Here is a 57,671-nt window from a genome sequence, read left to right as displayed (position 1 = left end):
AACAATGAGTGAAGTAAATAACAAGCCCCAAAATGACGATCAACAGGGTGATGATCAGATCACAGGTGTTGCTTCTTACTTTATACGTAACAAAGTCATTAGCTGGATGCTATCTCTGATCTTTCTTATTGGTGGTGTTTCAGCATTCTTCGGTTTGGGGCGTTTAGAAGATCCTGCCTTTACCATCAAAGATGCAATGGTCGTAACCTCTTATCCTGGGGCAACCCCTCAACAAGTGGAAGAAGAAGTTACCTACCCACTAGAGAAAGCGATTCAACAGCTTACCTATGTCGACGAAGTGAACTCTATTTCAAGCCGTGGCCTGTCTCAGGTAACGGTAACGATGAAGAATAACTATGGTCCGGACGATCTTCCGCAAATTTGGGATGAACTGCGCCGAAAAGTGAATGATCTTAAGGTTGAACTGCCACCTGGGGTCAATGATCCTCAAGTCATTGATGACTTCGGTGACGTTTACGGGATCTTGCTTGCGGTGACGGGTGATGGTTATAGCTACAAAGAGCTGCTGGATTACATTGATTATCTAAGGCGAGAGCTGGAGTTGGTTGATGGGGTCAGTAAGGTCTCTGTTTCTGGTCAACAACAAGAGCAAGTATTCATTGAGATATCGATGAAGCGGATAAGCTCCTTAGGTCTGTCTCCAAGCACGGTATTTAATCTTTTATCGACTCAAAATATTGTATCAAGTGCGGGTGCGGTAAGAATTGGCGACGAATACATTCGAATCCATCCAACGGGTGAGTTCCAGAATGTTGAGCAGCTTGGCGATTTAATTCTGACAGAAGGTGGTGCTCAAGGTCTCATCTATTTGAAAGACGTAGCTGACGTCACTCGTGGCTATGTTGAAGTACCAAGTAATATTATTGGCTATAACGGTAAGCTCGCACTCAACCTCGGTGTCTCTTTTGCACAAGGTGTCAACGTAGTAGCGGTTGGTGAAGCCTTTGATCGAAGACTTGCTGAGCTTAAGTACCAACAACCTGTCGGCATCGATATCTCCGAGGTTTATAACCAACCGAAAGAGGTAGATAAGTCTGTTAGCGGATTTGTGGTGAGTTTAGGTCAGGCGGTTGCGATCGTAATCGTGGTTCTGCTGTTCTTCATGGGGCTACGCTCCGGTCTGTTGATCGGTTTGATACTACTGTTGACCGTTTTCGGTACCTTCATTTTCATGCAGTACTTCAAGATAGATCTCCAACGTATTTCATTAGGCGCATTGGTTATCGCCTTGGGGATGCTGGTGGATAATGCCATTGTGGTGGTGGAAGGGATATTGATCGGCACGCAGAAGGGGCGAACCCGGATGCAGGCCGCCACCGATATCGTAACCCAAACCAAATGGCCGCTGTTAGGTGCAACCGTTATTGCGGTAACCGCTTTTGCGCCGATCGGCTTGTCTGAAGATTCAACCGGCGAATACTGTGGCACCTTGTTTACGGTTCTGCTTATCTCGCTTATGTTGAGTTGGTTTACTGCAATCTCGATTACGCCATTCTTTGCTGACATGTTCTTCAAAGGCCAGAAGGTTGATCCTGATAACGAAGGCAAAGACCCATACAATGGGATGGTTTTTGTTATCTATAAAAACTTCCTTGAGTTCTGTATGAAGCGTGCGTGGCTCACCATGTTCGTTCTGATTATTGGTTTGGGAGCGAGTGTTTACGGCTTTGGTTTTGTCAAACAAGCCTTCTTCCCATCTTCGACTACGCCAATGTTCCAAGTGGATGTTTGGATGCCGGAAGGTACCGATATTCGTGCGACCAACACCAAGCTTAAAGTGCTTGAAGGTTGGTTAGCAGAGCAGGACGAAGTTGAACACATCACGACAACGGCAGGTAAAGGTCTACAGCGTTTCATGCTGACTTACTCACCAGAGAAAAGTTATAGCGCATACGGCGAAATAACGGTTCGAGTGAAGAGTTATGAAGTGCTTGAAGGGCTAATGCTGCGTTTCCGTGAACACGTAAATGGTCAGTTCCCTGAGATTGATTACAAGCTGAAACAAATCGAGTTAGGTCCTGGTGGCGGTGCGAAAATTGAAGCGCGAATTGTAGGTTCTGATCCAACGGTACTGCGTTCAATCGCATCTCAAGTGATGGATATCATGCGTGCTGATGATGGTGCATTTAATATTCGTCACGATTGGCGTGAAAGAACTAAGGTGCTAGAGCCTCAATTTAATGAAAGCCAAGCTCGTCGCTATGGTATTACCAAGTCAGACGTAGATGATTTCCTAGCGATGTCTTTCTCTGGTAAATCGATTGGTGTGTACCGTGACGGTACTACGCTGATGCCTATCGTGGCTCGTTTGCCTGAAGATGAGCGTGTTGATATCCGTAACATCGAAGGCATGAAGATTTGGAGCCCAGCACTAAGTGAGTACATCCCACTGCAACAAGTAACGCTAGGTTACGAACTGGAATGGGAAGACCCACTGATCATCCGTAAGAACCGTAAGCGTATGCTGACGGTAATGGCGGATCCTGATCTATTGGGTGAGGAAACGGCTTCGACTCTACAGAAACGCTTACAACCACAAATTGAAGCGATTGAGATGCCACCGGGTTACTCATTGGAGTGGGGTGGTGAATATGAGTCGTCGGCAGATGCACAGGCGTCACTGTTTACAACCATGCCTCTGGGTTACTTGTTCATGTTCTTGATCACTGTGTTCTTGTTTAACTCGGTGAAAGAGCCTCTGATTGTTTGGTTAACAGTGCCACTCGCCTTGATAGGGGTGACGACAGGCTTGTTAGCCTTGAATACACCATTCGGCTTTATGGCGCTGTTGGGCTTCTTGAGTCTATCAGGGATGCTTCTGAAGAACGGTATCGTACTGCTTGATCAAATTGAGATTGAGATGAAGTCAGGTAAAGATCCATATGTAGCGGTTGTTGATGCGGCACTGAGTCGTGTTCGTCCGGTATGTATGGCGGCGATCACCACCATTCTAGGTATGATCCCTCTACTACCAGATATCTTCTTTAAACCAATGGCAGTAACCATTATGTTTGGTTTGGGCTTTGCGACTGTACTCACGCTAATCGTAGTACCTGTGCTGTATCGTCTATTCCATAAAATTGAAGTAGCTTAACGCCAACTAACCTTTGAAATAATGCCCCTAATTGGGGCATTATTTTTATGTACGATTACTAAAAAGAGACCATCGAAATGGAAGCGAATACAGTGGATAGAACGTGTGCGTGGGCACTGAAACATGAGCTTGAAAGGGAGTATCACGATGCAGAGTGGGGCGTGCCTGTTTATGATGACCAAGTGCTATTTGAGTTCATTACGCTAGAAGGTGCCCAAGCCGGCCTAAGTTGGATTACGATACTTAAAAAACGTGAAGGCTATCGTGCTGCATTTGAAAACTACGACCTCAATAAGCTAGCTGTACTTAATGAAGACAATGTGCCAAATATCATTGAAAACTTCGATGTGGTTAAACATAAGGGCAAGATTGCCTCGGTTTACAATAATGCGCGTGCAACGCTTGAACTTCAGAAAGAGTTTGGGTCTCTATCGAATGCTTTATGGCAGTTTGTTGATAGCGAGGTGATCGTCAATCAATGGACAGAGATGTCTCAAGTCCCAGCTTCTACTGAGCAATCCAAAGCGATGAGCAAGTTTTTGAAGAAAAGAGGATTCAAGTTTGTAGGGGAAACAATCTGTTACGCGTTTATGCAAGCAACAGGTATGGTTAATGACCATCTCGTTGGTTGTCCTTACAAATAAAAATGTTATTTATCGTCGCGAAATAATTGCGTGAAAATGGGAAAATTCACTAGCCATTTATAAACTATTCAATATCATATGTGACCGAATTAAAACCTAGAAGACGATAGTGAAACAACAAAGCTACCAAATTTGTGATGCTAGTTATGATCCCTTGCTAAGGCAGTTTGTGCGTGCAGATGGCCACGTAGAAACTATCGCGCCGTTAGAAGGTAAGGTGTTCCTGTTCTTGCTAGAGAATGCTGGTGAATGCATTGAACGAGGCCTGATATTTGATAGGTGTTGGGGCAATGTGATTGTCTCAGAGCAAGCTCTCACCAATGTGATCTCCAAGATTCGCAAAACCCTGTCTCGAGTCACTTGTGGTTGTGCGACGATTCGTACCGTGAGTAAAACGGGCTATTCGCTTGAGATCAATGAGTCGATAAAGCCTAGCAAAGCTGAAGTTGTATCTTCTTCTGTGATTACAGAGGGGTTTGAATCAAACTCTTCGCCTGTCGCTCAAGAGGTGTTAGCCGCGACTGAAACCTCTGCCGACGCGAACAAGACAACGACATCAGATTCAGAACTCAATATTTCATCGAATCAAGAACAGAGCTCAGCTGAGCTAGAGCCTTCGAATTCGAAAAGCAAAGCGCACCTCGTTAAAGCAGGTTATATAGTCGCGTTGATTTGTGTAGTCGTAACGGCGTTCAACCTTTTCCAAACCTATTATGCGCCAATGCCTTATTTTGTTGATAAGACAGAATATCGAGATAGTTACACAGACAATACCAATCAATACTTTTTCCACATTGTTCACGATGAAGCCTATTCATTGCCAGCGATTACCCAAAAGCTTACGGATGTGTTGCCGAGCCACTGCAACGTTGATGTCTTTGTCCGTATTTATCCATCTGTTGATCAGCCTGAAAATGATGCTTTGTATATGTTGGTTCAAAGGAAGGATGGCGAGGCCCTAAATTACGGGGCGACGATTTTCAATGTGGAGACGTCTTTTGACTCATTTGCAGCTCATATGGAAAAGAGGAGCTACTTTTGCGATTAATTGGCTTACTTATTCTATTGGCAGTTGCTGCAGCAAGCTTTTTGCTGGAACAGAATGCATTAGCGGGTACTCGCTGGCACTGTAAAACGCTAAAAACGGATTTTTTATCTCAGGCATTCCAACCGTACCAATCGCTTTATGAGCGAATGAGCATTACTTTTCAGTCTGACCAAACTTTTAGTATGAGAGAGTTTGTGACGATCACTGAGAAAGACGGTAACGAAGGCACAATGGAAAACCTGTATTCTGGTTACTACGGCCTTGATGGGAATCATTTGTCGATGAGTATTATTGATGTGAGAACCGCCACTCCGTTTCATGATCCGATCATTAATCAGGAATACAGTGAGTACAAAGGGGTGACCATTGATTACTCGATCTTGGAGAAAGACCAGTCCCTGTATCTGTTTAATGAACACCGCTCAGAAATCTTCAACTGGACATGCTTTAAGGTTCAATAATCATTTATAAAGCGCTTTGTGTCAGTAGCTGGATTACAGGCAGCTGATAGGCAGAACTGAAAAAGGCAGGAATATCCTGCCTTTTTGCTTATTGAATCTAACGTGTCAGATTAAACCAGAGCGTTGTAACGTTCTAATCCAGCCTCAAGATCTGCAATCAAATCATCGACGTCTTCTAAGCCGACGTGAACACGAATCAAAGTCCCTTCGAAGTTCGGATTCGCTACCGTTCTTAGGCTATCAAAACTGCTTGGTTCATTCGCTAGAATTAAGCTCTCGAAACCACCCCATGAATAACCCATGCTGAAGTGTGTCATGCCATCAAGCAGTGCTGTCGTTGCTTTTGTGTTTGAGTTCTTTAGAACAAACGAGAACAGGCCATTGCCGCCAGTAAAATCTCGTTTGAAGAATTCATGACCAGGGCAAGACTCAAGGGCAGGGTGACGAACATGATCAACCTCAGGTCGAGTCTCCAGCCATTTTGCGACTTTCAAGCTGCTCTCTGCATGTTGGCGTAGTCGAACGTCAAGAGTACGAATACCACGAAGGGCAAGGTAAGCGTCATCTGGTGATACACATTGCCCCATCAAATAGCTCTGTTCTCTTAGTTGATCCCAACACTTCTCGTTGGCAACAGCAGTACCTAACATCACATCAGAGTGACCAACAATGTATTTGGTCGCAGCTTGAATCGAGATATCAACGCCAAAATCAAACGGTGAGAAGTTCACACCAGCAGCCCATGTGTTATCGAGCATCACGATGATGTCGTGTTCATGAGCAATACGCGCTAGCGTTGGAATGTCTTGCACTTCCATGGTGACTGAGCCCGGAGATTCGGTAAACAGCACCTTAGTGTTTGGCTTAATAAGGTCTTGGATGCCTTCACCGATCGTTGGTTCGTAGTAGGTCGTCTCTACACCCATCTTCTTCATGATGGTGTCACAGAAATCACGCGTCGGTTCGTAGCAGGTGTCGACCATCAGAATATGATCGCCTGTTTCTACAAAAGAAAGAATGGCATTTGAAATGGCTGCAGTACCACAAGGGTAAAGTGCACAGCCTGCGCCGCCCTCGACTTCAACCATGGCATCTTGGAAGGCGAAATGAGTATTGGTTCCACGACGTCCGTAAAAAAGCGTTTTGTTGGCGCGATTAATCGTAGCTTTACGCTTTTCTTCTACTGAGTTGAACACGACGGTTGAAGCGCGCTGTACTGGTGGGTTAACGACACCATTGGTCCACTTCTTATCACGACCTGCAGTGATCAGCTTAGTGGTTTTGTTCTCGGACATGCTGTGAATTCCTTATCAATCGGTTATGTCCTATTTAAAACATGCCAATAGCCTTCAAAGCAAGAGTGAAGCGGGAGTTTTTATGCTTTTCTTTCTCTTTTTAACCTTTCACGTCGTTTATCGTGAAAGGCTAAAAATCAGATAGGCAGTGAGAGATGAGTCGGCATGGACCCATTGATTGGATTACAGCAGTGGATTGAACAGATAGAACAACCTTTCGAAGAAGCGGTTACGCAGATTTCTCTGCTCCCACTGCTCCAGTTCTACTGGATGCGATGACTCGATGTAAGATTGCTGCAGTTCAGATAGCTGCTGAGTGAAGTGCACATCGTCAACAGCGAGCGTCACTTCGAAGTTAAGCCATAAACTGCGCATGTCGATATTGACCGTTCCGATTAAACAAAACTCTTCATCAATCACTACTGACTTAGTGTGAAGAAGTCCACCGTAAAACTCGTAAATCTTCACGCCAGCTTCAAGCAGTTCAGTATAAAACGCGCGTGAGGCCCACTTAACCATCAATGAATCGTTGTTGTGTGGGATGATCAGTTCTACGTTTACACCGCGTTGCGCTGTCATTTTGAGTGTTTCTAATAAATCGGCACTCGGTACAAAGTAGGGGGTTGTGATACGAACTGAATGGTTTGCCTGATTAATCGCAATGGTCAGAACTTGTAGGATCAAATATTCTGGCATGCCCGGGCCTGATGGTACTACCTGAACTGGATGATGCGTCATTACCTCTTCAACCGGACACTCTGGTAAATCAGGAAGGATTCGTTCACCTGTTTCGACTTCCCAATCCCAACCATGGATGGCCGACAGCACATTAACGGTAGGGCCAGTTACACGAACCATTACGTCAATCCACTGACCCACACCTGAGCTCTGTTTGAAGTGAGCAGGGTCGACCATGTTCATTGAACCGGTATAGGCAATGGTTTCATCAATCACGATGATCTTGCGGTGCTGCCTTAGATCTAGGCGGCGTATTAAAATACGCCAAGGGCTAACCTCTAATGCTTGTACAACTTGCACACCGGCGTCTTTCATCATTGAAAGCCAGTGGCTTTTGAAAAATCGTGGGCTACCTGCTGAATCAAGCAAGACTTTAACATCCACTCCACGTTTCGCAGCTCGAATGAGTGCGGAACCAACCGAATCCGTTAAGCCTCCAGGATGCCAAATATAGAAAACCATCTTGATACTGGTTTGGGCATTTTCTATATCTTCAATAATTGCGTGTAAGATCTCATTGGGAGACGCTTGCAGTGAAAGTGTGTTTCCGCTGAGTGCAGGAATGCCCATTCGATTATTACAAAGTTCATCGATCTTGTGGATAGGGGAGCCGACCTTTCCTGGCAGGTGGAGCTGGCAATCATCTAGTTTTCGGAACCAATCACCAAACGGAGTAAACATGCGGTGAGCGCGCTCAGCCCTTTTTCTGCCTAGGTTTAGCTCTCCAAAAAGGAAGTAACAAGCGACACCTACAATTGGGATAATGTAGATAACCATCAACCACGCGAGAGAAACGCTGACAGAGCGTCGTTTTAGTACGACACGGAAAGTCACACCGGCTACAAGCACCCAGTACAAAGCGACAGAGGCTAAAGTTAAAAAATGGTAGAGCTTTTCCACATTGAATACTCGAAAAAAGAGACACTTAGATAGTAATGCTATTTTGCGGATATGGGAATTTAAGGAATCAACTATTTACAAATTAGAGCTAAAGCTGTAAACAGGTTATAGTTGTTAAGTTTTGGTTAACTTAAGACGAAAACGATTGTTTTGTATGAAAAGGCGGCATTTAACCATAAAAATTTACATTGGTAACGAAATATGTACGGTTCGGGCTTCCAATTTTATTCTTAAACTGGTTTACTTGCCAGATAACGAGCGTCAATCAAATCTTTTAGGTGTGTAAATTTTTTTATACGCCTTATCTTTTAAAGACGCCACCCAAAGCAAAACACAACATCACATAACACAAAAGTTTGGAGTACACGTGGCTACTAGTAATACAACCACAACACCCCGCGATACCTGGGGTTCGAAGTTAGGATTCGTAATGGCTGCAGCAGGTTCTGCTGTTGGTCTAGGTAACATTTGGAAATTCCCTTACACAGCAGGCGAAAGTGGCGGCGGTGCATTCGTTGCAATTTACCTGTTTTTTGTAATCTTCATCGGTTTCAGTGTAATGCTGACTGAATTTGCGATTGGCCGTCATACGCAAAAATCAGCAGTAGGTGCATTCAAAACAACTGACCGTCGTTGGACGTTCGCTGGTGTTATCGGCGTAGTCAGTGGTCTACTTATCATGGGTTTCTACCCTGTAGTAGGTGGCTGGTCTATCGCATACATCGGTAAGATTGCTGGTGGTCTGCTAGACGCACCTGAAGCAATCGGTGACAGCTTCGGTGGCTTTATCTCAAACCCAGTTCAACCACTTATGTGGATGGGCCTATACCTACTACTTAACATTGTTATTGTTATGAAGGGTATCTCTGGTGGTATTGAGAAAGCTGGTAAGATCCTGATGCCACTTCTTTTCATTATCCTTATCGTGGTATCCATCAAAGGCATCATGCTTCCGGGCGCGATGGCTGGTCTTGAATTCCTATTCAGCCCTGACTTCTCTAAAGTAGACAGCGGTGTAATCCTAGCTGCACTAGGTCAAGCATTCTTCTCACTATCTCTTGGTATGGGTTGTATGTTGACTTACGGTTCTTACCTTAAGAAGAAAGAGAACCTAGTTCAAACGACAGCTATGGTTACTGCAATGGATACTGGTGTTGCTATCCTAGCTGGTGTTGCAATGTTCCCTGCAATGTTCGCATTCGGTATGGAGCCTGCAGCTGGTCCTGGTCTAGTATTCGTTGTTGTTCCTCAGCTATTCGCTGAAATGGGCGGCGTAGTTGGTCTTCTATTTGCTCTTATGTTCTTCGTTGGTCTAAGTGTTGCGGCACTGACTTCTTCAGTATCTCTACTTGAAGTTGTTGTTTCTTACCTAATCGATGAGAAGGGCATGAAGCGTGTAACAGCTGTACTGTCTGCAAGTGTAGTAATGGCGATTCTATGTATCTTCGCTTCTCTATCACTTGGTGGCTTCGGTCCAACACTGTTCGGTACTGGTGCGTTTGATATCTTCGACCTACTAACTGATAAGATCTTCCTAGCAGTTGGCGGTATGTTGGTATGTATCTTCGCTGGTTGGAGACTAAACCGTGCTGACCTAGAGAAAGAAATCACTAACGACGGTGAAGTATCTTTCCCACTATTCGGTCTATGGTACACACTAGTTAAGTACATCATCCCAGTAGCTATCGCTATCGTAGCGTTCATGGGTATCTCTTCTGGCTTCGACAGCGGTAAAGGTGCAATCATGCTACTAGGTATTGGTATCATTGCTGGCTCTGCGGTCATCTCTAAGAAGCTATAGTTCTAAGAAACTAAATCTCTTAGACGATACAATCGCGAGTTAAAGTAAGTTAAGAAACGGGAGCCATTGGCTCCCGTTTTTTTGTTTTAAATACTTAATTCTTATCGAAAAATAAAAGTTATGCATTCACTAAAGTTATCCGTTTGCTAGCCGATATATTTACTGGTTAGGGCTGTTCAGTCCGTATTTAATTTAGGTAGGTGTTGTGTGAAATTGTCAGTGAGAAAGAAACTGTATGCCGGTTTTGGCTCTATATTGGCAGTGCTTGTCACGTTAGTCAGTATTGTATGGATAGAGGTTATTGGCGCTCATAAAAGTGCTGATGAGATCAGAATGGACGATGTACCGGGCACTGTTACCTATCTTGTTCTGATAGATGAAGCTGGAGATGTCTACCGAGATGCGTTGGGTGCGATCATTCAGGTTGATAACGCGCTGAACGATTATCGAACCAATAAGAACGAATTTGCCCAAGCAATCGAGCAGGCGAAGCGTTTGGAGAGTAGAGGTTCGGAAGATCACCGCCGTATTCAGCGAATTGAAGACCTGATGGGGCGTTTCACTCAAGAGTTTGAATCAAAGCTTGTGCCGAAGATCAATGATGAAGCTGCGCTACTAGCCAACATTCAACAGCTACGATCTTTGTATGAGAGCAATCTTATCCCTATTGAGAACTTACTGGATCAAGCATCAGCAAGTGAGCGTGCAGATACAGAACAGTCACTACTGACACTAACCGATACGTTTACCACCATCGAACGTACCATAATGGTGTTGTCTGCTATTGCGATTGTCTTTGGTTGTGTGATTGCGTATCTATTGTCTAGCTCTATTACCAACCGCTTGACTCGTGTTGAACAAGTAGCACGACGTGTAGCAAATGGTGACCTAACGGCAGGCGATATTATTGACGATTCTGGTGATGAATTGGCTGAGCTGGCTAAGTCGATTAACCAGATGCAGAAATCGCTAGTAGACCTACTAGGTTCTATCTCGTCTGTGACTCACCAAGTCCAATCTGTGACAGGGGAGCTATCTTCTATTAGCCAAGACATCGTTACTGGTGCATCAGCTCAAGCAGACAAAGCTAACTTGATTGCAACGGCTGCTGAAGAGCTAAGTTTGACCATTTCTGAAGTGGCTCAACAAGGTACTTCTACTTATGAGGAAGCACGTCGCTCTGAAACCTCTGCAGAAGATGGCCGCAACGTGATTGTTGAGATGGTGGCGAGTATTCAACAAGTGTCGACTCAAATGAGTGACATGTCGCTACAGATGAACACGTTAGGTTCGCATGGTGAGCAGATTGGTAGCGTTATTAAGGTAATCGAAGACATTGCTGAACAAACCAACCTGTTAGCTCTTAACGCTGCAATTGAAGCGGCACGTGCTGGCGAATTTGGTCGTGGTTTTGCTGTGGTAGCCGATGAAGTGCGAGCGCTAGCAGAAAGAACAACCAAAGCGACACAAGAAGTCTCGGGCATCATTCAATCGATTCAATCGGGCACTCAAGAAGCAGTGACTTACACTCAAGATAACTGTCGCTTAGTTGAAATTGGTGTCGAGCAAAGCTCTGGTGCAGTTTCAGCACTCGAAGCGATTGTGAGCGGTGCGGGTAATGTACAAAGCATGGTCAACTCAATCGCGACTGCGGCAGAAGAACAGACGGCTGTGACTAAAGAGATTGCGGCTGATATTACGGCGATCAGTGATATTTCTGAGCAGTCTTTGCAACTGGCGACGCGTAGCTCTGAAAACACTTCAGGTTTGAATGCTAAGGTTGCTGAGTTAGAAGCACTGGTTGGTAAGTTCAAACTTGCTTAGTGCTTAGTCCGTATTCAATCGGAACTAAAAACAGATTACCGAAAGCGGACAAATAAAGAGAAGCCCAATGATTCAATGTTAATTGAGTTAGTTGGGCTTTTTCGTAGCTGGAATCTGGGTTCAGACACGGTATACTCCACGTTCTACAATGGAGCTAGCCTTTACATGTTCGATATTCTTCTGAACCACTCTGATTTTTTACTTATCAATAAGCATCCTGGAGTCAGCGTCCACAAAGACGATGGCGATACCATGTTGCTTCAAGAAGTTGCTAAGGCAATTAATGAGCCTAAGCTGTATCTCGTTCATCGACTTGATAAAATGACCTCGGGCATTCTGCTGCTGGCAAAAAATGCGTCGGCAGCGAGCGAGCTTTCACAGCTATTTGCAAAGCGTGAAGTAGAGAAATACTACCTTGCGATCGGTTCTAAGAAGCCAAAGAAAAAGCAAGGTTTGATCACAGGAGACATGGAGCGCTCACGACGCTCAAGTTGGAAACTTCTGACATCCAAAGAGAATCCTGCGATTACTCAGTTTTTATCAGCAACGGCTGAACCCGGTGAGCGTTTGCTGTTATGCAAACCCTATACGGGGCGAACTCACCAGATCCGTGTCGCGATGAAGTCGATCGGCTCAGCCATTGTTGGTGACCCTATTTATAATCCATCGAGTGAGGCTGACAGAGGTTATCTGCATGCCTTCGCGATTCGATTTACCTATCAATCACAAGCCTACGAATATGTCTGTGACCCAAGGAGCTTAGACTCTTTGGGAGAGAAGTGGCATCAAGAAACCGTGTCGAACGGTTTGGACAGTTGGCTTGAACCTTGGTCATTAACTTGGCCAAAGCTAAACACTAAGTGAGTGAAATAATGGAAGCATCAGCTTTACCTCTGTTTTTTAGTCATATTGAACAGCAACTTAATGAAGTACCAAACGAGCTACGCCGTATTTTCCACGGGCGCGGTAAGTTTTGGCCTGGTCTAGAGCAACTGACATGTGACTGGGTTGATGGACAACTACTGGTTAACGTGTTTAAAGAAGTAGACGATGAATTCTTGTCATCTCTAAAAGCTGGATTGGTTGAACTCACCAACAAAGATATCTGGCAATCAAAGCAGGGCACAAGCATTGTTCTACAACACCGTTATGCCGATGGCGCGCCTTCAGAGGTTCTATGGGGCGAGTTGAATGACTCTCCGGTTGTGGTTGAGCACGGTCTTAAGTACCAATTAGACATTGGCCGTAATCAGAACTTCGGTTTGTTCCTAGACATGCGTAATGGTCGTCAGTGGGTACAAGATAATGCCAAGGATAAGAACGTTCTTAACCTGTTCGCATACACTTGTGGTTTCTCTGTCGCGGCTATTGCTGGTGGCGCTCGTCAATGCATGAACGTGGACATGTCACGTGGCTCACTAAACAAAGGTCGCGATAACCACCGTCTGAATGATCACGATATGCGCTCGGTTAACTTCCTTGGCTACGATATCTTTAAGTCGTGGGGAAAAATCAAGAAGGGCGGCCCTTACGAGCTAGTGATCATAGATCCACCTTCGTTCCAAAAAGGCAGCTTTGCTCTAACCAAAGATTACAAAAAGATCTTACGTCGTTTGCCTGAACTTCTAACTGAAGGCGGTCAAGTGATTGCTTGTGTGAATTCGCCAGCAGTATCGCCAAACTTCCTGATTGAGACGATGTCAGAAGAAGCTCCTAGTGTTGAGTTTATCGAACGTCTAGACAACCCGCCTGAGTTTGTCGATGTCGACCTTGATTCAAGCTTGAAGGTGTTGAGGTTTAAAATTAACGCTTCTGCAGATGCCTAATTAGCTTCAAGTATTAGCTAGAATATAAAAACGCCTCTCATCTGAGCGGCGTTTTTGTTTGAAAGGAACCTGAAACTAATACTAGATGGTTTGATTCTTGAGTGTCTGGAACCCAAAATAAATACGCATGAACGTGGTTAGCCAACATGCTGCACCAAAGGTGTAAGCGATAACCGCAAAGTGTTGAGGCCAAATACAGAAAGCAATGAAACAAGCGATGGTTTCTGTTCCCTCGGTTAACCCCGACATGTAGTACAGAGACTTATGCTTATAGACTGGGTTTTCGATGCCTCGCTTGCCTGCCATAACCGCAAACGCTAAAAAGCTGCTGCCTGTGCCGATAAAAGAGAAGATCAAAAATGCACCGGCAATGGCGTTATGTTCTGGGTTGGCAATGACAAATCCAAAAGGGATCAACGAGTAGAATAGGAAATCTAGGCTGATGTCGAGGAAACCGCCGGCATCACTAATGCCTTGGATTCGAGCCAAGGCTCCATCAAGCCCGTCGCAAACCCTGTTAAATACAATAAACCCCAACGCCCATTCGTATTGCTGAAATGCTAACGCTGGAAATGCAAAACACCCAACCAGAAATCCGAATAACGTGGTTTGATTGGCCGTGATACCCAATTGGTTCAGTAACTTAGCCGATTGATTCAATGGCCACTTAATGACTTTGATGGAGTACTTATCCAGCATTGTTACTTCTCCATGGCCAAGACAGTACTTCTGCCCCTTGAGGTACATCGGCTTCGTCGTGCGTGACCATTAATGTTGGGATATTCGCTTTGGTCAATTGTTCAAACACCCAATCGCGAAATTGTGCTCTTAACTCTTGGTCCAGTTTGCTGAACGGTTCGTCAAGCAGGGCGAGTTTAGGCTTGGCTAGCAACATACGAGTTAAGCTTATTCTTGCGCGTTGACCGCCAGATATTTGATCCGGGAAAGATTCAGCTAAGTGAGTTAGCTCTATGTCTTTTAGTGCAGCCATTGCTTGCTGTTGACGAGCGGAACCCTTAACCGAATTAGGCAGAGAGAACGCCAAGTTTTCCCATACTTTTAGATGAGGGAATAGTAAGTCATCTTGAAACAAAATACCGACTTCACGCTGATGTGATGGAAGCTCGTCGAGCTGAATATCGTTCAACACAACGGTGCCAGAATACGAAAACTCTTCACTTAAGTGACCAGCAATCGCATCCAGTAAGGTCGACTTTCCGCAGCCACTCGGCCCCATCAAAGCCAGTATTTGGCCAGATTCTAATGTTACGTTTAGCGCTGAGAACAGCGAATCCCCATCGGTTTTACGGATGGCGAGGTCGTTGAGGTACAGACTCATTACTTAGGAGACCTTTAAAAGTAAGACGGCGATATCTAAGTTGAAGTCGGCTGACTAATATCGCTAAAGAGAAAAAGAACAGAGGCAATAGGGCCTGCCAAATGGCATAGATTGCTGTCACCCTGCGGTCGAAACCACTGGTTAGGGCAACGGCTTCTGTGGTGATCGTGCTAATGCGGCCCGCGCCGAGCATCAATGTTGGAAGGTACTGGGCCAAACTCACACTGATCCCGACCGCCCAAGCAAAGGCAATCGCAGGAAGCAAAATTGGCAGTTTGATTGAGTACCAACTCTGAAATGGCGATTTACCTAGGCTCAGCGATGCTTTAATCAACCCATCATTGAAGCTTTTCCACGGGCCGTCCAAAGACAGATACACAAACGGGAAAGCAAAGAAAACATGCGCCCAAATCACCCAGAACTCATAGGCACTACTGCCGATGTAGAGGGTCGTGACTTGCATACCAAACAATACCGAGAGTTGAGGTATTAGCATTGGAATCGCGATGATAAAACCGGGCACTTGCCACTTGTATTTGATTCTGTATTCGTGAGCCACCAGCGCAAGCAACAAAGCGATTGAAGCGGCAATAAGACCAATCCAAAAGCTTTGACCCACAGTACTCATGATGCCATCCCATTCGAACTCCCAGAAACGCTTGCTGTAGCGGCTCGGCAGTAAATCAGGAAAACGCCAACGCTGAGCAACGCTCCAAATTACCATTAAAGGAATGATCAGCAGTGAAAGGCTAGCAAGGATTGTGAATACGGTTTTCCCCGGAAGGTTTGCCCCTGTTCGTCCTGAATACTGCCAAGTTCGAAAGTACTTAAGAATTGCCCATTCAAATAAACGCGCCAAGGCGATGATCAACGAAGCTAAACCAAATAAAACGATGGCACCAGCAGCAGCTCGCGGGAGTAGGTTAAGGTCAGGGTCGTTGAACCATTGCCATACCAAAACGGCAAAGGTCGGCGGGTTGGTTGGGCCAATGATCAGAGCAATATCGACAACCGAGACACTGTAAGCGAGTACTGCCAGTATTGGGAAGCGAAGCTTAGTAAACCATTGTGGGAAAATACATTTCCACCAGATCTGAGCACGGCTATAACCCAGAGATGCACTGACCTTAGTGACACGCTCTACATCAATTTGCTGAAGTATCGAAATGCTCATCAGCAACAAGAAAGGGACTTCTTTGAGTGCGAGCATAATGATTAAGCCAAACGCGTATGGGTCTTTCACCAATAACGCCAACTCAGAGCTGGTAGCCGATTCGCCGAGCAAGTGATGTACGGCTCTTGCGCCAAGCCCCGTTGGGCTAAACAGAAATGCAAAGCCGATAGCGAAAGCCACATGTGGAATGGCAAGCATTGGCGATAGCGTTAACTCAATCTTTTTCCAAAACTTGTTTCCCCAAGAGGCTTGAAGAATACAAAAGGTCAGGAAGCAGGCTATATAGCTGCTTGCAATCGCTGCGCCTAGGCTTAAGCCAATAGAGTGCCAAGCCCCTTCCCATTGAAATACTTGGTCAAAACCGTTGAGTGTTGGCTCATCTAAACCTAGGGGCGGGATGAAACTCAGTGACGAAGCCACCACTCCCGCTACCCCAGGAATGGTTGGAGTAATGCACACAGCTATAACAACAAAATATAGAGCGCGTAGCATGAAGACTAGTTACCGTATCGCTTAAGCCACTCTTTCTCGAGCGCGTTTTGCCAGCTTGGGTGTGGTTCATCAACCGACTTAAATTGCTGAGTATTTTTAGCACTGCCAGTGAGGTACTTGCTGTTCAATACTGAAGGATCGCCCCAAACATTAAGGTCACCCTTGCGAGATTGCGCTTCTGGGCTCAATAAGAAGTTGATGGTCACTTGAGCGCCTGAAGTTGCATTGGCATTCCAAGGGATTGCAAGGAAGTGAATATTAGATAGAGCGCCGCTTTCTAGAGCATAAGCCTTGGTGGTTTCCGCTAAACGGCCACTTGCCTGCGCTGAATATACAGAGTTTGGATTGAAGGTAATCGCGAGGTCGAGTTGTCCATCATCTAGAAGTTGGATGCTTTCTGATGTACCTGCTGGGAATTGTTTGCCACCGCGCCATGCCACTTTATGGAATTTATCTAAGTAAGCCCAAAGTGGCGCTGTTACCGCTTGGAAGTTATCTTCTGAAACCGGCTGAGCCAGCGCAGGGTTATTGTTTGTTAGTTCAATCAGTAGAGACTTAATGAAGCTCGTGCCATGAAATTCTGGTGGACGAGGGTAGCTTAATCGGTTCGGAAAAGCCTGAGCGTAGCTCAACATCTCAGAGAATGATTGTGGTGGATTGTGCAGCGTCTCTTGGTCGTGAATGAACACAAGTTGCCCAACCCCCCACGGTGCTTCTAAGCCTTCTGTCGGCTCCGAGAAATCAACATCGATTGGCAAAGACTTATCGACATACTGCCAATTTGGAAGTGATTCCGTAAATGGCCCAAACAATAGCGCGTTGTCTTTCATCGAACGGAAGTTCTCGCCATTGATCCAGACGATATCGACGCTGCCGTCACTGTTCTTTCCTGCCGCTTTTTCAGCGAGCAGTCGAGTGGTGGTTTCCGCAATATCGGTTACTTTCACATGCTTCAACGTGACACCGTAGTCACTTTGTAATTTATTGCCTGCCCACTGTAAGTAACGATTGATCTCTTGGCTTCCGCCCCAAGCGTGAAAGTAGACAGTTTCTCCCTCTGCCTGCTGTTCTATTTGGTTCCAACTGTCGGTGGATGTTGCTTCATCAGCATAAATGGTTGCGCTGTATGCAACGGTTGCCATGATTCCTAACGTACTTACTATCTTGTTCATAAACTTTTCCATTTGGTAGTGAACGGGCAAGAGCATTGTATTTTCAAACTCCCTACAGTTATTCTATCTGTTTCTGAAATAAATTCTAATTCAACAGTAAATTCAATCAATTACTTGAGAACAAGCAGGGAGTTCACGGTTGAGTTTTGTTCGATCTGTAATCATCTTGAAAACTCGACAGACTCTAGGCTTTTGCCATCCTAGCAACAGACCGCTGAACCGTTGAATTTATTGCATCTAAATGAGAGATTTTTGAGGTTTATTGGAGGTTGGTACGAAAAGTCGGCGATGAGCGTCAATTTTGAAGAAGTAGTGACGGCAAGCTGGCAATAAAAAAGGAGCCATCAGGCTCCTTTAATCAGTATTTGGTTTCGATGACGGATTAGTTTACCCAGTCACGAATTGTGTACGTTAGCGTGTGTACATCGTTTTTCAGTACTAGCGTATCGTTTGTTAGAGTTACGTCGCTCCACTCGCTTAGAGTAGCAGAAACCGATTGTTCGATTTCCATCGCAGAGCCGTGACACATTTTCATTGTCATGCCCATTTGCTTGATACGGAATTGACCGTCTTTCAATTCGCCTTGACCGAAGAAGTTGTTACAACCAGCCATGCCGTTCGCAGTCATTTTTTCGCCGATCTCTAGACGAGGAGCTGCTTGGTCTTCGCTTTTCACAATGTCCTTGCCATCAATTTGTGCAAGTTCCCAATTATGGTGCTGTAGATCGGTTGGTGTTACTTGCATCGCGTTGTCACCTGTTGTTGTGCATGCTGCTAGCATCATAGGTAAAGCGGCTACTGCTAGTAATTTTTTTGAACTAAACTTCATATTATAAGGCTCCAAAGGAAAGAACGAAGTTACCGAATAAGTGTAACTTGATGGGTTCAAAGTATAGTTTACAAAACACTATATGTGTCAGTATAAGGTCATAGTTTAGTATGAATTTCATGAGCTAGGCGACAAATTAATCGCTTATTTTTGAGATAGTAAGCATAGTTTTGAATGTGTAAGGAGACGTGGTGGAGCAGTTAGAGTTTTTCCAAGTTCCAAGCCCTTGCGTTGGGGTTTGTTCAAGCGATGACAAAGGCTATTGCAATGGTTGTATGCGCAAAAGAGAAGAGCGCTTTAATTGGATGTCGATGACACCGTCAGAACAATTGCACGTGATAAAGTTGTGTCGTCAGCGCTATAGAAGAAAAATAATGAAGCAAAACAACTTAGTTGGTCAGCCGGTAGACGAAGAGGGAAATACAAGTCCCCAAAGAGATCTTTTTGGTTAAAGAGAAAGTATCAAGATTTTATTTAACTCCGAGGTAACTATTACTTTACATAATGGTTGGGGTGTAATATTAAGGTAGGTACCTTTGTACCTGAAGGAGTGATGTCGGTATGAATAAAAAGAACGTCAAAATCAAAAAAGAGCCAGTTAAAGCACTTGACCGAAAACCGATCGGGGCGAAAGATGACCCTGAAGAGGCTCCGCGTGATTGGCATTCGATGTCAGAAGAAGAACGAATGGAAATCCTTTCTCACCTCTCAGACATGCCTTTCCAATAACACCACTGGTTCTTCAGAGTCTTTCTTAAAGTTCAGTTTTCAGAAACAAAAATGCGATTAAACAAACATGTGATTCGCTTTCGTTACACCACGATGGTACGTGCAAAATGTATCATCAGCTTCGGTGGTTTTACTGTGAATCTTAATGTTCGTGATCACTTCTACAGCCCCTGCATCGTAGCAAGCTTGTTCTGCCTTTTTAACGATATCGAGTAATTGGTTGAGTTCACCTTTCATCGTGGTTTCCATCGCACCGACTTGGAAAGGTACATCGGCAGCTTTCACAACTTCAATGGCTTTATCAACCACTTCGAAGTTGTTGCCTTCTTTAACGCGAGGTATCACTTGGAAGGCAACCATCACTTCTTTTTCTCTTTTTAACTCAGACACTTTCTGCTTACTCTAGGATAGGGAATTTTTGCAGATGATAGGTTAATGCGGAGACGAATTCTACAGCGGTTATGCTGGTTGGATTACTCTCGTTGTCCTACTTATTACCCCAGTGGTCGCTTACCCAACCACCTATGTGTTCATCAAAATGACTGCCACTGAACCTCTGGTTGCGTTCCACCGAGGTATCACAATCATCTTTATTATCTATTAGGGTTTGTATGTAGTTTGCCATCGGGTCATTGGAACGTTGACGATCTCGGCGGGTTGCCACTTCCTTAATCAGTTGTAATCGATATGTAGAGCTAGCACGTTTCATTTCAATGACCTCCTGTTGTAGACACTAATAGAAAAATCTAGTTGCCAGACATAGGGGCGTCAACGTGATTTAAGAGTATTTTTTTTGAGCAACCAAGAATCAATACGTTGGCATCATAATTCACAAAAGTGTCATTTAAGTTGGCAACTTTAGGGAAGTTTTTGGGTGTGAATTTGTATTTTGTTGCATATGAAAAAGCCCAGTACAAACTGAGCTGACCATTCTATTTCTGGTTACTTAGAGCTATTTCTGGTTACTTTGAGCTGTTTGGTTTGCTCTTAAATTGTTTGATGCTCTTCTTCTTTGCTGTTCGTCGGTTGGCCATTTTGTCTTTTGGCGGACGCTTACGAGCTGTTGATTCTGATGCAGGTTTATCAGTTACAGGGAAACCTTCCAAAGATTGTAGTGGCAGTGCTTTATTGGTCAGAGTTCGAATCGCATTGAGGTACTCGTTTTCACCGTGGCTAACCAGTGAGATAGCACAGCCTGCGCTTCCTGCTCTCGCCGTTCTTCCTACGCGATGTACATAAGTTGCTGAGTGAGAGGGCAATTCAAAGTTGATCACAACAGGTAGCTGATCAATATGGATGCCACGAGCCATCACATCGGTTGCGATAAGCACACGAGTTTCGCCATTTTTGAAACTCTCTAATGCCTGCGCGCGCTCTTCTTGGCTCTTGTTGCCATGTAACGCACTCACGCTGATCTTGGCTTTGTTCAATCGCTTGGTTAACGCATCTGCATTGTCTTTGGCGCCAATAAAAACCAACACCTGCGGCCATTGGTTTTGATTAAGTAGGGCAATCAGAGCTTGAGCCTTGCTGCCTTTGTTCACGAGATACAGTGTTTCTTCAATGGTTTCGACAACGCTGTTTTCTTGGTGAGTTGTGATCTTCTCTGGGTTTGATAAAAGCGTTTCAGCCTGATTAACTAACTCTGGAGGAAGTGTTGCTGAGAATAGCAGTGACTGTCGTTTCGCTGGCAGAGCTTCGGTGATTGCTTGAATATCTGGCCAAAAGCCCATGTCGATTAATCGGTCTGCTTCATCAAGAACCAATGACACACATTGAGTTAACTCCAATTCATCACTCTTGATGACAGCCAGCAAGCGCCCCGGTGTTGCGATAGCAAGCTGTGGTTTGGTTAATAATTGCTGTTGTTGGTCATCCGCGTTCACACCGCCCGTCAACGTAATCATACTGATATTAAGAGCGGTTGCGATCGGCTCTAAAGACTCAGCAACTTGAGACGCAAGTTCACGTGTTGGAACGATAACCAGTGCTTGCAGTTCATTTACATCATGGTTGATGTTGTTCAGCAAAGGTAAGCCAAACGCCAATGTTTTCCCGCTACCCGTTTGAGCCAACGCCAGCACGTCTTTCCCAGCAATAATCGTAGGAATTACCGCTTGTTGTATCTCTGTCGGTTTATCGAATTGAGATGGTATCGCCGCGACGGTTTTTGCGTTAAGGGTTAGGTTATCAAATGACATAAATGAACCAAGTATGAAAAGGGAGGTGGAGTCTAACAGGGCTACAAATGTTAGAGAATCAGTTTTGTAACGTTAGACCATAAACGTTCTTATTATATTCGCTAATTTCGTTTGTTAGCCGTATGAGTTAATTAAACGTTGAGCATATTGTAATGGGATTGAATGGACGTACAATGACCGCCTCAAAAATGATACGTAAAAAGAGATAGAAATGAGTTGGGATAGTATCTGGCTGTTCATTGTCATTGTGTTTTTTATTGCCATTATTCCTGGCCCTAACGCATTGTTAGTATTAAGCACAGCGTTGACGCAAAGGAAGTTGTTCGCGTTTGTTAATGTGTTAGGCGTGTCTTGTGGTTTCTTTTTCCACGCTTTTATCTCAGCCAATGGCATAAGCCTGTTGTTGTCAAAAACACCAATGGCGTTTGAAGGGCTGAAGTGGGCTGGGGTTTTGTATCTCATCTGGCTTGGTTACAACCATTTTCGGGCGGCATTGCGTGCGCAAGAAGGTGTGCTTTCTGTAGTGAGTGCATCTGGGAGTAAGCTTTATCATCAGTTCTTAAAGGGGCTATTGACCAATCTACTTAACCCTAAAATTGTGCTGTTTTATCTCTCGATATTCCCTCAGTTCGTTACCACAGACGCGATTGTGTCAGACAGCCTAATGCTTGGCGGGATTCAAGCGATAGTGGTGTCGACGTGGTTCTTAGTCGTGATCTTAATGGCGGATACGTTTAAGCGTTTGTTGGTTCAAAAGCGTACCTCGCAAATGATGAACATGGTTTGTGGTGTGCTATTTGTGGGTTTCAGCATTCAGCTGGCTTTGTTTCAGCTCTAGGTTTAAAGCTTGATAGAAGCGTTAACAGATACGACTCATATCTCACTTTTCACTGAATCTTAGGGAATCCTTATCTCTCTGCATAAATGCCTAAAGCATTAGATTATAAAGTCGATATAATAATCAGATATTAATTTGGTGAATGTATTTATTTTGAAGCCAAATTGAAGATTAAGAAGAGCCATTGCTGATGATAACTGAAGCAGACGGTCAGCTCGCTTTAAAGAATAACAGAGACAGGGAGTCACTAATGCGTGAAGAGTCATTCACCCAGAAACGCAAATATTACCGTTTAAAGTACCCTCAAAAGGCACGCCCGGTGATGCGAATTAAGGATGAGCTTTTTCATGTCAGTGAAGTATCTGAAAAGGGCGTCCGCCTGATGATGCGTAACATCATTCCTGTTTATCGCGGCTTTTCAATGGCAGGCACCCTAAGGTTGCATGACAACAACAGTATCGATATTAGTGGTGCGGTGTTGCGACAAGAAGGGGATGAAGTGATCGTTCAGTTATCACAAGGTCCAAGCTTTAAAGATATGGTGTCTGAACAACGCCACATCAGACAGCGATACCCAGTATTTTTTGCAAGCTTGAGAGTGGCTTAGAAAGCTTTTAAAGTTAGATACCTTAAAGCTCGATTCTCTCATCAAAGCCGATATTAAAAAGCCCAGCACTGTCTCAAGTGCTGGGCTTTACTATATATGTAAGCAAGCTAACTAACTACACGGACAAACTAAGGCGCTTAGTCTGTCTATAGTTCGTTTTATAGCTCGTCTACTGTCGCCCAAACCGCTGCTAGCATGTCGTGACCAAATGCAACGCTGCGCTCTGGAGACCAACCGTACAGTTCGTCAGCGTGGCTGATGTGATCTTTAAATGGCATCTCGACTGTGTAAGCTAAGCATTTGAACTGCTCACCGATCCAGTTTGTGCCAACCGTCATATTCGCTTTGCCCGGTTCGTCTTTATCGTAACCAAACTCATCTTGGAACTCTGGCGTGATCGTCAGTAGTGCTTGCTTGAAGTGATTCTCTAGTTTAGCAATGCGCTCGTTGTATGAAGGCGTGCCTTCGCTACCTGCTACAAAGTTATATGGAATCGCTTCGTCGCCGTGAATGTCTAGACACAGGTCAACGCCCGTTTCTAACATGCGCTCGCGAACAAGGAATACTTCTGGGCTACGTTCCATAGAAGGTGATTGCCATTCGCGGTTCAGGTTAACGCCAATCGCATTAGTACGAAGGTGACCGCGGATGCTGCCATCTGGGTTCATGTTAGGAACCACGCGGAAAACAACGCTGTCTAGCAGAGAACGACCTACTGTGTCCGTTTCATCTAGTAGGCGTTGCAACAGACCTTCGATTAACCATTCAGCCATAGTCTCGCCAGGGTGTTGGCGACCAATTACCCAAATGTTTTTCTTTTCTTCACTTGGCTCACCAATGGTTAGCAAAGTGATGTCATTGTTATCTAGCGTGTGGCCCAGAGTTTGAAGCTTACAAGCTGGGTGCGTTTGCGCGCTGTGCAGAAGATCTTGGTGACGATCGTATGAGTACGGTGCGAAGTACGCGAAGTACATTGAATCGTGCTCAGGAATGATATCGAAGCTTAGCGTGTCGCCATCAAACTGAGATGGAATACGGAACCACTCTTCGCGGTCGTACGATGCAACCACATCGTAATCTTTCCAGCCTTCAGGGTATGCAGACGTTGCCAGTTGACCGATTTCAAAGTGGTGAGCTTGTTGAGCATCGCTTTCTAAACGGAAGTGGAACCACTGAGAGATTTCAGTCTGGTTGTCTGCTGGGATAGTCAGTTGAATGTTTTGTGGTGAATCTGCTGAAACGACGTGAATGTTGCCGCTTTCGAAATTGCTGAAAATTTTCATTGTAGTTTTTATCTCGTAGTTGAGTTGCCGTAAGACTAGCACACTTTTTTTCGAGCAAACCACTAACTAAATCGTAATGAGATGTTATTTCAACTATCTACTTTTTAGTTGTCTATTTTTCAACAACCCACTTTCTAACTATCGGCGCTGGCAAGTGGTACACCCGCGGCAGGCAGAACGTGTGTGGCGATCTAACTTGCTACGTTGCACCTTGCAATAAGCGTTTTTTAGCGCTCTTCGTCCAGAAAACCAATCATCAGGTTTCGCAAGAATCAGATAACCATTAAATCGTTTAACGAGTTCGATTCTGTTTTGCTCGATGAACTTGCTATCAAACCCAATTTCAAAGTAATCAAGCGCTTGTTCGATGGAGGTGAAACTCGCTATTTTTTGCTGGAATTCTGTCTGGTTCATGGAGTGAAGAGTTTATGAAAAGAGTTAGCCGACATTGTATTAGATTTACAATTTACTTCTTTGATTTGGGAGCGAGTTTAGCGTCTTTATTGTTTAATTAATCAGTTATTGAAATTCAATGTGCGCCTTGTATTTGCTTGGTGATTAGGTTGTTAGGGCGCTAATTTTTCAAAGTGACATCAAGCTCTCAGAAAGGTTCATTTTTTGTTCCTCAGGTTGCGATTGATGATCCAAATCAAACAGATCTACCCCTAAAGTACTATTCTGATCTCAATTGTAACTAATTGTTGAAGATGATTAAGAATTATGACAATAAAAAAACGTTATATCGCACTAATAGCGGCGGTTGGTATAGGTATTGGCTGGTTAACCTTAGGGGGAACTGCAGCCGTTATGCACTATACATCGAGCACTGAGTTTTGTGTTTCTTGCCACACGATGGAAGCACCTCACAAAGAATACCAAGGTTCAGTTCACTTCAGTAACGCAAAAGGCATTCGAGCTGAATGTGCCGATTGCCACATCCCAACGGATCCGATTGACTATGTGATCACCAAAGTAAGAGCGTCTAAAGACATCTACCATGAATTCATCTCAGGTAAGATCGACACGCCTGAGAAATACGAAGCGCACCGTGAAGAGATGGCAGAAACAGTATGGGCTCAATTCCGTGAGAATGACTCAGCGACGTGTCGCTCTTGTCACGAATTCGATGCAATGGAAGAGTTCGAGCAATCTCGTGATGCGGCGAAAATGCACGCTTACGGTAAAGAGAACAACCAAACGTGTATCGACTGTCACAAAGGCGTCGCGCACTTTGGCCCTGAAGCTCAGCTAGACAGCAAAGCCTTCGATACCCTGATTGCCTTTACCAAAAATACGCCAGCAGATGCGAAAGTGGTTTACCCAGTAACCGATATCGCAATGGGCGAGTTCGGTAGCGTAAACCCAACGGCTGAACTTGAAGTCGTTAAAGCTGAAGGCGACAACCGTACTGTGACTCTGAATGCGTTCCAAATGAAAGGCGCAGAGCAAGTGCTTTACTTCGGTGAGGGTCAACGTGCAATCGTTGCGACACTGACAGACAAAGGTCAAGAAGCACTGACTACTGGTGAATACGAAGCCGATGCTTACGGTAACGAGTGGCGTTCAGTGGCGTTAACGGGTGACATTACTGATCCAGTTGTCGATAGCCTAGACCCAATCTGGTCTTACGCAGAAGAGTTGGACAATGTTTACTGTGCAACGTGTCACGCGAAGATTCCTTCAAACCACTTCACTGTGAATGCTTGGGGACCTGTTGCGAAAAGTATGGGCGACCGTACTGACATTTCTGAGCAAAACCTTGAACTGCTGACTAAGTACTTCCAAAACCACGCGAAAGACGTTGTTGGTCACTAAAGAGAATTAGAAGGATAAAATTATGACTAATATGACCCGTCGTGGATTTATGAAAGGCACAGGTATCACTGCTGGTGCGTTGGCATTCACATCCTTGACGCCGATGAGCGCAATGGCTTCTGACAAGCGCGGTTCTGGTGTTCTAACATCAGGCCGTATGGGACCAATGCTGTGTGAAGTGAAAGATGGCAAGTTAGTATCGACCACGAATGCACTGGCACAAACCGTTCCAAACAGCCTACAAACTACAGGCCCTGACCAAGTACACACCAAAGCGCGTGTTAAATACCCTATGGTTCGTAAAGGCTACTTGGCTAACCCATCAACACCTGAAGGTGTACGTGGCAGCGATGAGTTTGTTCGCATCTCTTGGGATGAAGTGTACAAACTGATTCATCAACAACATTCACGTATTCGTAAAGAGCACGGTGCAGAATCGGTATTCGCAGGTTCTTACGGTTGGCGTTCAAGTGGTGTTTTGCATAAAGCGCAAACACTTCTACAACGTTACATGAGCATGGCTGGTGGTTACTCTGGTCACTTAGGTGATTACTCAACAGGTGCTGCGCAGGTCATCATGCCGCACGTGGTGGGCTCGATTGAAGTGTATGAACAACAAACGACTTACCCAGTCATCCTTGAACACAGTGATGTGGTGGTACTTTGGGGTCTAAACCCAATCAATACCTTGAAGATCGCCTGGAGCTCAACGGACTGTGCAGGTCTTGAATTCTTCCACCAGTTGAAGAAATCGGGCAAGACAGTGATCGCGATTGATCCAATGCGTTCTGAAACTATTGAGTTCTTTGGCGACAACGCTGAGTGGATTGCTCCGCACCCAATGACTGACGTAGCCATGATGATGGGTATTGCGCACACATTAGTGAAGCAGGGTAAACACGACAAAGAATTCTTGGGCAAATACACAACAGGTTATGACGTATTCGAAGCTTACCTAATGGGTAAAGAAGACGGCATTGAAAAATCTGCTGAGTGGGCGTCTGAGATCTGTGGTGTGCCTGTGAAGCAACTGGAACTGCTGGCTGATATCTTCAGTAAGAACCGTACTATGCTGATGTCTGGCTGGGGTATGCAGCGTCAACAATACGGTGAACAACGTCACTGGATGTTGGTTACGCTAGCGACAATGCTAGGTCAAGTTGGCTTACCTGGTGGTGGTTTCGGTCTTTCTTACCACTACTCAAACGGTGGTAACCCTGCTCGTGATGCAGGCGTACTTCCTGCGATTTCAGCGTCGCTTGGCGGTGGTTCTTCGGCGGGTAACGACTGGGCAGTTTCAGGATCTGTGAACGCATTCCCTGTAGCGCGTATTGTTGAAGCGCTAGAAAATCCGGGTTCAAGCTACCATCACAATGGCCACAACCTAACGTTCCCAGAGATCAAAATGATCTGGTGGGCAGGCGGTGCGAACTTTACTCACCACCAAGACACGAACCGTTTGATCAAAGCGTGGCAAAAGCCTGAGCTGATTGTTATCTCAGAACCTTACTGGACAGCAGCAGCTAAACACGCGGATATTGTGTTGCCAATTACTACATCGTTTGAACGTAATGATATGACGATGACAGGTGACTACAGTAACCAACACCTAGTGCCAATGAAGAAAGTCGTTGAGCCTCAAGGTGAAGCGCGTAATGACTTCGATGTGTTTGCGGACATGTCTGAGTTGCTTGCTCCGGGTGGCCGTGATGTGTACACCGAAGGCAAGACCGAAATGGAATGGCTATACGGTTTCTACAAAACCGCACAGCAAGGTGGTCGTGGTCAGCGCATCGTAATGCCTAACTTTAGCAAGTTCTGGGATGATAACCAACTGATTGAGATGAAGTGGAACGAGAAGAACGCACAGTTCGTTCGTTACGCTGATTTCCGTGAGAACCCAATCATGAACCCACTAGGTACACCGAGTGGTAAGTTCGAGATTTTCTCAAGAACGATTGAAGGTTACCAATTAGACGATTGTCCACCGCACCCTACTTGGTTAGAGCCGACAGAGTACACAGGTAATGCTAAAGATGGCGAACTGCAATTGATGACAGCGCACGCCGCGCACCGTCTACATAGCCAGTTCAACTACGCGAAGATTCGTGAAGAGTACGCGATTGCAGACCGCGAGCCGATTTCAATTCACCCTGAAGACGCAAAAGCGCGTGGCATTAAAACGGGTGACTTGGTTCGCGCACACAATGGTCGTGGTCAAGTATTGGTTGGAGCACTAGTGACAGATGGCATCAAACAAGGCTCTGTATGTATCCATGAAGGCGGTTGGCCAGATTTAGATAAAGATACAGGCCTATGTAAAAACGGCGGCTGTAACGTACTTACGTTGGATCTTCCGACCTCTCGTTTGGCAAATGGTTGTGCAGCGAACTCTGCGCTTGTGAAAATTGAAAAATACACAGGCCCAGTATTAGAACTGACAGCATTTGATCCACCTAAAAATGGCTAATCTTTAACGAGAAATAGCTAATTGAACGAAGCCAGCCTAACCGCTGGCTTTTTTTATGATCTTTTTTGCGATGGAAAGACTATTACTGTGTGTCGAGTAGACACCTGATAATAATCAACGACATCAAAGCAAGAGAGAATCCCATGAATCGAATCAACCCAAAGAAGTTATTTCGTAGCAAATGGACAGCTGTTAGCCCTGTGAAGAAAGAAAAGCACTTCATGGTGACAGAAGTCGAATTTGATGAAGGGGAGGTAGTGCGCTGCATGATAGAGGCGGTCATGACCAAACGAGAAGAAGACATCAATTGGCGAGACCTCACCGATAATCAAAATTGGCTCCCAGGCTGGAAGTAGGGCCAGAAGCCTGTTTGATTAGAATCTGGTGTTAATGGCGAACTGGCGTTTATCGGATATTCGACGCTCTCATTTGCCAGTACTTGAGCCCCTCTAACACACCCGCAGCGTGTGTTGCGGTGCTGGTGTATACATTGTCTCTATCGGACAGATGAGCCACCTCTGGATAATGGTTAGCCACTAAGATCGAATTTACACCCTCTATCGTTAGCATGGATGCGTCGTTTGCAGAGTCGCCCGCGACACACACTTCTTCTACGCTCAAATCATGTTGCTTGAGTAGATGATGAATCGCAGTAGCCTTATTGACGCCCTTTGGTGTGATGTCTAAATACCAGTCGTGGGAGTAGGTGAGATGCACATCCAATCCGTGCGACTCCAAACTTGATTCGATTAACTCATGTTGAGGTTCAGACAGCTTCCCTTCAAAAGTAATCTTGTAATCACCTTGATGATTTTCAAAGCGTTCGCCCATAAAGTCGAGTGGTGCGAGTGCTGTCTCGACCTTGGATTTGTTCCACGAAGCTTCTAATTGATTGTGCCAAACATGATCGGGTTTTTGGGAATGAACGTGATGAATTCTAGTGCCAACATCGCTGATAATGCTGTGTGGTTTAGGGTAGTTATCAGACGCCAACCCAACTCGAATTGACGGCAGAGTTCTTCCTGTCGCAATGATAAAACGGATATCAGGTTGTTCGGTTAGGTAGTCAAATAACTGATTAACGCCATGAGAAGATCCTCCATCTAGCGTCCCGTCAAAGTCACACACCAGCATTTTTATCATTCGAATTCCTTGTCTTTTTCTCTCATTCATCGCGGGGAAATGTCTATTTCTTTTATAAAGAATGGCTCAGCAGTGAGCACTCTACAAGTTGTCTTGTGGCTTAGATAATCGATATTGAACAGTTTGCAGCAAGTATCACAGTTGGTGTGATGTTTTGAAATTCTGGGTTGAAAAACTCGCTTTTGTCTCGCTGGTTTTAGCTTATTTCCCTTTGGTTTTTAGACTATGAAGAGTGGGGGATGTGATCCTTACAATAGGCTGAGTGCTTGCATCTAAAGCGTCACGAAATCTTAATAAATAGTTTGTATTCGAATTATTTGTGCACGAACTATTTGATGCTATTCTTGGTCTGTTTAGCGTATTAATTGCTCAAATGTAAAATAAATATTCAATAATCTATCAGTAAGTAATACATAATATTGCGAGCTGTCTTGTTGTTTTAATGTCTTTTATTTTCAGTGTCTTGGGTGTTTGTTGTTTTGTTATTAATCATTATTTTTTCTAGGGGATTGCTGGTTTTGCAGGTAGCTTACAGTACGAAGCCCCTTGATTTACACTGGTTAATTACTTAGAGTGCTAATCGTTTTTTGAGTTTAAATAAGTAATTTTTAAGTTTAAAGGACCGTTTTTAAGTTTAAATAACAGTATTTGAGCTTAAATAACTATAAGTTTAGATAACTAAGAAAGGATTAGATTACATGGATCCCATACTGGAAGTTAAGGGACTGTACAAGGTGTTTGGTGAAGACACCGACCGTGCTTTTACGATGATTAATCAAGGTGCGGACAAAGACAAAGTTTTCGAAGAAACAGGTCTAACGATCGGCGTTAACGATGTTTCTCTTAGTATTCAAGAAGGCGAGATTTTCGTAATAATGGGACTGTCAGGATCTGGCAAATCAACCCTAGTACGCCTTCTTAACCGCTTGATTGAACCTACCAAAGGTAATGTGCTTCTACGAGGCAAAGACATTGCCCACATCTCAGAAGATGAACTCCGCGAAGTTCGCCGCAATAACATCTCCATGGTTTTCCAAAATTTCGCATTGATGCCTCACATGACTGTCATCGAGAATGCCGCGTTTGGCCTTGAGCTTGCTGGTGTTGATGTAGATAAACGAAAAGAGTCAGCACTGGCCGCGTTAGAACGAGTTGGCCTTGGCGCGTATTCGGAGTCTTACCCAGATGAACTGTCTGGTGGTATGAAGCAGCGTGTTGGTTTGGCTCGCGCCTTAGCATGTGACCCAGACATTCTGTTAATGGACGAAGCGTTCTCTGCACTCGATCCACTGATTCGTACCGAAATGCAAGACGAGTTAATCCGACTTCAAAATGACGATAAACGAACGATTGTTTTCATCTCGCATGATTTGGATGAAGCGATGCGTATCGGTGACCGAATCGCGATTATGCAAAATGGTGAAGTGGTTCAAGTGGGTACTCCTGATGAAATCTTGAATAGCCCTGCGAACGACTATGTTGAAGCCTTCTTCCGTGGTGTGAATGTCGCAAGCGTTCTTACGGTTAAAGACATCGCGCGCAAGAAACCTGCAGCGGTATTTAAGAAATCTGAGCACGATGGTCCAGCTTCGGCTCTGCAAATCTTAATGGATAACGACCGTGAATACGGCATCGTTGTTGAGAAGAGCAGTCACTACTCAGGTATTGTTTCTATCGATTCCCTTCGCAAAGCCCACAAAGAGAACAAATCGTTGGTGAGCGCTCAGCTAAGTGATGGCCTAACTCTGAATCCAGATTTACCAATCAATGATGTGCTTGGCCTTGTTGGCGGTGTGCCTTATTCCGTTCCTGTTGTGGACGAGCAAGGTAATTACTTTGGCGTTGTGACTAAGTCACGATTGCTACAAACATTAGATAAGGGATAGATCATGTCGTCGGAACAAACAAATAATGACCCATGGTCGCAAGCCGCTCCCTCTACTCAGCCAGCAAGTGATCCTTGGGGCCAAACAACGGAAACTGCACCATCTGCGGATTGGCTAAGCAGCGAAACCGTTGAGGTGACGCCTTTTGACCCACTGAACCCTTTTGCTGAAGCTGTACTACCAGTCGATACTTGGGTTGAGTCTGGTCTGAATTGGTTGGTTGAACACGGACGCCCACTGTTTCAGGCGATACGTGTGCCTATCGATTTCATCTTAAGTTCATTTGAAACAGCTCTGGTTTCTACGCCAGCACCATTCATGCTGATCATCTTGTTTTTAGTCGCATGGCAGTTTTCAAACCTGAAGCTTGGTGTTGCTACCGCAGTATCCTTGACGTTCATTGGCTTGATTGGCGCTTGGTCCGAAGCCATGACCACGCTTTCGTTGGTGATGACATCGGTCTTCTTCTGCTTGTTGATTGGTTTACCTATGGGGATATGGCTCGCCCGCAGTAACACGGCGGCTAAGTTCGTTCGTCCAATTCTGGATGCAATGCAAACCACGCCAGCCTTTGTTTATCTCGTGCCAATCGTAATGTTGTTTGGTATCGGTAACGTACCGGGTGTTGTTGTGACCATCATATTCGCACTGCCACCAGTGGTACGTTTAACCATTTTGGGTATTCAACAAGTTCCGGAAGAGTTGATCGAAGCAGGTCACTCATTCGGCGCGAGCAAAAAGCAGATGCTTTATCGAATTCAACTGCCATTAGCATTGCCAACCATCATGGCGGGCGTAAACCAAACACTGATGCTGTCGCTATCTATGGTGGTTATCGCATCAATGATTGCGGTTGGTGGTTTAGGTCAAATGGTACTGAGAGGTATCGGCCGCTTAGATATGGGGCTGGCCGCAGTCGGTGGTCTAGGCATCGTTATTCTCGCCATCTTATTGGATCGCATCACCCAAGTGTTGGGTGTGAATGCAGGCAATACAAAATTACGCTGGTACCGCATGGGACCTGTTTCCCTTGTACTTAATGCTTTAAATCGCGGTAACAAATCAGAACTTCAATTAAGGAAAAACACCAATGAATAATTCATGGAAGAGCAAACTTGCAGTGAGCATTGTTTCTACACTGGCAGTATCAACGAACGTGTGGGCAGCAAGCCTACCGGGTGAAGGTGTATCAGTTCAGCCTGTTCAATCGTCTGTAGCAGAAGAAACATTCCAAACGTTGATTGTTAACCGTGCTCTAGAAGAACTTGGCTACGATGTGAAATCAACGCAAGAAGTGGACTACAACGTAGGCTACACCTCAATTGCAAAAGGTGATGCAACGTTCCTAACGGTAGGTTGGTTCCCGCTTCATGCAGACAAATACACAATGGCGGGTGGCGATGACAAATTCTACCGCAAAGGCCAATATGTAAGTGGTGCAGCGCAAGGTTATCTGATTGATAAGAAAACGGCAGAAAAGTACAACATCACTAATATTGGTCAGTTAACTGATCCAAAAATCGCAAAACTGTTTGATGCAGATGGCGATGGCAAAGCAGACCTAACAGGCTGTAACCCAGGTTGGGGTTGTGAGATGGTGATTGAACATCAACTTTCAGCGTTCAAACTGGACGATACGGTAACTCACAACCAAGGTAACTACGCTGCAATCATTGCAGATACGATTTCTCGTTACCAAAAGGGTGAATCAATTCTTTACTACACGTGGACACCTTACTGGGTAAGTGGCGTATTGGTGCCTAACGAAGATGTAGTTTGGTTAGAAGTACCTTTCTCAGCACTTCCTGGCGAGCGTTCGAATGTGGATACGACGTTATCTAACGGTAAAAACTACGGCTTCGAAATGAACTCAATGCGCATTATTGCGAACAAAGAGTTTGCTAAGAACAACCCATCAGCAGCGAAGCTTTTCGAGATCATCAAACTTAACATCAATGATGTAAGTGCTCAGAACATGATGATGAGTAAAGGAAAAAACAGCTCTGCAGATATCGAAGCGCACGTAAACGGTTGGATTAAAGCGAACCAAAGCACGTTCGATGGTTGGATTACAGAAGCGAAGAAAGCAGCACTGTAACTTTGACTTGTATTTGCTCTGTCTGACTAGACATTTTGATTTGACATGATGAGCGTGTTGAGTGATTGTGTAGAGTCACTGAATCACCTTCAAATTAAGTGATTAGGTGTTTGTCTGTATGAATACTGCTGGTCGTATATCTGGCTAATTGACTTATTCACCCGATTACTATTGGGTAGCCTCTCGGAGAATTAAAAAGCCACCTATTGTTTGGTGGCTGTTTATATCCAGTAAACCTGAGTCGTTAACCATATTTATTAATGAATGCGATAACATTCTTGTTACTCAGTAATTCGATCTTGTCGATAGTCAGTACGCAATAGCGGTAGTTTTTGTTTTTGAAGGTGATGTTCGACTTTTCTTCTGTTGGTTCTGAAAACTTCCATATTTCAAATCCGATGTTCTTCATAAGTTCCAATGCACTTGGGTTCTTAATGATCATGGAATACTTTTTAATCTTAGTATTTCTTGCAAGAAGCTTCATATCGGAAATTAGGTTCGCAATAGATTGTTCGCGTTTCTCAGAGTGACCGCTAACCACAATGTAATTTAAGTTCTGGTTAGAATCTAAAGAGCAAGCTTGCTTAATATGTAGATGCTTATTTTGGTATTGCTCGAATACCTCTTCGTTGAAGAAAAAACCTAGGCTATGACTAACAATATCGCCCTTAACATCGACCATTTTTCTGCCATGCGCCTTTTTTTCACTGCAATAGAGAAACAGGTCGATAGTATCAAGCGCTGAAGGATCCACCTTTGTATATTGTGAAATCAGCTTTATTCTATCTATTACTGCTTTGTCATTCTGATCTGTCATTAGTGGCATGATCTGACAGTCGCAGCCTTCTTCTATTTCCCCTTTAGTGATAGATGATATTCGGCTTTGAAACGAAAAGAACCTCTCACGAAGGAAGTCTTCAAGTAGTACACTGTCTTCGTTATCTTCTGAATCAAAGGTTTTCAACGTTGTATACAAGTCCAGACCAAGGCAGTCCAATAGCTTTAGGGCTTTGTAATTACTTGGCTTTACTTTGCTATTTTCCCATCGATTTATCGTTACGACATCTACAGAGCTGAATTCATCATCTAAGTGATTAATGTATGCCGCAAAATCCTTTTGCGTTAACTTCAATTTCTTGCGCGCGTCGCGCAGTAATTGCGGAAATTTCATCATGGTAGAGTATTCATCTTTGATTAGTGACATTACGTTCCGATTCGTCAGATAGTCTATTTTATCAATCGTTAATATACAGTAGCTATAATGTTTATTTTTGAATGTGATATTACATTTTTTAGCAGAAGGTTCTGAAAATTTAAATACTTCAAACCCCACACTCTTCAAGAGTCTCATCATATTGGGGTCTTTTACTAAAACAGAATATTTTTTAATATTTTTGTTCTGAGAAAGTAACTGTATATATGAAACTATATGCTCAAAAACATGATCTTTTGTCTCTGAGTGTGAGCTTATATTAAAATAATTTATGTTTTTGCTTGAATTTAAAGAGCAGGACATTCTTAGATCTAGCTCTTGAGTTTTTAATGTCTCAAATTGATGGTCTTCAAAGAAAAAGCCTACGTTGTGACTCACAATGTCGCCATCTGTATTGATGAGCTTGTGACCATGTGCTTTTTTCTCACAGTAATAGAGATACAAATCAATTTGATCCAGTGGCGAAATATCTACTTTTGTGAATTTAGAAAGTAGTTTGATTCTGTCGATAACGCCAGTGTCACACGGCTCTGACATTAAAGGCAATGACTTAAAGTTGCGTTCGCCTTGTTGTTGATTCAGGCCTGATAGAGCTGAAATTCTACTTTGAAATGAGCCATAGGATTCGTTTAAAAACAGTTCGATTAGTGTGTCTTTTTGTTCGGGCTCAAAGCTCTTTATTGTCTCAAACAAATCTTCGCCAAGGGACTGTAATATCTTGAGTGCTTTGTATGTACTAGGCTTTACCTTGCTGTTTTCCCAACGATTTATCGTTACGACGTCAACCGTATTAAACTCATCGTCCAGCTGATTTAAGTAGGTTGCAAACTCTGTTTGTGTAAATTGAAGTTCCTTTCTGAAGTTACGTAACAACTGTGAAAACTCACTCATTAAAACATTAACCTTCTGATAATTAACTCAATGTCTGGATTCTAATTTAGACATCAGACTCTCTATTTAACATCTTCAGTAATTTGTTTTTTACGGATGTTAATTGTTCGGATTATTTGAACTGTATGTTGCGCATGTCCCTAACTGGCTAAGTGCCAAATTGGTGACGTCAAATCTATGGCTTTTTGCCTAGATACTTGTCAATCTACTGTGAAGTGCACGTTAATGTTCAGATACAACCTTGCCTTTTTCTTATCCATTCTATTGTTTCCATTTGCTTCATATGCGGATACAACGGATCTTGTTATGGATCTGTCTGTTGACAGCGCGTCTTACGACAACGGACAAGAGGTGACTTATACGCTTGTTTTAACGAATGAGTCGGATAAAGCTATCGCTGAGTTGGACGTTAAAGATGAGCTGTTAAATATCTTAACGACAGATGACCAAGGGAATAATGTCAACGCGTTCTCGCAAGTCTCGACTCAAGCGCAATCTTCCTTCCTTTCATCTCCAGGTGATTACAGTCGCTTCGGGAATTTAGATGCATCAGGTGTACGTATTGCGGCTGGTGGATCGGTAACCTACACCATGGTCGCCACAGTTTCTGCTGACGCAGCAGGTACGATTGATAATGTCGCAAGTGCGAGCTCCGGGCCTCTCGATTCCGTTGAATCAAATACGGAATCAATTCAACGAGGTTTGTATGAGCATGATGTTGTGGTGTCGGTAGATAAGACAAACTACCAACTGAATAAAGAACTCACGTACTCGATCAAGATATCAAATACTGGCGATACGGTGATTCGAACGCTTGATGTTCAAGATGCTATTTCAGATATCAAGACACTCGATATTGATGGCGTTCTTCAACAGGCTTTCATTAACAATGTGAATTCAGCCGAGGTACTAGGAGGGGAAAGTGATGCAGGTACCTTTAGCTCTTCAGGAGATTTGTCAGTCACTGATGCGTCAATAGATATTGGCGGATCTATCACCTACACAATTCGAACGACCGTTGCCGACAAACTCGTCGGCGATATTGTTAATGACAGTATTACGGCAGAAACTCGAGATACTCTGATCTCAGGAGACGCAATCGCCACGCCGCCCACTGAGCCTAGTATCACCCTGACACATACCTTGAACCAATCGGATAACTATCTAGTCGATGATGAGTTTTCCTATACGGTCACGGTTGCCAACCAAGCAAACTCCGGTATTGCTTACCATTATTCGGTTCAGCAGTTTCTTGCGGATCTTGAAACCGATCTAGGCAACGATGTCAGCAACGAAAAGAATGCGACTGACACGGTTGGTATCCCTTACGATTTTTGGACCAATGAAGTGACCTCGATCGGTTCTAATAGCCTTTCAGAACTCAATGCATCTGGAAAGGAATCGAACACGTCACTAGAAGACAAAGTGTCTATCTATCCCGGTGAGCAGATTGTTTATTCCGTTGTGGTGGACGTTAGCCCTGTGTCTATTGGTCAAATTCCCCAAGTTGTTGCACGAGTGGTTGATGCTGATGGCCTCGCGGATTCTGGCGATGCTTTGGCTAATATTCTCGATTCGAAAGACGTTCTGACGACGTCATCAAGCCAAATTACCCGTAACAAGAACACAACGGATACCACTTATGTGCCTGGAATATCCGGTGAAAATGAAGTGGTCTACGACATTGTTATCTCCAACAAAGACACTGAGTTTTTCGCCAACGATATTGAAGTTATCGATAAATTTGCTTGTATCGTGACAAAGCAAGCGGATGGCTCTAACGCTTCAGCATTTTCCGAGTGGAAGCTTGAAGTCGCCGACAGAAGTGGTGATGGATCGAATTATGGTTCATTTAATTACAATACTTGGACAACAAACGACATCAATTTGAAAGTCGACCTCGCACCTGAGGGCTTCGTTCATTATAAGCTGACCGCAAAAGTGGCAGACACCAGTGTGGGTCAGATTGTTGATGATGGTACCGATGCAGGTTTGTGCTTAGGGGATAACTTAGGCGAGTCGGGCTCTGGTGTACAAATGCCAAACTCGAAATTAAAAGTCCAAAAGGAAGTGGATTCTCGTTACTACTCAGCTGGCGGTGCCCTGAACTACGACATAACGGTAGAGAATAACGGTGACGGCTACGCGATTGATGTACCGGTTTATGATGATTTAGTCTCTGTCATGACTCAGTCTATTAACGATACACCGACGAAAGCGTATTTGAGCTGGGTTATTACTGCGAAATCCTATGCCTCTGACGGTTCAATTTCGACAAACAGTGATCCCGGCTTTACTGGTCAAATTGAAGGTAATCAAAGCAATAAACTTATCTTGGATGAGAAGGCTAAGTTGGCCCCACACGATAAGATTGTTTATAGCATTGCGGCGATCGTAAACCCAATTGCTGATGATGAAATCCGTAATGAAGTGACGGTCGACAGCGTACTTTATTCCGATAGAGGCTCATACCCACGAGATTACTACTTAGTATTGGATAAGCGTGTTGATGGTCATAACGAACAAAACGCGTATACCGACACCACCAATACTGTCACTTATATGATCAGCATTACCAACCCAGCAGGGAACGGTTTCGCCTCTAACATCAATGTCAAAGATGAAATCAGCACCATAGAAGCTGAGTTACTTCACGAGCCGGGTGAAACCAAGCCCGTGTTCTCTTCGTGGACGATCAGTGCAGAAAGAGAGGCAGACTCCCCGTGGGTGAAAGCCGTGACTGACCCTGGATCGTTCTCAGATAACAATGATCTGGATGCCACCGCTCAGATTCCGCCCGGTGCGACGATTACTTATACCATTGTTGGGACACTCGATCGCAGTGTCGACAGTGAGATTCTTTGGGGAGCATTCACCAATACCGCAACAGTGACGGGACCAGATACTAATCTATCGGATACGGTACGTACCTATCCTAGCGAACCGAATCTTGTAGTCGCTAAGACCGCTCAAAATACCGACTTTGTTGTAGGTGAGCGCGCTACGTTCGATATTTATATCTATAACCGTGGCATCGGCTACGCAAATGATGCAACGGTGCAAGATAGTATTTCAGCGCTCAACTTCTTTAATAGTTGGACAATTGTAGGTTCGACCAACACAGATAAACCAGGTTCTCGTTACGGTGACATTGCCAACGACACTGACATCAATACCGACGTTGATATCACTCCCGGAGGGTGGGTTCATTATGAGGTTAGCGGCATTGTTAAGTCTGACTATGAAGAAGAACAAGTATCGAACCGTGTTGATGTTTACGATCCTATAACAGACCGTGACCACAGCTCTTCCGCTCAGATAGATAACTCACACAGTACCTATGACATCAATGTCTCACTAGCTAAAACGACCGATGTAGTCCGTTACACGCCGGGTGCAGATCTCACCTATACCATCGTTATTGGCAATAACAGCGACACTGATGAGACCGATCTTATCTTTATGGATCGTCTGAGTGAGATCACCACTACGCTAGCGAATGATAAAGATGGTGAAGTAGAAGATGTTCTTAATCAAAACCCGTTTGACTATTGGTCTGTTGATACTGGCTCTGGTTTCGGCCCGAATACCACTGATGATGTGGAGTTCCCAGTTTCAATTCCTGCCAAAGACTTTGTCACGGTGCGTATTAAGGCGCATGTCAAAGACAATGCGGTATCTAACGGTGTCGCTGACAGAGACGGCGGCATAATCCGCAACGAAGCAGTGCTGATTCATGACGATAATGCCGGTTGTACTGATGATTGTGAGTATGCCAAACGTGCCGTGGCTGAAAACCATCAAGTGCACAACAGTGGCGGCGTAGTTCGTACAACCAATATTAATCGTTACTCCCCGGGCGATCAGTTGACTTATACCATCAAGTATAACTCTCAAGAGGGGCACGGTTATCGAAATAACGTTGACGTTAACGAACTGATTAACGACATATCAGTGGAGCTACAAGATGGCAATTCAGGTAATCCATTTTTCGATGATTCGGTAGGTTCAAACAAGTTTACGGTGGCAGTTGCTAAGAGCGATCCTGCAAACGCGGGTACGACCGATGGTACCAAAGACGGTGATGTCGCGAACGATACTGACATTGTGACTTCAATTGATATCGATGCTGGCGAAGACGTGACTTACACAGTAACAGGTACAGTAAGACCGGATGCGGTCGGTGATATTCATTACCGAGATACCGTCGTGATTCCCGATGATTACCATTTAGATTTTGATAAAACGACTGATGAAGTGGTGTATGAACCGGCTCAGACGGTGACTTATCACTTGGTGATTGAGAATGACGGTAAAGGTAATGCTCACGACATTCCAATTGTTGATAACCTCAAAGATATTACCGTCGATCTCGTAGACGGTACGACTGGACCTGCGTATTCAACGTGGACTATTACCTCTATCGCAACGGGCACTGATTCTGAGTATGTCGATGCAGGCGCGGGCGCGGGCAACGTTTATACATCAACAGACAGCAACCTTAACGAAGAAGCCGATATTCCGATGGGCGCCAAGCTTGAATACCAAGTGGTTGCAACCATCAACGATAAAGCCAATGGCGATATTATCAATGTGCTGACTGTCGATGGAGATACGATCTCTCACGATATCTCGCAAACCGTTCGTCAAATTGATTACGAAAAAAATATTCTGGACTACTACGATACCGATGGGAACAATATTCCGGGAGCAACGAGCTACATGCCCGGAGGCTACATCGAGTATGAAATCTATATCGAAAATATCGCAACAGCGCACGTTGATGATATTAGCCTTCGTGATGACATCGACCAGATGACGACTCAATACTACGACGGAACTCGCGGTCCGGCATTTGATAGCTGGACCATTGAAACGTCTGCGGACAGTTCAGGGATCTCTGACCCTGATGTCGATAACTCGATCAAAGACAATCAACCGATTGATACACACTTTGATATATCGGCAGACAACTTTGGCCGTGCAGTATCGTCACCGTTTGTGCGTTATGTCATCAAAGCCAAAATCAGTCCGAAAGCAGTAGGTTCATTCACTAACCGAGCGTATATCGATGAAGATGATGGCAACCAGTTCATTGCTGTTTCTCCCCCAACGTCGATGTCAGAACCAGACATAACATTCTCGAAAAAGGCGTTCTATGACGCAGGCTTCTCTTCGGCAAAGACTGAGTATTCTCAAGCCGCTGGTGAGAGTGAGGTTTATTACCGCGTTCAAATTAAGAACACGGGCAACGGCATTGAATATGGCTCTCATCTCGAAGATACCATCTCAGCAATTCAGACTCGTATTGCAGAAGATGCCTCGACGTCTGGCACTGACCCTGTCGGGCAACCATTCTTGTCTGGTTGGGAAGTGCAGTTAGAAAAAACGGCGGCGACAGGCTCAATTACCGACGCGATTGACTTTGTACCGGGCAATAACATCGATATTGACAACGACATTGTTATCGCGCCTCAAGAAAGCCTAACGTTCACTATTCATGCTCAAATTCGTGAAGATGCATTGGGTGACATTCAAAATAAAGCGACGTACGACGGTAGTGCTCGAACAGCGAATTTAATGCCGCTTGAAAATAATACCAGTGTTGAAAAACGTGTTGTGTCGATCAACGGCAACCCGTTCAGTGATGGTGATACCTATCTTCCGGGTGACGAAGTTGAGTATGAATTTGTAGTCACAAACCCTGAAAACGGTTGGGCGAATGATATTCAGATCAAAGACACAATCACAGACATTCAAGTCGAAGTGATTGGCGGTAAAACGGAATCCGCTTTTGTTTCTGGCGATATCACCCATGAAGTCAGCAATGGCATTGATGCCAACGCTGATACTTATGTACCAAGCTATAACCCAAACAGTAACCTGAATATTGAAACCGATATTGCCGCAGGTGAAATACTGACGTTTAACTTAACGGGTGTTATCCGTGATGACGCTTTGGGAACTATCGAAGCCAACCGAGTGACGGCAGAAAATGAATCTGCGACATCAGAAACGATTCCGCCACAAGCGGCTGAACTCGACTACTTCAAAACCTTGGTTTACACCGATGGTGAATCGGCGGGCTGTTCAGTGCCTTCAAACGATGGCAGTAGCTGTACTTATGCACCGCGTGGTGATGTTGAATATCAAGTTACGTTAGATAATACAGGCGATAGCATTGCCAATGATGTGCGTGTTATCGATGCCATCCATACCATTAAAACCGAAGATGGCGATGATGCGTTCTCTGATTGGGCAACAGCGATTGCAGTTGAGCCGGTTGGAACTTATGACGTGCAAGGTAACTACAACGGTAGCGTCCCATTGAATGCGACTGTCGATCTTCGCCCTGGCGAACGCATCGTGTTCGATGTCAAAGGCACGGTTTCAACATCGGCAACAGGCACCATTACCAATACGGCACAAGTGAACGGCGATGACACCAACGACATCGCACTTGACCCTGGTCGCTCAAATATCCTAATCGATAAGTGGACAGATACACCTACGTACGTACCCGGTGGAACGGTGAATTACTACATCGACATTACCAATGACGATGTGGATTCTGGCCTGTTCTCAATCCGCGACATCATTAGTGGCTTCGAAGTTGAAACTGTCGATGGTTCAATGCAAACCGCACTCACGGAGTGGAGCGTCGATTACGATGTCTTGTACAACTCTGCACCATCGGATCCTGACGCGAATGATTTCTCAGAGTTAGACAAGCTCGTTGGGCAAAGCAGCCCAGACATCGATTTACCTGCTGAGTCAGTCAAGATGGCAGGACGTGATGATGCGGGCACTGGTGGCGGTGACAAATACACGGTTGTTCGAATCCATGTTGAAGGCAAGGTCCGTGATGACGCAATTGGTCGCTTTACCAATACTGCATATCTACGACATGGCTTGGACGATTCGAAAATCGCTCGCTTAAGAGAGGGCTACATCACGCCTCAACCGGGACAGTTGGTGTTAACCAAAGAAACCACCCCGATTGCTGAGCCTGATGCTAAGTACCAACCGGGTCAACCTATCTCCTACAAGATTACCGTGGCTAACACCGGTGAAGGTTACCTTGTGGATCAAGTCCTGACGGATCGTGTCGATACCATCATGACAGAAGTGGCGAACAGCCCGGATCAAGAGCAAGCGCTTACTGGCAATTGGATCATCAGCGATGAACAGATTGATGGTAGTGGCGATCCAAAACTGAATGTTCGCAAGGATGTGTCCAATACCACTCAAGGTTACAGCGCCACTTACAGCATTCACCCCGGAGATAGCTATTCGTTTGTTGTCACCAATACCGTGAATGATAAAGCCAAAGGTGAGATCACTAACGTTGTTAAAGTGGCTAGCGATGATGGTGAATACACCGCAGACGCAACCTACATTCCAGAAGACGCACAAATAGAGATCACAAAAGACGTTGATAAAGCGGAGTACCTTCCGGGAGAAACACTTCAATACACCGTGACCGTTAAAAATAACGGTTTAGGTTGGGCTGAAGACGTTGTGATTGAAGATGCGTTGAAATCGGTAGAAACCACGATTGCTGGTGGTGAGACGAAGCAAGCCTTTGACCCCGCTTCAATCCAAATATCAGCTATTTCGACAACAGGTGAAACGCCCGTACCAGATGCAACCAGTGGTGAAGATCTCAACGAGACACTCGATATCGCACCGGAAGACAGCATTGTGTTCACGATTCAAGTAACAACGAATGCACTTGCGACTGGCGATATCACCAATATGGCATCAGCGACCTTTGATGGCACAACCTTAGATGACTCGGCAACCAGCACACCTGTGTTGGCAACGGTTTCGGTCAAGAAGACGGTTGATACGCCATCGTATGAAGTAACCAAGCTGATTAACTACGACATCACAGTAACCAATAGCTCTGAGGCGTTTGCATCTGGTGTTCAACTTCAAGACATCATCAGTGACATTCAAGTTGACACGACCGCAGATAAACAAGAGTCGGCATTCCTACTATGGGAAGTGAGCTTTGACGCCTCGGATGATCGATCTGTTGTCACTCCAAAGACGTTCGACTTGAGTGAAGACATCGATGTGAGTATGGATGTTGCGCCACAAAGTACCGTGACATTCAATGTTAAGGCGTTGATTCGTACGACGGCGATTGGCGATATCAGTAACACGGCAACCATCACTTACAACGGCACACCACAAGACTCAACGGCAGTCATGACGCCGAAAGACTCTGAGTTTGTTGCGACGAAAACTAATGTGCAAAGCGAGTATGAACCGGGTGGTGAGTTGGAGTTCCTGATCACCATAGAAAACACCTCGAACAACTACATCAGTGACTTAAGTGTTGTTGATGACATGGAATCTATTGAGGTGTCGTATTACGACGGTTCGACGGGGCCTGCTTTTGTGGCTGGTTCCACTTCTTTGGTGGTCGATTCAACCACGATAGGTACCACCACCGAGCAAGTTAGCCCGACGGAATACAACGTAGATATCGCCCCGCACGGCACAGTTGTGTTCCGCTCAAAAGGCACCGTAGTTGATACCGCGACTGGACACATTATTAATACCGCGCAAGTAGACGGCGGCGATGTTATCAGTCCTCCAGTTCACACTGTGGCGGCTGTGGTTCAAGCCGAGCTGTTTACCGATGCACCTTATTACGTACCGGGTGAGCAAGTTGAGTATCATTTAGTGGTGCAAAACATTGGCCGTGGTATTGCGAAAGATGTGGCGCTTTACACCCAGTTCTCTGAGTCAATGGGTGACTACATTGATGGCTCTCGCAGCAATGCTTTTGATGATTGGACACTAACAGCGTCATCGGAAGGGGCTGAAACTCAACCGGGCACTTTTGATCATGACAAAGACTTATTCACCTTGGTCGACATTGCGCCGGGCGGCAAGATTGATTACACCTTCACGTTGACGGTCAACGAAGACATGCTGACTAACATTGATGTACTTGGCTACTACCTTGATTTAACGGGTAGCCCAACGATGCGTGCTCGATCTAAAGGTATGTTGGCATCGGAAACCTCGATGCAGGCAGTAGCAGACCAAGTATCTGCTCTGGATCTACCGCCAGTGGGTGCAGATTTGATTGTCGAAAAGCGTTCAGACAAACCTGAATACACCGAAGACGACGACAGTGTCACTTATTACTTAGCCGTGACCAACAGTGGTTTAGGTAACGCAGCGAGCGTGCGACTAACTGATGAGATCAGCGAACTGCAAAATAGCGTTGGTAATAAAGTGTTCACTGACTGGACGATTGAAGGCGTTGAAGTCGATGATACAGGCGCGGTTATTCAGCGTCATAGCTTCCCTTCGAGTAAAGACCTAGACACTACCGTTAACCTGAAGTCCCAAAAGCGAAATGCCTATGCATTTGAAGTGGTGGGTACATTAGGTAAAGGTTTGGATGACGACATTACTAATACCTTCACGGCGACCGAATCTGACGGTACCGAAACCAACGACAGCGTAACCACTCACATCAAGAAGATTCCTGATAACTCTGGGGAATTGGAGCTGACTAAATCGGCACTGCAAGATACCGCGCAAGTCGGTGATGCGGTTGAGTACGAGATCATCGTTGAGAACAACAATGAATCCTACTTTAAGAATGTCACTGTGGAAGACCGTTACCCAGGCGGCTTGAAGTACATAGTGGACACATCAGAAGTAGTGTTGAGCGGCATTGATGGTGAGTTTGGCACTGAAGACGATCAGGTTATCTCTCAAGAACCATCAGACACGGGCAAGTTAATGTTCACATCGTTGAACTTTGATCCGGGCGAGAAGCTGCGTATTCGTTACTTATTGCGAGTATCGGTAGGAGCAACGTTTGGTGATTACATCAACACCGCAGTAGCGAAAGTGGATGGAGCGATAGTTTCCAATGAAGACACCGCCAAAGTGACCGTAGAACCGGACAAGGTGTTCGATACCTCATCGATAATCGGCAAAGTCTTTGAAGATCACAACAAAGATGGATTCCAAGCAGACGCAACCGCGTTCGATGTTGAGTTAACTGCGAACCTAGCAACACAAGGCTACATCGCTGATTCGACACACATCATTCGTGATGGACAAGACGTTGCTGTCGAAGATGGCGCAATGACCAATGCTCTTGAGCAAGGTTTGGATCTTGGCGACCTTTGGGGTCACTCAGTAAATCGAACACTGCTAGAAACCAGCAAAGTGGTGATTCAATTCAAGACTCGCACACAACAGAGCTTTGATTTCTATGTCACGACCGATGCGGGCTCCCGTATCGAGTTTGATGCACAAGGTCAGATTCAGTTTAAACATGAATCCGATAAGAAGAAGGGACTGAGCGCGGAAAATCTTAACGTAACCAGAAATCTGTATCGCGATGGCGAGGATTACCTGTGGGAAATCGTTATCGAGAACAAAGGTATTTATGAAGATGGTATTCCGGGCGTTAAGTTGATGACGGTTGAGGGAATCGTTATTTACACAGACCAGTACGGTCGTTACCACGTGCCCGACCAATGGGTACTCAATAAGAAAGGTAAGAACTTCCTTGTGAAGTTGGACACTGATTCGTTATCCACCTCCATGGAAGTGGTGAGCGAAAATCCGAAAGTGTTGCGAATTACCCCGAACAAGCTCACCAAGTTCAACTTTAGCGTTCATCGCAAAGATCAAGAAAGTGAATAGCAGTAAGCCATTGGAACCGTATCTGGAAATTGTATGAAAGTATTTAGTAAGTCTCGTTTAGCGACGTGTGTGTTGACTGCCATTCCTGTGATGGCGGTAGCGAAAGACACAGGTAAGCTTGAAAAACTTGGTTCTGAGACAACGGGCATTGAAATCAACAAGCCGAACCAAGCGCAAGACAGCTCACGTATTTACCTTGAACAAGGCGCGATTTGGGCAAGCCGCGACATCACTCGCTTTGACCCAGTATTAGATGTTAGCGTCAGCGATGAGTTAGAAGTGGAACAAGGCACACTGCGTGACAGCGTCGGTTTCACCATCACCACCAACTATGGTTACTACATCAAAAAGTACCAATTGGAGGTGTACCGTGTGGGTGACTTTGGTTTGTCTGAGCCCATCGCTGTGCTTGATGGCGATAAACTGGCAAACGATTCTGACATCAATTGGGATGGTCAAACCGATGTTGACTATCAGTTTGAGGTCGGTGAGCAGTTGATGTTCCGCCTAAAGGCGTGGGACAAAGATGGCAACATGGACGTGACCACGGTTGGTGTGACGGATTTGGTGAAGCCTGACTCTGAAGTCGATATCGAACGCAATGATAACGACGATGAAGAGAGTAAAGACAAAAGCTACGGCCAAGCTAAGTTGATGCGTCACAACATTCCAACCAATGCAGGCTTAGCCAAGTTCATTGGTACCGGTTTGAAAGGCGTCGATAAAGTCATCATCGGTGAAGATGAATTTGACGTTGAAGACGGCAACTTATACGCAGAGCAGTACTTACCAACAGACTCCTACATTTTTCCAACCAAGGTTGTGTTTGATAACGGTGATGAACGCCGCTACAAGCTTTACGTTCGTATCCCAGATACGTACTACGCACAAACGGGTTTGGCTGATCTTTATGTTGGTAAGAACAATGTCTCTGGCAATGGTGATGCATTGAGTGTCGATGATCAGTACCAAGATGATATCTATAACCAAGGTCGTTTAGCCTACTTTGGTCAGGGTAAATTTGGTGACAAGCTTCGCGTGACCACTCACTTCGATACTCGAGAAAGTGAAATCAAAGACATGTTCAAACATCCTTTCGCCTCGGACGACTCGGATGTGTTTGATATTCTCGAAGACGACGATGAACTGTATTATGGCAACTATGGTGACAGTTCGAACATCGAAAAAGTGGTCAACACTAAGGGTAAGGTCTACCTCAATGTGGAATACGATAAATCACAATACTTGTGGGGTAACTACAACACAGGGTTAACGGGTACCGAGAACAACGATTACAACCGTAGCCTTTATGGTTTCAAGGCCGATTACCGTACTCGTGATACCACACAATACGGTGAAGACCGCTTGAACGTGGTCGGTTTTACCGCAGAAGCTGACTCCTTATATGCACACGATGAGTTCTTAGGTACAGGTGGTTCTCTGTATTTCCTTCGCCACGGTGAAGCTGTACCGGGAAGCGACAAGGTTTACGTAAAAGTAAAAGATGAATCTGGCCTAGTACAAAATGAAATCCCGCTTGAGCCGGGTGTTGACTATGACTTTGACCCGTATCAAGGCCGTATTATTCTGACCAAGCCGCTCGACAATATCCTATCCGACAGCTTCGGTAGCGTGATTGAAAACGGAGACGACTACGAAAACTATCTGGTTGTTGATTATGAGTATGTCCCTCAAGGTTCAGACTCGCTGGATGCGATGTCTTACGGTGGTCGTGCTAAAGGTTGGATCAACGATTACGTTGGTGTGGGTGTGACGTATGCGACTCAAGAAAAAGATAACCAAGACTACGAGTCTTATGGAACTGACTTAACCTTGCGTGCGACGGAAGGCACTTACATCAAGGCCGAGTTTGCCCACAGTGAAGGTACTCAAACCGAGTCTAACTTTGTCTCTATCGATGGTGGTTTAACCTTTACGCCGATTGGCGACACGTTAGAAGATCGTGAAGGTGACAGCATCCAAATCACCGCAGTGACCAGCCTTTATGACCTTGCCCCAACTATCTTTGGTGCAGTAGGCAATGACCTGAAGCTTTGGTATCGAGACAAAGATGCAGGATACAGTTACGCGAGCAGCAGCGATGACCTAGAGCAAGAAGCCTATGGTGCCGAGCTTCGCTTGCAAGCGACCGACCGTTTGGCGGTTCTTTCTCGATTCTCGACCAACGAAGAGCGCGATGTCGACGGCAATCTAGAAGCGGATACCGAAACCATTGAGGTTGAGACTCAAGTCAAAATCACCGAGCACATCAAGGTTTCAGCGGCGGGGCAACAAACTGAAGAACTTAACCAAAACGATGAGCACAGCGATGCAACTTTAGCTGGCGTGCGTTTGGAATACATGTGGGACAGCGACAACAGCGTCTACATCAAAGGTCAAACCACAGTATCTCAATCAGATGACTACGACGAGAATGATAGCGCATCGATTGGTGCGGAATTCCAAGTATTGGAAGATCTGTCGCTGGGTGGTGAATACACCGATGGCGACCGCGGGCAAGTCGCCGAAGCAACCGTGACTTACGATGTGTCTGATGACCATTCCACATACGTGACCTACGTTGATGATAACTACGAAGGCGAAAATAACGTGATTGTCGGTCAGCGTGCAGACCTCACCAGCAGTGTCGATTTCTACCAAGAGAACCAGTTCGTTGATGAAAATGATGGTCACGGTCGTATCGATTCCTATGGTTTTGGTTACGACGTGACGGAAGATGTCGAGATGGGCATCGGTTATCAACTTGGTGAAATTGAAGATGACGAGAACATCACCACAGAGCGTGAGTCCATCAGCTTCAATGCGTCAATTGACCTAGACGACATCACCTTAAGCCACAAATTCGAATATCGAGTGGACAAGAGTGAAGACGACCCAGAAATCGCTCAACGTGAGCTGCAACAAATCGTGACGACCAACCGTTATACGCATCATTTAACGGAAGAGTACACGCTGTTTGGTAAGTACAACTACTCAATTACAGAGAGTGAAACCACTGGCGAAACCATGGCGCAGTTTACCGAGGCGACAGGTGGACTAGCGTATCGTCCTGTCTACAACGATCGACTCAACTTACTGAGCCGCTACACCTATATTGCAGACTTCGATCAACTGGATCGCGATGTGGACTATCAAGACGAAACCAGCCAGATCATTGAAGTTGAAGCGATCTATTCGATCGACCAACATTGGGACATCGGCACTAAATATGCGCATAAAGATAAAGAGCAAGCCTTCGAGCGAGCATCTGGTGCGAATGAGATGGTTAAAAGCGACATCGACTTATACGGGCTTAGTGCTTCTTACCGAGTGATGAAAGAGTGGGATGTAACGGGTGAATATCACTGGAAAACTGACACACTCAATGATGAGTTAGAGCACGGCGCGTTAGTTTCGGTGAATAAGCACATTGGCGAGAACTTCAAAATGGGGATTGGTTATAACTTCTCTGCGTTTGATAGCGATCTAACCAATGATGACGACTACGACGCATCCGGTGTGTTTATTAACTTAGTCGGTAAGATCTAAGCCTGCTCAAAAGTGGGTTGAAAGTTAAGAGTTGAGAATTCGAAGTGACAGTTAAGAGTAAGATGAAAACAATTATTTTCCTAATAAGCGCAGTGATGAGTACTTTGTTGCTTTCCGGCTGTGCAACCGACACGTACTTGAGTCAGGAGAACCGAGACAAGTTTGCTGGCATAGACGTATCTAAGTTTTTAATTAGCGAGTGTTTGGCGCCAGAGCGTGAGGTGCATATCGCTATCGCAGAGCATTTTGCTTTTGATAAGTACAAGCTACGCGACCTCGACAAGATCAACTTGGATACCTTTGTTAAAGAGATCAGAGGCCTCAAAGGGCGCATCACGATTGTCGGCCATACTGATTACAAAGGTTCTCTGGAATATAACGAACGCCTTTCACAGCGACGCGCTAAGTCAGTGGCTGACTACCTTCAGACGCATTTGGATCCTAAGAATTACGATTGGGAAGTGAAACACCTCGGTGAAACGCAGCCTCTGTTGTTGGGTAAAACCGATAAAGACCGAGCGGAAAATCGCCGTGCATTTATTGTGTTTGAAGAGGCGCAGAAATACGAAGAGATGCCTTTCTGTGAGCCACCAAAACCCGAACGTAAGGTGTATATGGCGATCACACCGCACTTTGATTTTGATAAGTCAGTGCTAAAACCAGAGGACTTAACTCAGTTAGATGACTTTGCATCTCAATTGAGTGGCTTACAAGGCAACATCATGGTGGCAGGGCATACTGACCAAGCCGGTTCGGTCTCTTACAACGAGAAGTTAGCGGAACGCCGAGCAGAAAGCGTGGTGAAATACCTCAAAACCAAACTCGACCCTAAGCAGTTCATTTGGGAAGTAAAATCGTTCGGTAAATTGCAGCCAGCAATCAATGAACGTTCAGATAAAGCGGATGCGTTAAACCGTCGAGCGTTTATCGTGTTTAAAGAGTCGGATATTACTGCTGAGCAGCAAACGCTCTCAGGTAGCCAGCAGTAAACCTTGTCTGATCGCTAAGATAAGCTGCGAATATTGAAACTGCGCGTGAAGCTAAGTGATTTATTGATAAGTAGCAATTGGATTAAGAGCGAAAAGCCCCATACGTAGGGGCTATTTATTGTTTGAATTATCGGCGAGTTGAGCGAACGGTTTATTGTGATGGTAAATTCTGCTTTAACTCTAGAAGCATTTGATAAGCGCTTTCTCCAGACATCTCATATGGATTGAATTGGTTCGATGTCGAAAACTGTAAGTTCACCAATTCAGTTAGGCTCGACTGAGGAATATCACCCATAGACCAATCACCAAACTGCCTACAATCGATCTCTTTGAAATATAAAATCATGACGTTTTTGTGTCGCTTGTCATTCAAAATATGATTGTAGGTGTGGTTAACCGCGGTTCTTGAGCCTTCAATACATTGTAGGAAATACTTGTCGTTGTGACTAAGGAGTCCTGTTAAGTGGCTTTCTTTATTACGGTCGTGTGAAATCTTGAGGATGTCGTCTAAAGCCGTGGAGTCGCAACTTTCGCAAAGTGTGCTGACATAAATCAACCGAGTTAGGAGCATAGGTATCACTTCGATTTTTGTTCAAAGGGTATTAACAAATATAAGCCAAGCTCATGGAATTGCTAATTATTGGTAAAAATATCACTAACGATATTATTTTGGCGAAGTAAGAATGAGGATCAAGCTAAGAAAAGGCGTTAGGTACACCAATTCAGGCTATTTCAGAGTTTGTAACTCAATTGTTTGAGGGGATGGGCGAACGATCAGGCGACCGGCTTTATCGTGTGATTGTACTTCGTCATAGTAGAAGGTGCTGATAGTCACACCTTCTATTGAGTCCTGTGACCTGCTTGTAATCTAGCGTCGATGTCTATCAACGTTATTCGTTCAAAACCGAAATCGATTCGACGTTAGAAGAGGAATCAAATCGAACGTTGACCAACACACTTTCACGTTCGAAAGTCACATCATCAAAGTCAGTAGCTGCTATCTTAAATCCATTCCTTGCGAACAGACTCGTCACCGTTGTTCGTTGTTTCTGTTCCATTGCGCATGTCAGTAGTTCGTTCATCGTGATCTCCATTAGGTAACCGTGTGCATATTGTAAGCGTACAGACTCTACATTATGAGATCAATTGCTTAATTCATAAGCCGCGTTAATGCCTCTGGATGAATGATTTGATCATTCAAATAGCTAATGGACGAGAAAGCCTGTCATTACAGTGGTTATGATTACGGCGGTGTTCTGTGACAAGGCTTCAACAACTTTTACGATAGTTATTTCTTACCCAAATTGGATTGAAATAAGTGGTTACAAAACGGCTAGGCATTACTTAATTTTTTGCTTTGCTTCTTTCTCGTAATCAATGGAGCGAACTACTTAGAACTTATCGTTCGAGGTGAAATCTAAGCTTCACGACCGGTAGTATCTATCGGGGTTGTCAATGTTAGGTGGGTATTGTTATAAGTGTTATTAATTGCATAAGCTTGATTTTAATATTCCTTTGATTTATAAATTCTCTGCGCATCAATAACTTCATGATTATATTAGTCTTTACTAACCTTTAAATAACATGGAGAAAGGCGATGAGTAAGAACCAAACACGCAACGGGTTAGCCAATTTAATGCGATTTCGTAAACCATATAAGGCAACAGACTTCCTTGTCAGTTCTAATGAACTACGAGTTAAGAAAGATGTTTATAGCTTGCGTAAAATTAAACAGTTAGAAATTCGTCAATTGGGCTTCAAAGAAAACGCTATCAATATCGTTTCACTGGCTTTAGTACTCTCCGCTGCGACTTGGGCGTTTGTTCCTCAGTTTGGACTGCCTATGCTTGCGCTGACTTTTATTTTGGCTTTTGTCTCATGGCGAAAATACGAGTTGCGTGCAGAGTTTAAAGGGGCAGACGAAACCGGTGATCATTGGGTATCCGTAGCTCGCGGTTGTACTCGAGAAGAGTTCAAAATTTTGAAAAATGTAGAATTGGCTTTACGCGATCAGGTGTCTTAATACTTTAGATTTCTTCGTATTTGGGCCTTGTTAATGCCAGGGTCTTATAACTGTTAAGCTCTCATAATCAATAAAGCTCGTCATTGCATGGCGAGCTTTTTGTTTTCTGAAAAACACAGATAGTGCAGGTTACTTTGAGAGGCCAACGCTTATATGTGTAATGGGGTAGATATGAATCTTAAGTCACGGCATTTATGATGCTTTTTGTGGTTTTGAATATAGGGAGAGGGTGGAAATGAATACACGAGTCAGTGAGAGTTCTTTTAAAAGGCTCATCCAGTTAGTTGGTTGTGTTTTGATTATAGTGTTGAGCAATAGTCGACTCTCCAATGCTCAAAGTATCGAGTTTCCTACTTGTGCGAAGAGTGAGGTTTTGAATACAGAGATCCATCTTTATGTTGATGAATCTGTATTAGCCGAATATTCCAAAGCATTTGTTGCCTCTAAAATAGCGACATGGGAAAGCTATTCGAATCTGGTGTTGAAAAACTCCTGCATTCCTATAACGCGAAAAGTCACCAAGGTGATTTATACGTCTGAAATTGACAGCCTTTGGTTTCAAGATTTGAGCGCAGCAGAGAGGTTATTAAAACTCTCGATGGAAGAACCGATTCCAGAAACAACAGAAGACGGCGTCCCCATTTTTACTGGGATAGTATTTTCTAATTATAATTTTAGCTTTGAGTCTGATTATTGTGGTATGTCATCTTCGGTATCCTACTTTTTTTCTTTAGCGATAAACTGCCCTGATTACTTAATGGAGCATGAAATTGGCCATTTAAGTGGTGCTAATCATGACTATAAAACGTTATTGAAAGATTTTGATAGTATAGAAAGTTACATTTCTGGAACGTATCCAAGAGCTCCTCAATATTCCTTCGGTGCAATTTGTGCTGACAGAGGGACAGTGATGTCTTATGAGCGAGATGTTATACCTGCATATTCCAGCCCGGACATCAGAGTAGATGGCACAAAGTGCGGGGATAGCAAATACCACAATAATGCGAGAGTGCTTAGAGAGTTCGCACAAGCTTATTTAACCCCATGATTGCCTAGCTGCTAGTCTGTTGTTTTATTGAACGTTATAACGCGTGAGTTCAAAGTGTTCACCTTGTGATCTTCAAATCTAGAATGAGCGTATTTCTCCCAGTTTCTAAAGGAAGAATATGTATGATGTTATCTAAAGAGAATGAATCAAGAATTATCGAAATGGCATGGGAAGACAGGACGCCGTTTGAAGCAATAGAACTGCAATTTGGTTTGAATGAATCCCAAGTGATTCGTTTTATGCGTAGCCAAATGAAGCCAGGTAGTTTCAAATTGTGGCGCGCTCGTGTCGCAGGCCGCGCGACAAAACATGTCAAACTTCGTAGTTCTGAAGTGTCGAGAGGTTATTGTCCAACTCAATACAAGCATCGTTAAAGGAAGGGATGCAAACCAGTATCCCAAATCAACACACACTTATGGGAAATGAAAGGAATGAAACAATTTTGTGCTCTACTTTTGGTGCTGCTTAGCTTCGTAAGTCTCGCGCCAGTCTTTTCAACTAGCGGTTGAAAGCAAAGACTCTGGGAAGTTTATTGGAACCGTTTGTTTGCGTCTCGAAGGCGATAAACAAGCTTTAATGGGCTGCGCTTTCTCAAGGGAAACTCAGGGAAAAGGGCTCCCTACAGAAGCGGCTGAAGCCCTAGCTGATTTTGGCTTTTCAGAGTTGGGCGTGCAGCGCATCTACGCTGAAACCATCAGTAAGAACTTAGCAGCCATCAAATTGTGTCAGTCATTGGGAATGAAAGAAGAAGCGCGCTTTGAGAATCATCGATTCTTAAAGGGTAAGTGGTGGGATACTGTGAAGTTAACGGTTGTTCGATCTGATTGGAAAAAGGCTTAGTGATGGAAAGAGGCATGCAGAAGTTAGATAGAGGGCTAGATGAAGACGGATTCATTCAAAATCTTTATTCGCCAAAGAACATTACGCCTGGATTTCAAGAAGTAGTTACAGCAGTCATTGATTCGTTGTTAAAAGAACTCCCTGGCCAAATAGAAGGCATCTACTTGTACGGTAGTATTCCAAGAGGAACGGCCATTATTGGTCGCTCGGATTTAGATGTTTCTATCTTACTCGCTACGCCTGTTGGCCAAAAAGAGAAGGAAGTATTTAACCTACTTTCTGACACAATCCCCAAAGCATACCCTCAAGTGAGCAAGCTTGATATCGATCCTGGCTTCCTGCGGGATGTTCTGAAACCCACAGAAAAGTATCACTGGCAGTTTTGGCTCAAGCACTGTTGCTGTTGTATTTGGGGTAAGGATTTATCTACAGAGTTTCCGCTATATAAGCCCAGTATTGAAATAGCCCAAGCTCTCAATGGTGACTTGTCTACTTTTCTTGAGCAAATGAGCCAGTCCTTTAAAACAATGACCGATGCGGATGCAACTAAGGTTATTGGCAAGAAGTTAGTGCGGGCGGCGTATTACTTTGTTGCTGAGACAGACGGAAGTTGGTACACAGACCTGAGCCAGTGTGCCTCAGTAGCCAAGCGCTATTATCCAAATCAAAGCGACGATATTGAACTAGCGTATCAATATGCTCTTGGAAACTTGATATCTAAAACAGAGGCCTTTGAGCTTTATGAAAGACTAAGTAATAAGCTTGTTCTACGTTAAGTATTAACACAAGCTAGAAAATCAAACTTAACCACCGTGCAACGGTTCAAGGAAACCCCGATGTTGGCAGTTTCTTAACTGACAGTACAGAAACTGAGTTTTACCTAACTGATTCTTACGAAGTCTAGCGAGAAAATACAAATCATCTTAACTTAACTTAACTCATTGATTTGTCGTTTATAGTTTGAGGTATTAGCGCGGTATTTTACAAAAGGTTAAACAGTAAAAAATTTAAATTCGATACAATAATCCCCCCCTGTGTTGTTTAGGCAACTCTGGTTGTTATCTAGCATCTATTCACTACATTATAATTTGGCAGTGTCGCTCTTCTGGCAAGTACCAGCTCCCAAATATAACACATTGCGTAGTAATGGGCGGCTTTGGTTGAGGGAGCAAGCTTGCTCTTGATTTTCCAAAACTCAGCCCTAGTAATTCATATAAATATGAATTACTAAAACCAAGAGACGCCTTTATCTAGGTGCATGCCACCACACTCTCAACCTACTCAGAGCGTCCAGCGATTGTGAGTTGATCACATCTGTCTCTAGAAGAGCGGCTGTTAGCAAAATCTTAGAGCTTATCTACCAAGACTTCATATATCACGACCTTGAACTCACTTGAAATGACGCACCTTATATCTAGCTAGCAAGTTTAAAGCTAATGGATAGGCTTATCTCTAAGAGTGAATAAAACAGATGAGCATCACATTTTCCTACTGATGATGTTGGTAAAGATTTCATATGTGGTAAATTCCATTAGTGAAACGCAAGGATGTGTTGACCGATAATGTATTTACGTTGTTTTGAGCATGAGATCCTATGAGTTCAACTAAGTTCCACATTATGGCTAAACCAGCCAGTTTCAAATGTAATCTGAAGTGTGATTACTGTTTTTATTTAGAGAAAGAAGCTTTCATTCAAGAAACCAATGAACACTACTTAATGTCAGATAATAGTTTGAGAAATTACATAAAAAACTATATTCGAGAGTGTGATTTGGATGTAATTGACTTTGCTTGGCAAGGTGGTGAGCCAACATTAGCGGGCTTGGATTTTTTTGAACAAGCAGTTAAATATCAAAATAAATATGCTAATGGAAAGAAGATTACGAATAGTTTCCAAACAAATGCAATTGCAATAAATAGCAAATGGGCAAAGTTTTTTTACGAAAATAATTTCTTACTTGGAGTCTCCATTGATGGTATTTCTGATGTACACGATAGGTATCGTATATCTATTAACGGCAATCCAACTTTTGATAAAATAAAAAGCTCGATAGAGCTATTGATTAAGCATAATGTTGAATTTAATACCTTAACTGTTGTAAACGATAAGAATTGGTATCGCGGGAAAGAAACCTATCAGGCATTAAAATCGATGGGGGTTGAACATATGCAGTTCATTCCTATTGTAGAGGTAGACCAAAGTCTTACTGGATGCAGCGGCGCCAATCAGACAATTAAAGACGCTAGTGAAATGGCTTCTTTTTCTGTGCCTCCTCATGGTTTTGGGGTCTTTCTATCTGATGTGTTTGACCAGTGGGTTCGCACGGACATAGGTAAAATTTATGTCCAAACCTTTGAGAGCATACTGTCTACTTGGATTGGTCATGGGGCAACTATCTGTCACCATTTGAACGAGTGTGGGACGTCATTAGTGCTTGAGCATGATGGTGATCTCTATTCTTGTGACCATTATGTTTATCCATCACATAAGCTTGGCAATATTCACGATACAAGCATTGAAAAATTGGCTTCAAGCAAAAGACAGAGTCAGTTTGGTAAAGCTAAAAATAAAAAGATCTCAGACTATTGTCGCCAATGTGAATATTATTCACTTTGTAATTCTGGTTGCCCAAAACACAGAATATTTAAGTCAACTAGTGGGAAAAATAAAGACAACTATCTTTGTGAATCTTATAAG

43 protein-coding genes and 1 pseudogene (1 of these 44 running past the window's edge) are annotated in these 57,671 nt (G+C 44.4%); 28 read left to right on the top strand and 16 right to left on the bottom strand.

Features of this window, described 5'->3' with window-relative positions:
* From A142_RS21270 to A142_RS21250, 5 genes are all read left to right on the top strand, one after another.
* Positions 1-12: the 3' portion of an efflux RND transporter periplasmic adaptor subunit gene (locus A142_RS21270; protein ID WP_019824281.1), read on the top strand. It extends 1,074 nt beyond the left edge of the window; 12 of the gene's 1,086 nt are visible here — the last part of the coding sequence; the start codon falls outside the window, past its left edge; its stop codon occupies positions 10-12.
* Entirely contained in the window at positions 5-3,115 is a 3,111-nt protein-coding gene (locus A142_RS21265; RefSeq protein ID WP_019824279.1) for an efflux RND transporter permease subunit, read from the top strand. The genes A142_RS21270 and A142_RS21265 overlap by 8 nt, the downstream gene beginning before the upstream one ends.
* A 77-nt stretch (positions 3,116-3,192) precedes the next feature.
* On the top strand, positions 3,193-3,759 hold the full coding sequence (locus A142_RS21260) for a DNA-3-methyladenine glycosylase I (RefSeq protein WP_019824276.1): 567 nt from the start codon (positions 3,193-3,195) through the stop codon (positions 3,757-3,759).
* Positions 3,760-3,868: 109 nt separating this feature from the next.
* Positions 3,869-4,807, top strand: a complete 939-nt coding sequence (locus tag A142_RS21255; RefSeq protein WP_019824274.1) for a transcriptional regulator — start codon at positions 3,869-3,871, stop codon at positions 4,805-4,807.
* Positions 4,798-5,268 carry a hypothetical protein gene (locus A142_RS21250; protein WP_019824272.1) on the top strand — a complete coding sequence of 157 codons (471 nt, stop codon included), beginning with the start codon at positions 4,798-4,800 and terminating at the stop codon, positions 5,266-5,268. The genes A142_RS21255 and A142_RS21250 overlap by 10 nt, the downstream gene beginning before the upstream one ends.
* A gap of 110 nt (positions 5,269-5,378) precedes the next feature.
* On the opposite strand, the gene A142_RS21245 is transcribed toward A142_RS21250, so the two are convergent.
* A complete protein-coding gene (locus A142_RS21245) occupies positions 5,379-6,563 on the bottom strand; it encodes a cystathionine beta-lyase (RefSeq protein ID WP_019824270.1) in 1,185 nt (394 codons plus the stop codon).
* A gap of 183 nt (positions 6,564-6,746) precedes the next feature.
* Entirely contained in the window at positions 6,747-8,201 is a 1,455-nt protein-coding gene (cls, locus tag A142_RS21240; RefSeq protein WP_019824268.1) for a cardiolipin synthase, read from the bottom strand.
* Positions 8,202-8,568: 367 nt separating this feature from the next.
* On the opposite strand from cls, the gene A142_RS21235 reads away from it, so the two are divergent.
* The 4 genes from A142_RS21235 (at position 8,569) to A142_RS21220 (ending at position 13,652) form a co-directional block, all read left to right on the top strand.
* A complete protein-coding gene (locus A142_RS21235) occupies positions 8,569-10,002 on the top strand; it encodes a sodium-dependent transporter (protein ID WP_019824266.1) in 1,434 nt (477 codons plus the stop codon).
* Positions 10,003-10,209: 207 nt separating this feature from the next.
* Entirely contained in the window at positions 10,210-11,826 is a 1,617-nt protein-coding gene (locus A142_RS21230) for a methyl-accepting chemotaxis protein (protein WP_019824264.1), read from the top strand.
* A 165-nt stretch (positions 11,827-11,991) separates the two neighbouring features.
* Positions 11,992-12,690 (top strand): TIGR01621 family pseudouridine synthase, encoded by a 699-nt coding sequence (locus tag A142_RS21225; protein WP_029405574.1) that lies wholly within the window; start codon positions 11,992-11,994, stop codon positions 12,688-12,690.
* An 8-nt stretch (positions 12,691-12,698) separates the two neighbouring features.
* The gene (locus tag A142_RS21220) at positions 12,699-13,652 is read left to right on the top strand and encodes a class I SAM-dependent methyltransferase (protein ID WP_029405573.1); all 954 of its coding nucleotides are present in this window, start codon (positions 12,699-12,701) and stop codon (positions 13,650-13,652) included.
* An 81-nt stretch (positions 13,653-13,733) separates the two neighbouring features.
* Here A142_RS21220 and A142_RS21215 read toward each other — a convergent pair whose 3' ends face one another.
* The 5 genes from A142_RS21215 to A142_RS21195 all read right to left on the bottom strand — a co-directional run bounded on the left by A142_RS21215 (position 13,734) and on the right by A142_RS21195 (position 18,658).
* A complete protein-coding gene (locus tag A142_RS21215; RefSeq protein ID WP_019824259.1) occupies positions 13,734-14,351 on the bottom strand; it encodes a CDP-alcohol phosphatidyltransferase family protein in 618 nt (205 codons plus the stop codon).
* Complete coding sequence (locus A142_RS21210; RefSeq protein WP_019824258.1) at positions 14,341-14,991, bottom strand: ATP-binding cassette domain-containing protein; 651 nt, start codon at positions 14,989-14,991, stop codon at positions 14,341-14,343. The genes A142_RS21215 and A142_RS21210 overlap by 11 nt, the downstream gene beginning before the upstream one ends.
* The gene (locus tag A142_RS21205) at positions 14,957-16,657 is read right to left on the bottom strand and encodes an ABC transporter permease (RefSeq protein ID WP_019824256.1); all 1,701 of its coding nucleotides are present in this window, start codon (positions 16,655-16,657) and stop codon (positions 14,957-14,959) included. Before A142_RS21205 ends, A142_RS21210 begins: the two co-directional genes overlap by 35 nt.
* Before the next feature lie 5 nt (positions 16,658-16,662).
* Positions 16,663-17,829: an ABC transporter substrate-binding protein gene (locus tag A142_RS21200; protein ID WP_029405572.1), complete on the bottom strand. Its 1,167-nt coding sequence runs from the start codon at positions 17,827-17,829 to the stop codon at positions 16,663-16,665.
* 382 nt (positions 17,830-18,211) lie between these two features.
* Positions 18,212-18,658, bottom strand: coding sequence for an META domain-containing protein (locus tag A142_RS21195; protein WP_004734625.1), 447 nt, complete (start codon positions 18,656-18,658; stop codon positions 18,212-18,214).
* 188 nt (positions 18,659-18,846) lie between these two features.
* On the opposite strand from A142_RS21195, the gene A142_RS21190 reads away from it, so the two are divergent.
* Positions 18,847-19,110 (top strand): DUF1289 domain-containing protein, encoded by a 264-nt coding sequence (locus A142_RS21190; RefSeq protein WP_029405571.1) that lies wholly within the window; start codon positions 18,847-18,849, stop codon positions 19,108-19,110.
* A 109-nt stretch (positions 19,111-19,219) separates the two neighbouring features.
* Positions 19,220-19,387 (top strand): hypothetical protein, encoded by a 168-nt coding sequence (locus tag A142_RS25245; protein WP_019824249.1) that lies wholly within the window; start codon positions 19,220-19,222, stop codon positions 19,385-19,387.
* Positions 19,388-19,444: 57 nt separating this feature from the next.
* On the opposite strand, the gene A142_RS21185 is transcribed toward A142_RS25245, so the two are convergent.
* The 3 genes from A142_RS21185 to A142_RS21175 form a co-directional block, all read right to left on the bottom strand.
* On the bottom strand, positions 19,445-19,747 hold the full coding sequence (locus A142_RS21185; protein ID WP_017065764.1) for a thiamine-binding protein: 303 nt from the start codon (positions 19,745-19,747) through the stop codon (positions 19,445-19,447).
* Positions 19,748-19,874: 127 nt separating this feature from the next.
* Positions 19,875-20,096, bottom strand: coding sequence for a hypothetical protein (locus tag A142_RS21180; RefSeq protein ID WP_017057116.1), 222 nt, complete (start codon positions 20,094-20,096; stop codon positions 19,875-19,877).
* Between the two features lie 253 nt (positions 20,097-20,349).
* Positions 20,350-21,588: a DEAD/DEAH box helicase gene (locus A142_RS21175; RefSeq protein ID WP_019824246.1), complete on the bottom strand. Its 1,239-nt coding sequence runs from the start codon at positions 21,586-21,588 to the stop codon at positions 20,350-20,352.
* 211 nt (positions 21,589-21,799) lie between these two features.
* Between A142_RS21175 and A142_RS21170 the strand changes: the two genes are divergently transcribed.
* Together A142_RS21170 and A142_RS21165 are read left to right on the top strand one after the other, a co-directional pair.
* Positions 21,800-22,426, top strand: coding sequence for a LysE family translocator (locus A142_RS21170; RefSeq protein ID WP_017630072.1), 627 nt, complete (start codon positions 21,800-21,802; stop codon positions 22,424-22,426).
* A gap of 250 nt (positions 22,427-22,676) precedes the next feature.
* Complete coding sequence (locus A142_RS21165; protein ID WP_017630073.1) at positions 22,677-23,033, top strand: hypothetical protein; 357 nt, start codon at positions 22,677-22,679, stop codon at positions 23,031-23,033.
* 158 nt (positions 23,034-23,191) lie between these two features.
* On the opposite strand, the gene A142_RS21160 is transcribed toward A142_RS21165, so the two are convergent.
* Together A142_RS21160 and A142_RS21155 are read right to left on the bottom strand one after the other, a co-directional pair.
* The gene (locus A142_RS21160; RefSeq protein WP_029405570.1) at positions 23,192-24,316 is read right to left on the bottom strand and encodes a M14 family metallopeptidase; all 1,125 of its coding nucleotides are present in this window, start codon (positions 24,314-24,316) and stop codon (positions 23,192-23,194) included.
* A gap of 138 nt (positions 24,317-24,454) precedes the next feature.
* On the bottom strand, positions 24,455-24,730 hold the full coding sequence (locus A142_RS21155; RefSeq protein ID WP_019824239.1) for a nitrogenase-stabilizing/protective protein NifW: 276 nt from the start codon (positions 24,728-24,730) through the stop codon (positions 24,455-24,457).
* 306 nt (positions 24,731-25,036) lie between these two features.
* On the opposite strand from A142_RS21155, the gene A142_RS21150 reads away from it, so the two are divergent.
* From A142_RS21150 to A142_RS21140, 3 genes are all read left to right on the top strand, one after another.
* Complete coding sequence (locus A142_RS21150) at positions 25,037-26,131, top strand: NapC/NirT family cytochrome c (protein WP_019824237.1); 1,095 nt, start codon at positions 25,037-25,039, stop codon at positions 26,129-26,131.
* 22 nt (positions 26,132-26,153) lie between these two features.
* Entirely contained in the window at positions 26,154-28,601 is a 2,448-nt protein-coding gene (locus A142_RS21145; RefSeq protein WP_019824236.1) for a molybdopterin guanine dinucleotide-containing S/N-oxide reductase, read from the top strand.
* Positions 28,602-28,744: 143 nt separating this feature from the next.
* Positions 28,745-28,957, top strand: coding sequence for a TIGR02450 family Trp-rich protein (locus tag A142_RS21140; RefSeq protein WP_019824233.1), 213 nt, complete (start codon positions 28,745-28,747; stop codon positions 28,955-28,957).
* Positions 28,958-29,006: 49 nt separating this feature from the next.
* Here A142_RS21140 and A142_RS21135 read toward each other — a convergent pair whose 3' ends face one another.
* Complete coding sequence (locus tag A142_RS21135; protein ID WP_019824231.1) at positions 29,007-29,744, bottom strand: HAD-IIB family hydrolase; 738 nt, start codon at positions 29,742-29,744, stop codon at positions 29,007-29,009.
* A gap of 698 nt (positions 29,745-30,442) precedes the next feature.
* Here A142_RS21135 and proV point away from each other — a divergent pair.
* The 3 genes from proV to proX are packed head-to-tail and all read left to right on the top strand — an operon-like array spanning position 30,443 to position 33,728.
* Positions 30,443-31,630, top strand: coding sequence for a glycine betaine/L-proline ABC transporter ATP-binding protein ProV (proV, locus tag A142_RS21130; RefSeq protein ID WP_019824229.1), 1,188 nt, complete (start codon positions 30,443-30,445; stop codon positions 31,628-31,630).
* 3 nt (positions 31,631-31,633) lie between these two features.
* Positions 31,634-32,728 (top strand): glycine betaine/L-proline ABC transporter permease ProW, encoded by a 1,095-nt coding sequence (gene proW / locus A142_RS21125; RefSeq protein ID WP_019824227.1) that lies wholly within the window; start codon positions 31,634-31,636, stop codon positions 32,726-32,728.
* Entirely contained in the window at positions 32,721-33,728 is a 1,008-nt protein-coding gene (gene proX, locus A142_RS21120; RefSeq protein WP_019824225.1) for a glycine betaine/L-proline ABC transporter substrate-binding protein ProX, read from the top strand. The genes proW and proX overlap by 8 nt, the downstream gene beginning before the upstream one ends.
* 244 nt (positions 33,729-33,972) lie before the next feature.
* Here the strand turns inward: proX and A142_RS21115 are convergent, their stop codons facing one another.
* Positions 33,973-35,832, bottom strand: coding sequence for a helix-turn-helix domain-containing protein (locus A142_RS21115; RefSeq protein ID WP_019824224.1), 1,860 nt, complete (start codon positions 35,830-35,832; stop codon positions 33,973-33,975).
* A 306-nt stretch (positions 35,833-36,138) separates the two neighbouring features.
* Here A142_RS21115 and A142_RS21110 point away from each other — a divergent pair, with 306 nt between their 5' ends.
* The 3 genes from A142_RS21110 (at position 36,139) to A142_RS21100 (ending at position 51,062) form a co-directional block, all read left to right on the top strand.
* Positions 36,139-46,524, top strand: coding sequence for a DUF11 domain-containing protein (locus tag A142_RS21110; RefSeq protein WP_019824222.1), 10,386 nt, complete (start codon positions 36,139-36,141; stop codon positions 46,522-46,524).
* A 33-nt stretch (positions 46,525-46,557) separates the two neighbouring features.
* Positions 46,558-50,073, top strand: coding sequence for a hypothetical protein (locus A142_RS21105; protein WP_019824221.1), 3,516 nt, complete (start codon positions 46,558-46,560; stop codon positions 50,071-50,073).
* A gap of 62 nt (positions 50,074-50,135) precedes the next feature.
* Complete coding sequence (locus A142_RS21100; RefSeq protein ID WP_019824219.1) at positions 50,136-51,062, top strand: OmpA family protein; 927 nt, start codon at positions 50,136-50,138, stop codon at positions 51,060-51,062.
* Between the two features lie 151 nt (positions 51,063-51,213).
* Here the strand turns inward: A142_RS21100 and A142_RS21095 are convergent, their stop codons facing one another.
* Positions 51,214-51,633 (bottom strand): BLUF domain-containing protein, encoded by a 420-nt coding sequence (locus tag A142_RS21095; RefSeq protein WP_019824217.1) that lies wholly within the window; start codon positions 51,631-51,633, stop codon positions 51,214-51,216.
* A gap of 319 nt (positions 51,634-51,952) precedes the next feature.
* On the bottom strand, positions 51,953-52,144 hold the full coding sequence (locus tag A142_RS21090; protein ID WP_029405569.1) for a hypothetical protein: 192 nt from the start codon (positions 52,142-52,144) through the stop codon (positions 51,953-51,955).
* Positions 52,145-52,659: 515 nt separating this feature from the next.
* Between A142_RS21090 and A142_RS21085 the strand changes: the two genes are divergently transcribed.
* The 6 genes and pseudogenes from A142_RS21085 to A142_RS21060 all read left to right on the top strand — a co-directional run.
* Positions 52,660-53,085 carry a hypothetical protein gene (locus A142_RS21085; protein WP_019824212.1) on the top strand — a complete coding sequence of 142 codons (426 nt, stop codon included), beginning with the start codon at positions 52,660-52,662 and terminating at the stop codon, positions 53,083-53,085.
* Positions 53,086-53,320: 235 nt separating this feature from the next.
* Positions 53,321-54,133, top strand: a complete 813-nt coding sequence (locus A142_RS21080) for a hypothetical protein (protein WP_019824210.1) — start codon at positions 53,321-53,323, stop codon at positions 54,131-54,133.
* Positions 54,134-54,255: 122 nt separating this feature from the next.
* A complete protein-coding gene (locus A142_RS21075) occupies positions 54,256-54,507 on the top strand; it encodes a TIGR03643 family protein (protein WP_019824208.1) in 252 nt (83 codons plus the stop codon).
* A 103-nt stretch (positions 54,508-54,610) separates the two neighbouring features.
* Positions 54,611-54,973: pseudogene (locus tag A142_RS21070) on the top strand (GNAT family N-acetyltransferase); the annotation flags it as partial.
* A gap of 14 nt (positions 54,974-54,987) precedes the next feature.
* Positions 54,988-55,749, top strand: coding sequence for a nucleotidyltransferase domain-containing protein (locus A142_RS21065; RefSeq protein WP_019824203.1), 762 nt, complete (start codon positions 54,988-54,990; stop codon positions 55,747-55,749).
* Between the two features lie 842 nt (positions 55,750-56,591).
* On the top strand, positions 56,592-57,671 hold a 1,080-nt coding region (locus tag A142_RS21060), incomplete at its 3' end, for an anaerobic sulfatase maturase (protein ID WP_158008809.1).

Source organism: Vibrio splendidus 12E03 (assembly GCF_000272105.2).
Taxonomy (GTDB): Bacteria; Pseudomonadota; Gammaproteobacteria; order Enterobacterales; family Vibrionaceae; genus Vibrio; species Vibrio splendidus_I.
This window is presented reverse-complemented; position numbering and strand designations above follow the sequence as displayed.

Excerpts from the sequence above, each read along its gene's own strand:
- A142_RS21185 (WP_017065764.1), bottom strand. The coding sequence starts at position 19,747 with ATGGTTGCCTTCCAAGTGATACCTCGCGTTAAAGAAGGCAACAACTTC.
- A142_RS21155 (WP_019824239.1), bottom strand. The coding sequence starts at position 24,730 with ATGAACCAGACAGAATTCCAGCAAAAAATAGCGAGTTTCACCTCCATC.
- A142_RS21105 (WP_019824221.1), top strand. The coding sequence starts at position 46,558 with ATGAAAGTATTTAGTAAGTCTCGTTTAGCGACGTGTGTGTTGACTGCC.
- A142_RS21140 (WP_019824233.1), top strand. The coding sequence starts at position 28,745 with ATGAATCGAATCAACCCAAAGAAGTTATTTCGTAGCAAATGGACAGCT.
- proW (WP_019824227.1), top strand. The coding sequence starts at position 31,634 with ATGTCGTCGGAACAAACAAATAATGACCCATGGTCGCAAGCCGCTCCC.
- A142_RS21110 (WP_019824222.1), top strand. The coding sequence starts at position 36,139 with ATGGATCTGTCTGTTGACAGCGCGTCTTACGACAACGGACAAGAGGTG.
- A142_RS21260 (WP_019824276.1), top strand. The coding sequence starts at position 3,193 with ATGGAAGCGAATACAGTGGATAGAACGTGTGCGTGGGCACTGAAACAT.
- A142_RS21205 (WP_019824256.1), bottom strand. The coding sequence starts at position 16,657 with ATGCTACGCGCTCTATATTTTGTTGTTATAGCTGTGTGCATTACTCCA.
- A142_RS21150 (WP_019824237.1), top strand. The coding sequence starts at position 25,037 with ATGACAATAAAAAAACGTTATATCGCACTAATAGCGGCGGTTGGTATA.
- A142_RS21220 (WP_029405573.1), top strand. The coding sequence starts at position 12,699 with ATGGAAGCATCAGCTTTACCTCTGTTTTTTAGTCATATTGAACAGCAA.
- A142_RS21210 (WP_019824258.1), bottom strand. The coding sequence starts at position 14,991 with ATGAGTCTGTACCTCAACGACCTCGCCATCCGTAAAACCGATGGGGAT.
- A142_RS21090 (WP_029405569.1), bottom strand. The coding sequence starts at position 52,144 with ATGAACGAACTACTGACATGCGCAATGGAACAGAAACAACGAACAACG.
- A142_RS21200 (WP_029405572.1), bottom strand. The coding sequence starts at position 17,829 with ATGAACAAGATAGTAAGTACGTTAGGAATCATGGCAACCGTTGCATAC.
- proV (WP_019824229.1), top strand. The coding sequence starts at position 30,443 with ATGGATCCCATACTGGAAGTTAAGGGACTGTACAAGGTGTTTGGTGAA.
- A142_RS21245 (WP_019824270.1), bottom strand. The coding sequence starts at position 6,563 with ATGTCCGAGAACAAAACCACTAAGCTGATCACTGCAGGTCGTGATAAG.
- A142_RS21215 (WP_019824259.1), bottom strand. The coding sequence starts at position 14,351 with ATGCTGGATAAGTACTCCATCAAAGTCATTAAGTGGCCATTGAATCAA.
- A142_RS21095 (WP_019824217.1), bottom strand. The coding sequence starts at position 51,633 with ATGCTCCTAACTCGGTTGATTTATGTCAGCACACTTTGCGAAAGTTGC.
- A142_RS21115 (WP_019824224.1), bottom strand. The coding sequence starts at position 35,832 with ATGAGTGAGTTTTCACAGTTGTTACGTAACTTCAGAAAGGAACTTCAA.
- A142_RS21165 (WP_017630073.1), top strand. The coding sequence starts at position 22,677 with ATGCGTGAAGAGTCATTCACCCAGAAACGCAAATATTACCGTTTAAAG.
- A142_RS21160 (WP_029405570.1), bottom strand. The coding sequence starts at position 24,316 with ATGAAAATTTTCAGCAATTTCGAAAGCGGCAACATTCACGTCGTTTCA.
- proX (WP_019824225.1), top strand. The coding sequence starts at position 32,721 with ATGAATAATTCATGGAAGAGCAAACTTGCAGTGAGCATTGTTTCTACA.
- A142_RS21145 (WP_019824236.1), top strand. The coding sequence starts at position 26,154 with ATGACTAATATGACCCGTCGTGGATTTATGAAAGGCACAGGTATCACT.
- A142_RS21135 (WP_019824231.1), bottom strand. The coding sequence starts at position 29,744 with ATGATAAAAATGCTGGTGTGTGACTTTGACGGGACGCTAGATGGAGGA.
- A142_RS21170 (WP_017630072.1), top strand. The coding sequence starts at position 21,800 with ATGAGTTGGGATAGTATCTGGCTGTTCATTGTCATTGTGTTTTTTATT.
- A142_RS21180 (WP_017057116.1), bottom strand. The coding sequence starts at position 20,096 with ATGAAACGTGCTAGCTCTACATATCGATTACAACTGATTAAGGAAGTG.
- A142_RS21100 (WP_019824219.1), top strand. The coding sequence starts at position 50,136 with ATGAAAACAATTATTTTCCTAATAAGCGCAGTGATGAGTACTTTGTTG.
- A142_RS25245 (WP_019824249.1), top strand. The coding sequence starts at position 19,220 with ATGAATAAAAAGAACGTCAAAATCAAAAAAGAGCCAGTTAAAGCACTT.
- A142_RS21195 (WP_004734625.1), bottom strand. The coding sequence starts at position 18,658 with ATGAAGTTTAGTTCAAAAAAATTACTAGCAGTAGCCGCTTTACCTATG.
- A142_RS21080 (WP_019824210.1), top strand. The coding sequence starts at position 53,321 with ATGAATACACGAGTCAGTGAGAGTTCTTTTAAAAGGCTCATCCAGTTA.
- A142_RS21225 (WP_029405574.1), top strand. The coding sequence starts at position 11,992 with ATGTTCGATATTCTTCTGAACCACTCTGATTTTTTACTTATCAATAAG.
- A142_RS21265 (WP_019824279.1), top strand. The coding sequence starts at position 5 with ATGAGTGAAGTAAATAACAAGCCCCAAAATGACGATCAACAGGGTGAT.
- A142_RS21085 (WP_019824212.1), top strand. The coding sequence starts at position 52,660 with ATGAGTAAGAACCAAACACGCAACGGGTTAGCCAATTTAATGCGATTT.
- A142_RS21065 (WP_019824203.1), top strand. The coding sequence starts at position 54,988 with ATGCAGAAGTTAGATAGAGGGCTAGATGAAGACGGATTCATTCAAAAT.
- A142_RS21175 (WP_019824246.1), bottom strand. The coding sequence starts at position 21,588 with ATGTCATTTGATAACCTAACCCTTAACGCAAAAACCGTCGCGGCGATA.
- A142_RS21075 (WP_019824208.1), top strand. The coding sequence starts at position 54,256 with ATGATGTTATCTAAAGAGAATGAATCAAGAATTATCGAAATGGCATGG.